We start from the raw sequence: 42,990 nt of genomic DNA, 5'->3' as shown, positions 1-42,990 counted from the left end.
TCTTGCTGCTCCACAGCATTGTCATAGAGCCTTTGCATTTGAGCATTGGGATCTTCAACATCAAGAAGAGTGCGATTGCCTGTCAGTTCAAAGATTTGCTCACCCACCAGACGATATTCAAAATAAGCATCACTCTGCAAGCTCTGCTCCTGTTAGCATAAAGGTTTTTCGACAAGCCCTTTGCTTTTCCGCATATGATATCCTTAACAGCCTGTTTAAGGGTATGTTCTAAAGCGTCTGCTAGCGCTATGCTATAGTTCAAAGCGATAACATTCAGGTCTATATTTGCCGGTATTTTTAGACCAGAAAGCAAATAAGCAGCCGCCTCGATATGTTCAACCGTAACTTTCCGTGAAAGCAGTGCTTGTAAGCGATTACAGTCTTGCAAAACTTGCGCTTTCTCCTCCAGCGTCAACGGCTTTCCATGCATAGAGGTTGGAGGATACACACTCCGGTCCACTCTCTTGGCAAGTGCTTGCAAATGAACTGATAGCCTCTGTATCTCTGCTGCATTCTGATCCATAAGAATCGCTAGTGGTGATTGCTGATTTGAGTGTACTGAAGCTTTGTGAAAGGCTGTTTATGAAATTGTTTGTTGAGAGCTTATAGCGTTCGTTTGCATATCGTTTCTCCTGTTCTAATTTCTTGGCTAGCGTTCCATTTTGGTTAATAATCCAACCACACCAAGCACTTTGCCAATCGCGATTGTTTGCATTTCGACATGGGTTGGCTTTCCAATGAAGTTTAAATCTTTCGAATTCTAATAACGCCTCATCCTGCGTTAAGCCTTTATCGATTGCGTATTGCAAATCAGGTTCAAAATCTTCTGGTACGCTTCCAAGTTCTTTTTTCCCCTTACTTCGCTTGGCTTTCTTAGGAACGCTTTCTTGCTCGTGAATGATTGATTGGTTGGTTTGCTCTGATTGGCTTTCAACATCACACTCGATTGGCTCGTCAACCAAATCGATTGTTTCTAAATCTTCAAAATCAATTTCTTTTTTTAATAAAACGTTAGTTTTATTTTTTTTATATATGTTAATGTTATTGTTAATGGCATTGCGTTCGCATTGCGCAACACTATGCGCATCGTATGCGCTCTGCATGCAATCCGCATATGCGTTTTCTTTTATATGATTATTGTCATTTTTACCTTTTGTTTTATGCCATCTAGAATGAGCTGCTTTTGTTGCTGCTTCTGATTTCTCTTTGCTATCATTTAATTCTAATTCAACATCTGGGTTCCACAACCGACCATCTTCTAAACAAATGATATGTCCAGTTTCTAATAAAAGATCTAATGCCTTCTGAATTTTTTTACTGAGCAGCCAGCCAATAAAGATAACACTTTAAAATTATTCGTAAGCGGCTCTCCTGTGCGAAGCATTTGAAAGCTCAACTTAACATAAGCCTTAACTTTAGCAAAGATATAACCAAAGTCTTCTAAAGCTTTAATGCGATAAAGAGTGTGATTATAAAATACATGTGTTTCATTTATTAAAGCAAATTCTTTTCTTTAAAAAGGTTATAGCCTTCTATCTAACAGCGTTTTTGCTGTAAAATTCAAATTATCTATCTGCTCAACTAAAGAACTTTTATTGTTTAGCTTTTGTGCTTTTTTCAAAGAGATGTGGGCTTTCAAGAATAAGCTTCTCTCGTGCTTTTTGTAACTGTTTAATGACTTCATCAATCTTTGACGGAGAACAAAAAGATTCTTGGCTATTCAACAAATGCAGCCTCTCCTTTCCCTCATATAAACATTGCATCTGAGATTGAAGAATTCTAACTTCTTGAAAAAAAAGACGTCCTGTTTCCTTAAAACCATTATTAAGTGCAAAAAGTTGATCAGAAATGGATAGCAGAATTTGTTTTAAAAAACGCTCATTTTCTTGGCGTTTACGATATTCTAAAATAAGAGCATGGCTTATCTCATCTAACTGTTTTTTTGTAGAATCAATTTGACGCAATAAATTTGGTTTTTCCCCCATATCACCTTTTCTCACCTTCACAAGCATAGCATGAATGTCTAATAACTTAATTGCGGAATGAGATAAATAATCAACAACTGTAGGCGTATTAACATAGCGTTTCCGTGCAATCATCACAAACTCACCTAATGACTGTTTTTTACATTCATCCCGCTATTTATTTTTCATTTTACAAGACCATTCTAAAGAAAGTGCTAAAAAATATTACCTCCAATACATTATTCGATGGAGCCCCTTCTCTCTTTTCACGATCAACGTGGAATCCGTGGAGAGAGAAAACGTACAGGTGTATAAAGGATAAGATGTGTTGTTTTTTCCAACACACTACTACCATCAGCAAGAAGGGCTTGACTAGGTGACAATTCTGTACCTTGCATAATTGTGGAAGCCAAAGAACCTTCTCGAGAAAGAGCCATCAACGTTGGCGAAGATGCAAAGACATTGTGTGCTCCCCCATCCACATGAGAAAAATCAAGAACAGCTATTCCATTTTTACGCAACATTTCAATATCTGAGCCATCGCCCACACGATGATGTCCACCCGTAAGACGTCCTGAAACCGCAAGAGCTTTATCCGCTCTGGATACTAAAATAGCGGTTGGCTGCGGAAGTTTTTTTATATCATTAAGTTGGCGCTCAAATACATCAACATCAATATCTGGTGCAGCCATTAATAAACTTGTAATACGACGAATAGGCTTATATTTTCCCTGTAACGCTAACGTTCTAAATGCTTCCATTATAACAAAATTGCCCATAGAATGTGCAATAACCGAAATTTGATCAGCATTGGTTTCACTAATAAGTGTTAAAAGCTCTATCAATCCGTCACGGGCAAAATTAGCACTGTCACGATCATAAATATAAAGAGGAACTGATCCGGCCGAAGGCCAAGAATAATGCACAGCGACAACATTTAAAGAATAATCGTGTGTAAATTGTGCTGTACGAAATGTACCATCTGCAAAATTATTATTATACCCATGGATAAAAAGAAAAATTTCTCTTTTTCCTTTTGGCTTTTTTGCTAAAGCAGCATTTAATTGCTGTTTAAACTGTTCTTTATTATCGTATTTTTGCAATGCTACTGCTGCAAAATACTTATCATGCGTAGGTTTATAGGCATTTATTTCAACAACTCCCTTTACATGTTGCTGAGGAATTCCTACGTCAACGCGATTATAATGAACTTTATTTGATCGCTCTGCACCATAAGGTTGAGCGTAATTATTTTGCATCATACGACTTGTTGCAACATACACTGGAACGACGGCTTTTGGAGAAACTGGTTTCCCTTCAACTTCCCTTTCTACGGCAGTCATAGAAGGTGTTGCATGCACCCCATGCCAAAGTACAGCACGTGAATCACTACACGCTGATAATAAAGAAATACAAATAAGAAGTGTTAAATATCTCAGAATCATTATACTTCTCACTGCAACTTCACCCCACCTTATAAAAATATAACATTTCAAATGCATAGATAAAGTAATAAAAAACGAAACATTATTGGCAACACACCAACAAATAACATACAAAAAAGATTTTTCTATAATGCCTATAAATCCCCTCTCTCTAACATAACTTCATCTCATTATGGAGAGACTCACTGCTAACTGGTGCGGTCGAGAAGACTCGAACTTCCACGGGTTGCCCCACAGCGACCTCAACGCTGCGCGTCTACCAATTCCGCCACGACCGCACGTGGAAAGAAAAAATCTTGGTTTTTAGCCTTTAACAAATCATAAAGAAAGGTACAAGCCAATTTTCTTTTTCTCATAATTTATTTTATCCGGATGCTTTATAACTTAATAAAGATTAAGAGAAATATGGGCTTTACTATGACCTTTGAACCATCATCATAAAATGTGCTTGTGCCGCTTGATCTTTTTCATAATAACCATGAAAGTTTTTTGTAATTGTTGTAGAGCCCTGTTTTTGGATTCCTCTCATAGCCATACACATGTGCTCAGCCTCAATCAATACTGCTACACCATGAGGCTTCAGATACGTTTTTAACGCGTGAGCCACTTGCGCTGTCATAGCTTCTTGAGTTTGTAAACGACGAGAAAAAATATCTACAACACGTACAATTTTTGAAAGACCAACAATTTTTGCATTAGGAAGATATGCTATATGTGCTTTCCCAATAATTGGGATCATGTGATGCTCACAGTGTGAATAAAAAGGTATATTCTTTACGATTACGGCTTCATTGTATCCTGAAACCTCTTCAAAAACTGTACCTAAGGTTTCTTTAACCGATTGACTATAACCATTAAAAAGCTCGCGATATGCCTTGGCTATACGTTTTGGAGTATCTAAAAGCCCTTCTCTATTTGGATTTTCCCCTATCCATAAGAGTAATGTACGAATCGCTTCTTCCACCTTTTCAATACTCGGACGCTTTTCTTCAGATAAATTTGCGTCTTCTTTAACAACATTACGCATTCAAAAACTCCAAGCTTACTCTATACAAAGCATTTGCTCCATACCTATCTCATTTTGTATAATCTCTATATAAGCGAATTAAAAGTTTAAACAATCACGACTTTCAAAATTTCAGGCAATAGCGCATGATTGATACTATCTATAATGATAAAATACTTAAATATGCTGCACATATAGGCAAAATTGGGCGTCTTAATAATCCTGATGCAACATCAAGAAAACATGCACACCTTTGTGGTTCGACAATCACTGTAGATTTAAAAGTGGAAAATAGTATTATTACCGATTTTGCTCACGAAATACATGCATGTGTGCTAGGGCAAGCTTCAGCTTCACTTTTAGCATCTCATATCATCGGACAAACAACTCAAGATCTTAAAATATTGCGTGAAGTTATCTACCAAATGCTAACGCAAAATGGTCCTTCTCCTCAAGCTCCATTTGAGGATTTTTCTTGCTTACAGCCCATTAAAGACTATAAAGTGCGCCATGCAGCAACACTACTACCCTTTGATGCAACGATAGACTGCATTCAAAAAATTGAAGAAAAATAAATGTTCAAATCACAATCTAGACAAAAAAAGTTGACTCGGAATTACACAGGCACTTGGCAAAAAACACCCGGACGATTATTGGGTATTTTCTTAATACGGTTCTATCAAATAACACTTTCGAGCCTTATAGGCAATCAATGTCGCCATGCCCCGACTTGTTCAGAATATACATATGAAGCGATTGCACGCCATGGGCTTTGGGCTGGTGCATGGATGGGACTCTTTCGTATCATGCGTTGTGGGCCCTTTGGAACAGATGGCTTTGATCCAGTCCCTCCATCGCTTGGAAATTCTTGCTGTTTTTATAAACCTTGGCGTTACTGGAAAATTTCTGACAAACACAACAAATAATCCTTTTCTTTTTTCACATGTATTGATAAAAAATTAGTCTATAAGCTTTTTACTCAATTTTCACGAAACCATCCGCAATCGTTAGCGGAATTGGATTAAAAGGGTGTTTTTATGTCTTGCTCTATTTCTCTTTTTTTTCCCGATGGTTCAAAACGTAATTACCCCGCTGAAATGACAGGCTTGGAATTAGCAGAATCTATTTCTAAATCACTTGCAAAAAAAGCAGTCGCCTATAGTCTTGATGGTATCACGCGAGACTTATCGGATCCATTGGGACAATCTGGTCAAGTAGAGATTATTACCCGAGAAGATTCACGCGCTCTTGAGCTCATAAGGCATGATTGCGCCCATGTCCTTGCTGAAGCAGTGCAAGAGCTCTTTCCTGAAACGCAAGTAACAATAGGTCCTGTCATTGAGAACGGATTCTATTATGATTTTGCACGCCAACAACCTTTCACATTAGATGATCTCACCGTCATTGAAAAGAAAATGCGTGAAATTATCCAACGCAATAAACCTTTTAGAAAAGAAATTTGGTCTCGTGAAAAAGCAAGAAAAGTTTTTTCTGAGAAAAAGGAATTTTATAAAGTTGAACTTATTGATAGCATTCCTGAAAATCAAGATTTAAAAATCTATTATCAAGGGGAGTGGTTTGATCTTTGTCGCGGACCGCACATGCAATCTACAGGGCAAATTGGGAATGCTTTCAAATTAATGAAAGTTGCAGGAGCTTATTGGCGTGGCGATGCCAATAATCCAATGCTCACGAGAATTTATGGAACAGCATTTGCAAATGAAAATGACTTAAAAGCCTACCTCCATATGCTAGAAGAAGCTGAAAAACGTGATCATCGCCGCTTGGGACGTGAAATGGACTTATTTCACTTTCAAGAAGAAGGGCCAGGAATGATTTTTTGGCACAAAAAAGGTTGGAAAATGTTCCAAAATTTGATCAGCTATATGCGTAGACGCCTTGATGATCATCAATATGCTGAAGTTAATGCACCACAAGTTCTCGATAGGTCACTCTGGGAAATATCTGGCCATTGGGGTTGGTATAAGGAGAATATGTTCAAAGTAATTTCAGCAGAAGAAGATTCAGATCATGGGAATGTTTATGCCCTTAAACCAATGAACTGCCCTGGTCATGTGCAAATTTTTAAACATGGTTTAAAATCTTATCGTGATTTGCCTATTAGACTTGCTGAATTTGGACTTGTTCATCGTTATGAGCCTTCAGGCTCTTTACATGGTCTTATGCGTGTGCGTGGTTTTACACAAGATGATGCGCATATTTTTTGTACTGATGAACAATTAGCCGATGAATGTCTCAGTATTAATGATCTTATTTTATCAACTTATGCCGATTTTGGTTTTAAAGAAATTAGTCTTAAGCTTTCAACCCGTCCAGAAAAACGAGTTGGATCTGATGCATTATGGGATCATGCAGAAAGTATCATGGAATCTGTCCTTAAAACGATTGAAACAAAATTTGCAGGACAAATCAAAACAAGCATCCTTCCAGGTGAAGGAGCATTTTATGGTCCAAAATTTGAATATACATTAAAGGATGCTATCGGTCGTGAATGGCAATGTGGAACAACACAAATAGACTTTAATCTCCCTGAACGTTTTGGTGCATTCTATATTGATAAAGATTCAGAAAAACGTCAACCTGTTATGATCCACCGTGCTATTTTTGGATCAATGGAGCGTTTTCTTGGTATATTAATTGAAAATTTTGCTGGACATATGCCACTTTGGCTTGCTCCTGAACAAATTGTTGTTGCAACAATTACATCCGAAGCAAATGAATATGCCCAAAAAATAACAGCAAAACTTAAAGCTGTTGGGCTTTCCGCAACAATAGATCTCCGCAATGAAAAAATTAACTATAAAATACGAGAACATTCTTTACAAAAAGTCCCCGTAATTTTGGTATGTGGCAAACGTGAAGCTGAAACAAACAGCGTAAATATGCGCCGCTTAGGAAGTACAAATCAAACCCTTTTATCTGTAGAAGATGTGATTAAACAACTCTCAAATGAAGCAACACCTCCAGATTTGCAACGTGTAATAAATGCATAATATCACGGAAGATGGTAATACGTTAATTTTTTACTATAAATTTTCAGTTTTTGTACAAAATGAAATAATTTGATATTGTAGTGTGTTTTTGTTTCATGCACAATGACCTGTCACCAGAAAGAATAACGTGCTCTTTCTCTACAAGGTGGATTGGTGAAAAAGTTGAATATAAGCTATGAGCTGTTTAAATGCAAAAATCATAGACAATTGAATATTAATAATAACATTAATCTTTTACCTTTATAATGAAAAAATTCTGCTATTATCATGGATAGATCATTACAATAATTATAGAAACATCAAGCAAGAAAACTGAAAACAAGATTATATTTATTAATAAAAAATATGTAAAATTAGCTGAACAATGATATTTCTTATTCGTAAGATAAGCCCTTATAAAAAGGACAAGATATTGATTTATAATGATAATATATCGTTGTTCATATTAAATAAGGTTTCGAATATCATAGGCTTCTCTTATTTTTAATATGTTTATGTTGAATCTATCAAAATCATTTGCTTGCACGAAACAAGCGGAATGAGTGTGTGGATAAAAATTATTGAGAAAGGACTTTTAAAATGCCTACAATGAACCGCCTAAAGTGCTAAGAATTGTTGCAGTTATTGAGAACAGGCTATAATTATAATGATGATGCCGACTTGAACCTTCATAAGTATAAAAATAGCGGTACTCAACGAGTTTACCATTAATCATTCACGAGGCATTATGGTAAAATAAGATTAAGAAGCCTTAAGAAACATCTCTTTAAAACAAGCACATGAATTGGTAAGCTAATGGCATTCTACATCCCGCAATCTACACTGATGAGATATTGCCTTAATTTTTATAAAGCCAAATCAAAAAAAATGGCAAAACTCAGCGTTTATTCTTTCTCTTCTTCATGTTTTACCAAATGAAAAACTCTTATAAAAAACTCGTTAAATATACACATACGATATATGACTACTCGTTGAACGTATAAAATTCTGTGCACATCCATAAAACATCTAAATATCTACGAAACACATATAAAATAAAAAAATATTATTATCGTGCTCTATCAAGAACACGCTTACATTCAATGAGTTCAAACAGAATTTCTTGTAACAATGCTTTATCAGTTTTATCTTTGTAAAGATTCACAGAACCGACAGATGTTTCTCCCTCATTCCTCATGAAACTCAAAAGCCCAAAAGAAGATTTCTTAGGCTTATTGCTAGCATTTTCAGAAGTTTGTCCTGCATGTTTCTTCTCTATGACCACATTCATAGCATCAAGATCACCATTACCCAATGCAGTCACAAAAGCAACACCATTTTCTTTCAAAAGGCGTTGCACACCTTTTATTGTATAACCCTGATCATATAGTAACTGCTTGATACCATTGAGCAAATCAACATCGACCGGACGATAATAGCGCCTTCCTCCCCCACGTTTCATTGGTTTAATCTGCCTAAAACGTGTTTCCCAAAATCTTAAGACATGCTGCGGAAGCTCCAATAACTCCGCTACTTCGCTAATTGTGCGAAAAGCATCAGAGCTTTTATCCATTTTGTAACACCTTATTTAAAACAAAATAAATTACTTCACAATGACTCATTCTGTCTCAATTTCTCAACAAGATTAGTCAAAAATAAGACCATCATTGATACCTTACTCACCAGTCTTTTTCTAAAAAATAAAGACCCTTATTTTATACATTTCTTTAACAAATACCAAACATACCATGGCATTTATTTATGAGATATCATTTTTTCTGTTTTGCACGATGCGAATCTAAAATTCTCTGTTTAAGGACATTGGCAGCCTTAAACGTCACAACACGTCGCGGCGGAATCGGTGCTTCAACACCTGTTTTTGGATTGCGTCCAACACGTTCATTTTTACTGCGAACCTGAAAAGTTGCAAAAGAAGATAATTTAACCGCTTCACCTCTTACAAGTGAGTTGCAAATCTCATCCAAAACCAATTCGACTAAAGCTGCTGATTCAGTATGTGACAAGCCCACTCTTTTACAAACTACGCTCGCTAAATCTGCACGCGTTACTGTCTTACTTGTCATTATAACCACCTATTAAAATATTAAAAATTACAAAATGACTTATACGTTTTCTTGAAATATGGTCAAGTAGCCATAATTTACCAACGAATAAGAATTGCTCCCCATGTAAATCCACCTCCCATGGCTTCTAACATGATAAGATCTCCTTCTTTTATTTTTCCATCGCAAACAGCTGTTGTTAAAGCCAACGGAACTGATGCAGCAGACGTATTACCATGTTGATCAACGGTAATCACAACTTTATCTAGTGAAATTCCCAGCTTTTTAGCAGATGCTTCAATAATGCGCTTATTAGCCTGATGAGGTACAAACCAATCTAGTTGTGAAGAATCCATACCTGCAGCTGCAAAACAATCATCAACCACATCCGTTATCATACCAACAGCATATTTAAAAACTTCTCGTCCTTCCATACGCAAATAGCCTGTCGTTTGTGTTGTTGAAGGTCCACCATCAACATATAGCTTATCTATATAAGCACCATTAGAGCGCAATTTCGCAGACAATATACCACGCTCAAAAGCAATATCACCCTCAGTTTCTAGTGCTTCCAAAATAACAGCACCAGCACCATCACCAAACAAAACACATGTCGTACGATCTTCCCAATCTAAAATTCGAGAAAATGTATCGGATCCAATAACTAAAATTCTTTTAGCCCCTCCACACCGTAAATAAGAATCTCCTGTTGTTAAAGCAAAAATAAAACCAGAGCAAACAGCTTGAATATCAAAAGCAAATCCATGGCTCATTCCCAAAGCATGCTGAATTTCAACAGCAGAAGCAGGAAAAGTACGATTCGGGGTGGACGTTGCTAAAATAATACAATCGATGTCTTTTATTGTTAAACCAGCATTTGTAAGTGCTGCTTGCGCAGCCTCAACTCCTAAAGAAACAGTTGTTTCATTTTCACTGGCAATATAACGTTGGCGTATTCCTGTACGCTGAACAATCCATGAATCTGACGTTTCAACAAACTTTGCAATCTCATCATTTGATAAACTTCTTTTCGGCAAAGCACTTCCTACACCACGTATAATTGACCGAATCATTCAGCTCTTACCTTTTCTTCAAATTTTTTATTTCTATTATAAGAGCTTATCATAAGGACTCTCCATTCATCACCGCTTCATCTTCTTGGTCAAAAAGTGTTGCTTTATTTTCATGAAATCGCCGTAAATCAGCCGTTATTTTTTGTAAAAGTCCATTATTAACCATTTTATAACCAACGCGGATAGCAGAAGCAAAGCCATTAGCATTAGCACTGCCATGACTTTTTATAACAACACCATTCAAACCTAAAAGAACTCCTCCATTCACCCTATCAGGATCCATTTTATGTTTCAGTATACGAAAAGCACCCCGTGATAAAAAATAACCAAGAGATGTTAAAAAAGAACTGCGCATTGCAGAGTTTAAAATCTCTCCTATCTGTCGCGCGGTTCCTTCTGCGGTTTTTAAAGCAATATTACCAGAAAACCCCTCTGTCACAACAACATCGACTGTTCCTTTTCCAATGTCATTGCCCTCAACAAATCCTTTATATTCCAATCCTTCTAATTGCACTTCACGCAATATCATTCCTGCTTTTTTTATTTCATAAAGTCCTTTAACCTCTTCCACCCCCACATTTAAAAGCCCAACACTTGGTCTTTCAGTGTGATATAAAGCGCGAAACATACCTGCTCCCATAACCGCCAAATCAACCAACTGACTAGCAGAGGCACCAATTGTTGCTCCAATATCTAAAACAATACTCTCACTGCGCAGTGTTGGCCAGATACCCGCAATACCAGGACGTTCAGCCTCTGCAAGCATTTTCAAACAAAAATAAGACATGGCCATGAGTGCACCCGTATTACCAGCAGAAATGCAAGCATCAGCTTCACCATTTTTTACCGCTTCAATGGCGTACCACATTGATGATTTACCACGTCCATTACGAAGTGCTTGGCTTGGCTTTTCATCCATGCGTGTATAACTTTCTGTAGGGCAAAAGCGCGATACAGAATCCAAACAGGGATATTTTTTTAAAACCGGACGAACAGCCTCCTCTACTCCATAAAATAGAAAATAAATATTTGATAAATATTTTTGTACAATTGCTGCTCCTGCAATAGCTGCTTCTGGACCGTAATCACCGCCCATGACATCCACAGAAATTCTAATCACGCTTGCATATCCCACATCTTTTCATTTACATCTTTAAATACATATTATGATTTTTGGCTCCTGAATACTCACACAGCACATCTTGCGAAAATCGCTCCGCAGAAAATACCGTTTAGCATACAATAGATATTTTTTGTATGTTTCTACAATCACTTCCAATTTTTCAAAACAGAAAATGGAGAGAATTTTCGCTCTGCTTCTTCTAAATTTTCACCCATATTCATCTTTATCCCTTCTTTACGTGGATAATGATTAATAGACAACTCAAAAAACTCTTCCATGATTGCGCCAATATCAATTTTATCATCATAAAACACTTCAGGAGTATCAAGCCCCCCCACATCTAAAAACAATTCCCCTGTATCCTCTGATATTTGGGGCTTCATCAAATTTGAATCTTCAGGAACAAAAACAACCTCAATATTTTCACAAAGGATATTTTCTAATGGTTCCAATGTAACAACACATAACTGTAGTATACGCGCTTGCAACAGACCTTTTATACGCACTCCGCGTTTTTTCCACGGGAAAATATGGAATTTTCCCTCACAAGATTTTACTTCAATTAAATCATGGTTCTGGGCTAAATGTGTACATTCTTTTTTGTTTGCACAAAAATGAACCCTTATACCTTTAGCAGGTAGAGAACGTACAGATATTGGATAAGCCAAAGCAAATGTCATTTGAGGAACATTTTGAACATTCATTGACAACTCCCAAACATAAAAACGCGTAAAGCACTATGTTTTTATTTATCTCAAGTATTTATGCATTTTTTTCTTTTCTAAAGAAATTCTATATGGCATAATTTGCTTTATAACAGGGAAACTCAGTGTAAGCTACGGTAGATTAAGTTAAAATTAGAAAAAACTTGAGGTTGCCTTCTTGTCCTACATCTCAGTATAAAAAGGAGATACCATTGTTTCAAATGCCTCACATAATAGCCTTAATCAAACGTAAATTATTGATTGGTCTATCAATAGCAAGCATAGGAATGCTTGCTGGGTGTAGCCTTCTTGATTCTTCAGGTTCGAGCCAAATTTATAGAGAGGGCTATGTTCTTGATAAAAATGCTCTAAGTTCTATCTCTATTGGCTCAAGTCAAGAGCAAGTTCTTTTAACTTTAGGGACCCCTTCATTAAAAACAAAATATGATAATGAAGTTTTTTATTACATCTCACAGACACGTTATCGTGGGATGCAGTTTATGAAAACAAAGATTATTGATCGCAAAGTTTTAGCCATTTACTTCAATAAAAATAATCAGGTTGCAAAAGTTGCAAATTACGGATTACAAGACGGTCAAGTATTTGATTTTATTACACAAACAACGCCAACTGTAACGAAAGAACATCCTTTCTTAATTCAAATTATAAAAGGCCCTGCGAATTTGCCACCCCATAACTAAATTATATAGTCTGCATACCGTTTCAATATTATAGGTCTGATAATATCAGATCTATAATAGGGATTTGTAGCTCTTAGAGGCGGACTTTTTTTGCCATACTGTCGAGAACTGCATTAACAAGTTTTGGCTCATCACCTTCAAAAAACGCCTTTGCTATGTCAACATATTCATTCATGACAACTGCAACGGGAACATCTTTACGGTTGATCAACTCCCATAAACCTGCTCGTAAAATTGCTCGCAATATAGAATCAAGACGTGAAAGAGACCACTCTGCAGAAAGCTGTTGATGAAGCAGCGGATCAAGCTGCTTTTGATCTTTTACAACACCCGTTATAATAGCCAAAAACCACTGAAAATCAGCTTCAAGATATTGATCTCCATCAATATCTTTTCCCAAACGATAAGCCTCATACTCAGCTGCCGTTTCCATCACCCCCGAACCCACGATATCCATTTGATAGAGTGCTTGAACTGCAGCGAGTCTTGCTGCTCCACGTTTATTGGCTGAACGCGGAAAATGTCTGCTTTTTATATCAGCCATATTTAACGATTATCTCCAAATCTCTTTTTTAGAGCGATCATACATAAAGCAGCTTCAGCCGCAAAACCACCTTTATTTTTATCATCTAGTTTTGCACGCACCCATGCTTGTTCTTCATTTTCAACAGTCAAAATACCATTTCCAATAGCCAAGTGCTGATGAACAGTTAAATCCATCAATGCACGACAAGAATCATTAGCAACAATTTCAAAGTGATATGTTTCACCCCGAATAACACAACCAAGAGCAACATAACCATCATACGATATCTTGTTTTGTTCAGCAAAAGCTATTGCACTTGGTATTTCTAATGCTCCAGGAACCGTTACAACATCATAACTTGCTTCAGCTTTTTGCAAAGTATTCACTGCACCTCTCAAAAGTGCATCAGAAATCCCCTCATAAAAACGTGCCTCAACAATCAATACGTGAGGCTTTTTACCTATCTCTTTCATCATAATGGAATTCCACAAAAAACGAATCAAAAAAATCAAAGTTATAAAGCATAAAATTCTGAAAACGATCAATAGAGTGTTGGCTTATTCATCTTCTCTTTTTAAAGTAAAAAGTTTTGCAGCATAACGAGCAAGTTGATCAATTTCCAAATTGACCCGATCTCCAATTTTAGCTTGTCCCCACGTTGTCATTTCAAGTGTATGGCGAATAATAAGAACATCAAAAACACAATCCTCAACACCATTAACAGTCAAAGATGTCCCATTAAGTGCAATAGATCCCTTATTAACAATGAAAGGCATAAATTGTCTTGAAACTTTTAAATAAAAGCGAATTGCATCCCCTTCATTTTTTTGATCAATGATTTCAGCCAAACCATCAATATGACCAGAAACTAAATGTCCTCCCATTTCATCACCCAATCGAAGCGAACGTTCCAAATTAACAAAAGTTCCTTTTATCCATTGTGCAAGATTCGTTAAACGTAATGTTTCTTCCCACGCCTCGACAACAAACCAATTGGAATCTTCTTGCTTTAATCCTCGCTCTACAATTGTCAGACAAATTCCTGAACAAGCAATTGACGCCCCAATTGCTAAGCTTTCTATAGCATAGCGGGTAGAAATCTTTAAACGCATCCCCTGCTTTAAAGGTTGAACATCTTCAACACAACCAATATCCGTTATAATTCCTGTGAACATAATGTCTTACGTCTCCACTTATAAAAACGGTCATTTCCAAACATTCTTGTCTCAATCTCATGAAACTGCGAGAGATAATTTCCAAAATGAGGGGCTTCAATACGATTTTTGCCTAAAACAATGGGGGTATGAAAACATATCAAATGATCAACACAACCAGCATTCAAAAATTTTTCCCCTGTCTTGACACCCCCTTCCAATAAAACACTATTAATCCCATGTTTATAAAGCATCTGTAAAAGAGCAAAGGGTTCTACACAACCATTGTTCATCTCGACCGAATAAACAGACACACCATATTGCTCCAATGCATTTTTTTTGCTTTTCTTTGAAATATCCACATCACAAATAACCCATGTAGGAATTTTTATGGCTGTTTGGACAACTTTTGCATCAAGGGGGATAGATAAATCTGCATCCAAAATAATACGAATTGGTGAGCGCATCTCCATCCCTGGCAAGCGGCAATTGAGTTGTGGATCATCTGCTAATATAGTACCAATACCAACGAGGATAGCATTATTTTGAGCACGTAGAATATGCGTATGGGCATGAGAAAGTGTTCCACTAATTTTTACGCTGCCCTTCTCTCTTTTTCCAACACCATTATCGGCAGAAATTGCCATTTTAAAAGTGACCGCACAGCGTTGTATCTTCCTTATGCACCAATGCGTCCATAAGGATTCAAAAGCCTCTTCAGCTAAAATGCCCTCAACCACTTCAATACCCGCCGCTCGCAAAAGAGCAATACCATGACCATCAACACGCTTGTCACAATCAGTCAGCGCAATAACAACTCGAGAAACACCTGAATCAATAAGCGCATTCACACACGGCGAAGTTTTTCCATAATGCGCACAAGGTTCTAAAGTAACATAAGCAGTCGCTCCTTGAGCCAAAGAACCTGCCATGTGTAAAGCTTGCACTTCCGCATGAGGACTCCCATGAATAGCTGTTACGCCATAGCCAACAATAAAAGCCCCCACAGCACCATTATCGTTTCGCACAATTAACGTACCAACGGAAGGATTCTCACCTGTAAGACCGACATGACGTTCTGCTAAACGAATAGCTGCAGCCATAAACCGTTCATCTTGCACTTTTTTATTCATCAAAACGAGATTCTGTATCCGCGATACCCTTTGACAATTCATCTATAACATCGTGAAAATCGCTTGCATTACGAAAATCTCGATACACAGAAGCAAAACGAATATAAGCAATATCATCAATTCTTTTCAATGCTTCCATCACAAGATGCCCAATTTTTTCTGAAGAAATCTCTGGTTCTCCCAAACTTTCAAGCTGGCGTACAATGCCAGAAATTGCTCGTTCAATATGATCAGGATCAATATTGCGCTTACGTACAGCCACATCAACTGATCGCATTAACTTATCACGATCGAAGGGTTCACATCGTCCACTTTTTTTAGCAACCAAGAGCTCACGCAACTGAACACGTTCAAAAGTTGTAAAACGACCACCACAAACGGAACACACACGGCGGCGGCGAATCACTGCCCCCTCTTCTGCTGGACGAGAGTCTTTGACCTGTGTATCCTCATATTGGCAGTAAGGACAGCGCATCCTTTGTATCCTTAACGAGTGCTAAGATAAGAGTAAAGAGGAAATTGATTCGTTATATCTTTTACCTTTTTCTCAACAGCCATTTCAACGGCATGATTATCTTCATCACTTTTTGCACTCCGAAGACCATCAAGAACTTCTGAAATCAGATGACCAACTTGAATAAACTCTTTTTCTAAAAAACCACGCGTCGTGGCAGCAGGTGATCCCAAACGAATTCCCGATGTTATAGATGGCGTTTCAGAATCAAAAGGAATGCCATTTTTATTGCAGGTAATATGAGCGCGTCCCAAAGCCAATTCAGCACGTTTACCTGTTAGATTTTTAGAACGTAAATCAACCAACAACAAATGATTATCTGTACCACCAGAAACAATATTAAAACCATTACCCTGTAATGTTTTTGCTAAAGTTTTCGCATTAGCGACAACATTGGCACTGTAACTCTTGAAAGAGGGACGCAAAGCCTCCTCAAACGCAACAGCCTTTGCGGCAATCACATGCATTAAAGGACCACCTTGAAGACCAGGAAAAATTGCAGAATTAATTTTTCTGGATAAAGCCTCATCATTTGTCAATATTAAACCACCCCGAGGACCTCGAAGCGATTTATGTGTTGTTGTTGTTACAATATGCGCATGTGGAACAGGTGAAGGATGCACGCCACCAGCAACAAGACCAGCAATATGAGACATATCAACGAGTAAATGAGCACCGATTTCATCTGCAATTTCACGGAATCTTTCCCAATCCCATAGCCGTGGATAAGATGAGCCCCCTGCTATAATAAGTTTTGGCTTACGTTCTTTTGCAAGCTGCTCAACCTCATCCATATCAATAATCTGATCTTCTTGACGCACACCATAGGAAACAACATCAAACCATTTTCCTGACATATTAACAGGTGAACCATGCGTAAGGTGACCTCCAGCATTTAAATCCAACCCCATAAATGTGTCACCAGGCTGAAGTAAAGCTAAAAAGACAGCTTGATTCATTTGGCTACCAGAATTAGGCTGTACATTCGCAAACGCAGCACCGAAAAGCAGTTTTGCCCTTTCAATAGCTAAATCTTCAACGACATCAACAAATTGACACCCACCATAGTAGCGCTTTCTTGGATAACCTTCTGCATACTTATTGGTTAAAACAGACCCCTGCGCTTCAAGGACCGCTCTTGAAACAATATTCTCTGAAGCAATAAGCTCAATTTCATGTTGTTGACGCTCAAACTCCCCTCTAATTGCGTCAAAAATTGCACCATCAACAGTTTGTAAATTATCATTAAAAAAGCGCTTTTGTGCGTCATTTTCTTGCTGAGTCATAAAACACATTCCTAACATAAAAAAATAAAGTCAAGGAACGATAACACAGCAAACCATGCAAACCAAACATTTTAAACTACTTACACTCAAAAATAATGAGGCAAATATTTATCTTATTCTTTGTTATAAAAACAGCGAAAAACTTTCCTCTCGAGAATAGTAAAAAATGAGATTACATTTCTTTTTTTACACTCTTATTTGTTTACACCTTTTACAAAAAATATCTATAATCTAAAGAAATTCAATAATTTAATGATTAAAAATAATTTATAATGTGAAAAGCTGAATATAATAGGCAAAGTTAATACGAAGGCAAATAAAAATGCTAACCAAAGTTTTTATTGATGGTGAACATGGCACAACCGGACTACAAATACAAAAACGCTTAGAAAGGCGTACAGATTTAAAACTACTCTCTCTTGCTCATAAAGATCGCCATAATGTTCATCTGCGACAAGACTATCTTAATCAAGCCGATATTGCTATTTTGTGTCTTCCAGATGATGCTGCACGCGAAACGGTTCATTGGCTTCAAAAAAATAAAAACATTAGGATTATTGATAGCTCGACAGCCCACCGTGTTGCACCAGACTGGGTTTACGGTTTTCCTGAAATGACAGCAGGACAAAGAAAGCGCATCCAAGCAGCACATTATATAACCAATCCCGGATGCTATCCTACCGGTGCCATTAGTTTGATTCGCCCACTCCGTGAAGCAGGACTGCTAGACGCCGATTATCCCATCTCGATTAATGCAATCTCCGGCTATACCGGTGGTGGAAAACAGTTGATTTTACAAATGGAAAATCAATCTCAACAAAATATTCAGGACAATTATTTTATCTATGGTCTTAATCTTGAACACAAACATGTGCCAGAAATTAAAATCTATGGACAAATCAATCAACCCCCAGTTTTTATACCAAGTGTGGGTCGTTTTCCCCAAGGAATGATTGTGAATCTTCCTCTGCATCGCCATTTATTCACAAAATCAGCAAACTGTTCTGATTTGCGCGAAATTCTCGCAAACCATTACGATGGACAAAATACCATTTTAGTTGCATCACAAGAAGAAACTGCTTCACTTCAAAGACTTAATCCAGAGTGTTTAGCCAATAAAGATGGTATGAAACTGTTCGTATTTGGAAATGATCGTGAAGGTATTTTTAATCTCAGCGCCATATTCGATAATTTAGGAAAAGGCGCATCAGCTGCAGCTATCCAAAACCTCGATTTAATGCTTTCAAGCGACTAAACCTCCCTACCCACAAACTTTTATTCAACAACGCGATAAGCCCCTTTTGTTGCTCGCCAATGTGCAACAACAAAACACAACACGACTAATGCCATACTTTGATGAATGAGCCCCAAACTTATCGGAACCTCATGTAACAGTGTTAAGATACCCAAGACTGCTTGGATAATAATCATAACACAGATAAGAAATGCACGACGAGAATGAGTTGAATGTGGAGCATTTTTTTGTACATAGAAAGCATGAATAACCGAGGCAATCAATAAAAAATAAGCAAAAAACCGATGAATAAATTGAACCATTAAGGAATTTTCGAATAAATTGAGCCAAACAGGACGATGCTGCAACAATCCATCAGGAATAATCTGCCCATCCATAAGGGGCCATGTATTATAGACTTTTCCAGCATGAAGCCCTGCAACCAAAGCTCCGAAATAAATCTCTATCAAGACGAGAATAACAAGCCATGCCGCAAAATATTGCACCTTTTTATTTGCTGGTTTTTCTGAATATTCTGCAAGCCCTCGAGATAAATAAGTAACAAAAACAATAACAAAACATGCTGTTATAAGATGAAATGCCAAACGATATTGGCTCACACTTGTTAAATTACTTTGCCCAATCCCTGAAGCAACCATCCACCAACCAATAAAGCCTTGAAAGGCGATAAGAATAGGTACAACAATAAGCGGGAGTAAGATATTTTTTTCAAAACGCTTAGTCGCCCAAAACCAAATGAGCCCCAATAAAGCGACAAGACCAACAAGACGCCCAAGAACACGATGCGCCCATTCCCACCAAAAAATGACCTTAAAAGCACTTAAGGTCATATCAGGATTAAGCAGCTTATATTGTGCTATTTGTTGATATTTTAAAAATTCCTCTTGCCATTGATCCTCACCAATCGGTGGAATAACGCCGTGTATTGGCTTCCATTCCGTTATAGATAATCCTGATCCCGTCAAACGAGTAGCGCCACCTACTAAGACAATTGCCAAACAAAGCAATAAAATAGAGTAAAGCCACACCTGTATATGTTTTCTATTTTCCTTTTGCACAGGCGTTAAAATGCTATTGTTTAATCTCTTTACTGCCATCTCTGATTGCCCCACGCTTCTCTCCAACTAAAATGCATTTTAAAATTTAAACATTAACTCTTTGTCTATTTTAGTATGTACTACAACTTTAGCAAAAAACAAGCGTACCACTATAACATGCGATACATATTTCTTTTTTACGAAGCTTATGATGCTACAACGCGATAAACAGTCTTTGGAAAGCTGTCTACCATACGCATCATCCATTCTTGTTTATTAAGAACAGTATTACAAATATAATAGTCTGTTAGCTCTGCAAATTGCTCAAACCCATATTTGGGTTCGCTTGCCATCTCTAGGATGATAAAATCATATTCTTTTTTAAATTCTTGTAATATATGAAAAATATCATTTGAAAAATCTTGTGCTGAAATAGCACTTGTTAACCCCTGAGGAAGAATATCAACCCCCGTATCATAATCACGGTAAATAACATCATGCAACTTGGCATTGCCCGTTAAAATATCACTCAGTCCGCGATGTGGGCCTATGACTTTCTCTATTTGTTGACCAGAAATATCGACCAACAAAATTGTTTTGTTCTCTTTTGTGAGATGAAGTGAAAGCTTTGCCGCTGTCCGTGCAGCTTCTGGTCCAATGATTGAAATAATGGTTGAAGCACGCCATTTCAAAACATCAGATAATCCCTCTATCGTAATAAAAGCTTCAAAATTTTTCATTTCTTGAGAGACTAAAATACTCTCATTCTTCTTAAGATCATTTTCTTTTGATCTCAAATCCTCTTCTGAGATTTGGTCTTTTTTCCTTTTAAAGCACGGATAGAATAACAATATTCCTAGCAAAAGAGTAAGGAAACTGGCCAATGCACTCACAAGAATATTTTTTCCATAAAGAGCCATAAAAGAAATTGGTGCTAACGTTGTTGGCGTGACCACGTAGATATTTGTATTTTGTAAGAGAAGAGGATCATCACTCAATCTCCGATATGAATCAATAATTTTTTCTCTTCGTTGAGCAGACTTGCTCATCGCTTCATTTTGGGCATCGACTGCTACTTTTATTTTATTTTCAAACTCGTTAAATATTTCATTCAAAGATTGGGATTGATCTTTTACAAAAAAGTTCATTCTTTTTTTGAGCTGTTTTTCTAATTCCGTTGCAATAACCTCATCTGAATGAACTTGATAAACGATTTGTAAAATTTTATTTTTTAATTGATGAGAAACTGTCTCTAATTCTGCAGTCATCGCTTTAATTTGAGGATGTGTCCACCCTAATTGCACAGCCATATGTGCTCTTTGTGTTTCCAAGAGATCACGTTTAGATTCCAGAGCAGCAATTGCTGAATTGCCTGCAATAAACGATAAAGACAGTAAAGACTGCCCATTTTCACGCATCATGTTAATCGTTGAATTCAAACTTGTTAAATGAATACGCTTTAAAGTTGCTTGCGTTAATTGCATCGAAAGATCATGAAGCTCTGTTTGTTTTACACCACGCTGAATAAAAGAATCAATAGATTTACGAAATTCCTGCACGATATTAAGGATTGCAATATTATCATATTGTTTGTCTTCTAATTTATCATTTAACAAGAATTGTTTCTGTTTTATGATTGCTTGTGAAAATGCGGAAAACCAAGTTTCCAACCCACGTTGAGCTGCTTCAAGTGTCTCGGCTTCAAAAGTAAGATCGATAAAATCACCATGACGCGATAAACGGATATTTTCATGATTTTTTTTCTTATAAGAAGCACTTAAAGAAAAATTCGAATCATTGAAGAACATAGGCTGTGAAAACAAAAAAGTGATAACATCGTCTTGCTTTTTAATTGGTAATGGTCTTCCTACAGAATCAGATAATGAAAATACTAAAGTTGCTTGGTAACCACGAGGCTGGACAAAATAATACAACCAAATCAAAGATACACATAGCATTTGTAATAGCAAAACAATCAAAATGCTTCGCCATACGGTACGTACGAATAGTCTTTTATTACATGTAAGACTCATCTTTATTTTAACCAGCAAAATACTTCTTCATATTGTTTTATTAAGAGAAAGTAGTAACTATCCTCTTAACTTGCTGTCATATTATTTTGAGCTAATAAAAATATAAAATTTAAGAACAAATGTTCAAAAATAGCTTTAAAGAACTTAATTCATATTTTTTTTGAGGCTCTCTAGTTGTTTTTTTGCTTCAGAAGTAATAACGGCTCTAATGGTAATAGACCCATCATCATGTCCTTCTTGCACTATTTCCGCAGAGTTTTCATAAAACCAATCGATAAGCGACATTTCATGAGGCTGTAAAAGATATTCAATGCTTTGCACCTCTCCAAAAATTCGCTTTTCAATGGCTCTTAATAATTGATCAAGTCCATCCCCCTTAAGTGCTGATACCATGAGAGCAGGATTTAATCGCGTCTTTGCGCTTGTTTGTAAAACATTCAATGCTTGCTCATCTAACATATCAATCTTATTCCAAACTTCTATGATATGCTCCATATCATCAATATCGATATCAAGACTTGAAAGCACTTCTAAAACATCTTGGGCATGTGCTCGATGATCAAGATCTGACATATCTCTTATATGAAGAATGAGATCCGCTTCAACCACTTCTTCAAGGGTTGCTCTAAAAGCTGCAATCAAATTCGTTGGCAAGTTAGAAATAAACCCTACAGTATCAGACAAAAGAACAGTTTTTCCATGGGGAAGCACAACTTTGCGCAAAGTCGGGTCAAGCGTTGCAAATAACATATTCTTTGCTAAAACATCTGCACCGCTTAAACGGTTAAAGAGAGTTGACTTTCCTGTATTCGTATATCCTACCAGTGCCACAACAGGATAAGATGTTTTTTTCCTTTTTGCTCTATGAAGTGCACGTGTTTTAATAACCGTTTGCAATTCGCGGCGAATACGAATAATTTTCTCTTGTAAAAGACGCCTATCTGCTTCAATTTGCGTCTCACCAGGTCCACCTAGGAAGCCACGCCCCCCCCGTTGCCTTTCCAAGTGCGTCCAACTCCGCACAAGCCTCCCTTTTTGATAGGACAAACGCGCTAACTCTACTTGCAAAACTCCTTCTTTTGTTCGTGCACGATCCCCAAAAATTTCAAGAATCAAAGCCGTTCTATCGATAACTTTGCAATTCCATAATTTTTCTAAATTACGCTGCTGTACTGGCGTTAAAAAGTGATCTACAATCGCAAGCTCAATAGAATATTCATCTATATAACAGGTTAACGCATCTACTTTACCTTTTCCAAAGAGAGTCGCAGAGCGAGGCGTTGCAATATTAATCGTTTCATAATTAACAACTTCTAACCTTATAGCACGCGCTAACCCCAATGATTCTTTAACACGAGAAGATATAGAACACTCTCTCAAAGAGCTTTCACTTCTATTTTCTTGAAAAATCGGTATCAGAACAAGTGCGCGCACCTGTTCTGTATTCTGCGAAAATACCCCTCCTAATCTCTCATTTTCATTTATCATAGCAATCTAAGTACTTTTAAATGGGATAAGAGGTCTATCTTAAAATGATATGTTTACTCAGGACTTTCACCCTCAAACATCTGTACAGGCTGTCCAGGCATAATCGTAGAAATAGCATGCTTATAAACCAATTGCGCGTGTCCATCTCGGCGCAAAAGAACACAAAAATTATCAAATGAAGTTACAATACCCGTGAGTTTAACGCCATTGACAAGAAAAATTGTAAGGGAAATTTTTTGCTTACGCACCGTATTTAAAAACACATCTTGCAGGTGTTGTGATCGCTCTGCCATTATTCTTACACCTTTATCTAGATTGCATAAAATATTCGTGCATGCATATCGACTGAAAAATATCCAATTGTCAACGTAGAAGCTTAAAAATTCAGCAACAAACAACTGAAATTAGAGAAAAAACAGCTCTTTAAGACAATAATAAAGTACAACTTACGAAAAGCTATATTAAATTAAAAATTTTTCCACGTTTACTTTTTTATGAGCTTACAATTCAAAGGCATACTTTTATACATCCTAAGCTATTACAGACTATATGTGATGATAAATCTGCTTCGTTTAGAATCAATAAAAGTAAGCGGACAACAACATTTATTAACGATTGTCGATATTAAAGAGAGACATTCGCACCTTACTGTATATATAACCGCTATTAAATTGTCCTTATTTCAAAGACTGCCGGCTTATAAAGCTTTCCTATAAACACAAGTTGTAAACAGTATTTTTGTTTTAGTTAGATTTAAATAATAAATTGTTTTTACTATATTTTATAACATTTTTAAACAGGGTACAAGAAACCGCGTTAACTTTATCTTGATAAGTTTTTAAAATTTTTCCCTAAGCATATTCCTTTCTAAATAATTAACAGCTAGTATGTAGAAATTATGTGGAAGAGAATGTATCCCTTTTCCGGCTGTAAGAGTACGAGGCGAGTATGGCACGCAGAACAAAATTGCAAACATTTGAAGTTGAAGTTGAAGAAGCCCTCACAAAAGCTATGAACTTTGATTTCGATGACACAGGATTTGAAACGATATCATCCAATAATTCTGAAAATGTTGTTAATGTCGATGATCTGATTCAAAAAATTGCAATGGCAGAAGAAGAATTTTTTGCTGAAAACGGTACGTCAACTTTTGTTTCTAATATTCATGATGAAGCTGTTGTTGATAAATCCGTTGTTGAACAGCTTTTTGCTCCAAAACCTTCACCTGATATTTCAGGTGGAACTGTTCATAATACATTATTGCCTACAAAACTTCTTCCTGCAAATGATGATATAACAACCCCTGTAAATTTTGGACCATTCAAGCAGCGTTCTTCCTCTCGAGTCTACTGGTATACAACAGCGCTTAGTGCTTTATGGGCAACGGGAGGAGCTTTTATTGCGCATAAACTCGCACCTACCGGACTCAGCTCCTTATCCAATATCAGCACTTTTGTTACATCCCCAACAGGACTTGCTGTAGCAGCCGGAACAGCAATTCCTATCCTTATATCTTGGGGCGTTGCTCAATTAACAAAACGTTCAAACGACTTGCATAATATTGCGCTTCTTATGACCAATGCTGCACAGCGCCTTAGTGAACCACAACATCTATCTGAAAAACAAGCTATTGCTATAGGGCAAACCATTCGTGAAGAAGTAGCGGCAATGAACGAAGGTATTGAACGTACCCTCGGACGTGCTGTTGAACTTGAAGCAATCATACAAGGTGAAGTTCACAATCTAGAACAAGCCTATGCTGAGAATGAATCACGCATTCACACATTAATCAAAGAATTGAGTAATGAACGCATAGCCATTTTGAATCACGCAGATCGCGTACAATCAACAATTAAAGGAACCCAAGAACAACTGAGTGATGAATTTGGTTTGGTTACCTCTAACATTGTGACCAATGTTGAAAAGCTTGCACAAACCCTTTCTCAAACTTTACAAAAACAAGGTGAAGACCTTGTTGAAAAACTTTCCTATGCCGGTGATGGCGTAACAAATCAACTTGTTGAAAAATTTAACAAAACAACAACACAAATTCAGCAGAAAAACACGGAATTTTTTCATGAATTAGGAAAAAACTTTGATGGTTTTGCAAAACGATTTGATTATAATGAAAAACAAATAGAAAAAACTTTTAATGAAACAGCTGAAAAAGCAGAAGTACATGTTGCTAAAATTGCAACACATATACAAGCAGTAACAGATCAAACTTTGCACGCTGTTGATGAAAAGTTTAAAGCCTTGGATAAAGCTCTTATTGATCGTAATAATCAATCTCTACAGAATTTTGATGAGAAGATCTTAAAGCTCGACGACCAAGCACATAAACTCTCTTCTAAATTTGATAACGTAACCTCGCAAGCAATTGGAGCCTTTGAACAACGTTTAGCAACTGTTGATCTTTCTCTTAAAGAACATAGTGATTCCATCATTGATTCCTTTATAGAACGCAGTCAGGCTTTAGAGGATAATGCTGAAAAACTTGGTAACTTCTTGGAAGCTCATGTCTTGAAAATAAATGAGAACCTCCAAGAAAAAACAGCAGACATTACCCATGCATTTACAAATGGACGTGAAGCTATTCTTTCTGCAATTGATAAAAGTAAGGAAAGTCTGAGAGAAGAAATTCAATATGTCGACAATGCCATTGTTGATATCATACAAGAACGTTCACAAGATTTTAAAGTACAACTTTCTGATCAACGAGCTCTTATGGCAGACATGCTCGATAACGAGAAAAATAAAATTGCGGATACATTAAGAAATCAAATTGATGTTTTGTCCCAAAATACTTCTCATATTGAAAAAGTTTTGGCTGATAATGTTCAAGTCGTTGATAAACAAGCTGAAAATCATATTACAAACATCATTCAATGCACTGAAAAGTTACAAGATGTCATTGTACAAAGTTGTAATACAACCCAAGATGCTTTAGAAGCACAAGCGAGAAATATTGATATCCGTGCCGATGCTCTGCGCGATTCTTTAGCGATTAATAGTTTTTCTCTCAATGAAGTTCTTGCCGATCAAGCACGCACACTTGAACAACGCATGGAAACAATCCATAATCTCATTGCAAAAAGTGATATACGTGTCGATGTTGCATTGAAACAACAAATAGATTTAGTTGAGAGTGCAATTGTCGCCAATAATAAAAACATTACTGAAACGGTTCAAGATCATATCAAAAACCTTGAAAGCCATGCCGAAATTTTAAAGAATACTCTCTCTCAATCGAGTGGTGTTTTCTTTGAAACCCTTGAAACACGTATGGAATCATTCGATACAGATCTAGAAGATCGTGCACACAAAATTTTTGAACGGACAACAACGCTAGAGGAAACATTATCTGAAAAATTTAGCCAAATCTGTGAAGCCATTGATATGCAAACATCTGTTATTGAGGAACGTTCTGACACATTAAAAACGTCTCTCATGATTAGTAATGAGCAAAGTCAGATAATTCAACAAGCGCTGGAAAGCAGTGTTGACAATATGCGTGTAACCTTAGAAGACTCTGTTAATACAGTGACAGATAACCTGCATAATAAGATTATAAAAGCTTCTGATATTCTTTCTTCTACGAGTGAACAAATTCTTTCATCTGTTACAAATGTTACTGCACAAGCAGAAAATATTCTCTCAGAATCAGGCAATCGCATTGTATCAAATGTCAAAAAAACTGTTTATGATACCAGTGAAAAAGTTCTGTCAGTTCTGTCTGAACAAACAGCGCATACTGTCGAAGCTTTCGCAACAGCCAGCCATAATGCACAAGCATTATTGAATGAAACTATTCACACATCAACAACAGCAATAGAACAAGTTCTTAATGAACGCTGTGATGTTCTTCATCACTCTATGCAAAATCTTAAAAATAATTTAGGATATCAGCTCTCTGATGTAACGAGCCGTCTGGAAGATGCTGGAAATCAAACAACAACACAAATTTCACAACATGTTGGAAAAATAACAGAGCTTACAAATCACTTAAATCAAGCAGCGCAAAATACGACAGAATCAATTGATTCTTTAACACAGCATATCGGTGAACAACTCTCTCTTTCCACACAAGATGCTGAACAAAGAATTTATGCACATAACGAATCTTTAGTGAATAGCTTAACCAAAGCTAACTCTGAAACACTTCAAACAATAACGATTATGAAGGAAGAGCTTGTTAATAATGTCTCATCCATCTTAACACAGTTGAATCAATCAATTTACAATTTTCAGGAAAATAGTAATGTTTTATTATCGGCTGTTCAAAATATTGATGGGCAGTTTAATGAGAGTACGAATAATTTTTTCCGCAACACGGACCAAGTAGCAGAGCGTTTGTCAGCTTCAAATCAAGCGCTCAATACTAATGTTGAAATTCTGCAAGGACTTTCAAAGAGTACCTTTGAACAAATTAATCATATAACGAGCAGTTTTGGTGAACATGCAAAGACACTTTCCCAAACTATTCATGTTCTTGAACAGTCTGAAAATTCACTTAGTGCAACACTTGAAGAAAAACATAATACGCTTTCTGTATTAAGCGATGCTCTTGTTTCAAAGTCTCATGAAATTAATCAAATGATTGGGCATTATGAAAAAATCTTCAACTTAGCACTTGAACGCTCTGATAAGAATGCGCGTAACTCCACAAATTCATTCCAACAATCACTTAATAAGCTTGTTAGTGAAGCATCAACGCGTTTTTCAGAAGCAGCAGAAGATATACGTCGCTCCGCTGATGAAGTTCGTTTAGAGCTTTCAAAGATTAATAATGATATCAATGAAAATGTAAAAAAACTTCCAGAAAAAACAAAAGAAACAACGCAAACAATTCGCACAGCTTTGAATGAACAGATTACAGCGTTACAAGATTTAGTCAGTGTTATACAAAATGATCAAAAGAGCGCACAAAAACAGCTAATATCAGCATTTCCTACATCATCAATGTTTAATCAAAAAAGTGACAGTTCCACTGAGTCTGTTAAAAAGATTGTGCCACCTAAGCCTATTTTGCAACAAGATCAAAGCAAAAAAAGACCAAATAAATGGGTATCAAATCTCTTAGAAAGAGCTTCACGTGAAGAAACATTTTATGATTCTCCCCCTAGTGATGATGTTTTAACATCAGTGCAAACAAAACCATCTCCTGCAAACTGCTCTCTTAATTCATTAGCTTCTGGTATAGTGCAAGCTATTAATCACAATGCCATTGTTGAGCTATGGGATCATTATCAACGTGGACAAAAAAACATCGTAACAGAACGCCTTTATACCTTAAATGGACAAAAAATATTTGAAATGATTAAGAAAAAATATATGAGCGATTTTGGGTTTAAACGTTCAGTGAATCAATATGTTACAGATTTCGAAAAGCTCTTACGTGATATATCGCGCAGTTCTGGCTCTTCCAACTCAGTTCGCAAGTACTTGATATCAGATACCGGAAAAGTTTATACTATGCTTGCTCATGCAAGTGGTCGAATCCAATAACAAATAAGAAAGTGGAAAAAGATATTTTTTCCACTTTCTCTCTCCAGTTGTTTTAATGGCTCATCATAGAATGCTTTTTTTTCAACTGTAGCTTTGTACTTCAAAGGTTGGGATAATTGGCATGCGAGTTTTCTTTGATATCCTAAGCAATAACCCTAAAGAAGCGTAATGGCTTATCAAACAACGTATCATTCTAAGAATGATAAAGCATGTTTTCTATTTCCTTATCTTTTTCTTAACTCCTTTATTTTTCATAGTTTCATAAAGGTACAAAATCGGTAATAATTATTTTTATTAATTGTGAAAAAAATTCATGCTTTTGTATTAAAATAGCTCATAGAAACACTTCTATTTATTTTTTTTAATGTTTTTTATCCACATATTACTCTCGTTTGAATTATGTAAGTAAATATTTTTTATTATATTAGATGAGTTTGAGCTAAAAGAATCTTATTGTATTCAAATTTCTCATTCAACATACGAGATGATTCATTATAAATTATAAAGTTTGCATTATTAAGAGTTCAATTGAATAATAAACAAAACAACTCCCATTTTTAAAGTTCCAATTTCCTTTTAAATAGCTGCAAAAATAATTTATAAATTGCAAATTGTTATTTAAAATTTCTTCTACCTCCCTATAGAAATTTAAATAAAGAAGATGAAGTTAATAGAAAACACTCTTCTTTTCTTTCCTTAAGTTGTAAGCATTGCAAAAAAAATAATGGCTTGGTAATGTAATTATTAGTAATATTTTATTCGTTTGTAGACTAATCAATTTTTACGCGTTTTATTAAGGAAAGAAAAAACTAATCGTGCTTCTATCAATGAAATTATTCATGCACACAAACAAAAAGAATCATCAAACTGGTTTTACGATCCAGAAGAGTTTTCTCATACTCATGCATTTTGATATTCAGAGAAATGAGGATCTATTAGTGGACAAAACCTTATCGTAGATGGAACATCTCATATACACATACGCTAACTTGGATATCATAAAAATGTCTAGAGAACGAAATAGTGATTTCAGTTCACCAAAAGCTGAACTTGACAGTGCCGCACTTTTTTATCACCAGTACCCTAAACCTGGAAAATTGGAAATACAAGCAACAAAACCTCTTGATAACCAACGTGATTTAGCTCTTGCTTATTCTCCAGGTGTTGCTGCACCATGTCTTGCAATTCATGAAGATCCTAATCTTGCTGCTCAATATACCTCCCGTTCTAATTTAGTCGCTGTTATATCCAATGGAACTGCTGTTCTTGGTTTAGGAAATATTGGCCCTCTTGCTTCAAAGCCAGTTATGGAAGGTAAAGCCGTTTTATTCAAAAAATTTGCGAATATTGATGTCTTTGATATTGAAATTGATGCATCCGATATAGAACAAATGGTACAAACGGTATCGACTTTAGAACCTACATTTGGTGGTATTAATCTTGAAGACATTAAGGCTCCTGAATGTTTTGACATCGAAGAAAAGCTTCGTGCTAAAATGAAAATTCCAGTTTTTCATGATGACCAACATGGAACTGCCATTATTGTTTCTGCGGCTGTATTAAATGCCTTAAATCTTTCAGGAAAAAAAATTGAAAATGCAAAAATAGTTACCTCAGGTGCAGGTGCTGCTGCCCTCGCTTGCCTTAATCTTTTGGTTCGTCTTGGGGCAAAAGTTGAAAATATTTGGCTTAGTGACTTAGAGGGAGTTGTTTATGAAGGTCGCAAGACCCTTATGGATCGTTGGAAAATCAATTACGCACAAAAAACGGACGCACGAACTTTATCTGATATTATTGATGATGCGGATATTTTTCTAGGCCTATCTGCAGGTGGTGTTTTAAAGCCTGAATATCTTAAAAGAATGGCTCAAAATCCACTCATTTTAGCACTGGCTAATCCAGTACCAGAAATTATGCCTGAAGAAGCACGCTCTATACGACCAGATGCAATGATCTGCACAGGACGCTCTGATTATCCCAATCAAGTTAATAATGTCCTTTGTTTTCCCTATATCTTCCGTGGTGCATTAGACGTAGGTGCTAGTGCAATTAATGAAGAAATGAAAATGGCCGCTGTTCATGCGATTGCTGCCCTTGCACGTGAAGAAACTTCAGATGTTGTAGCACGTGCATACTCAAAAGAACCACCCAATTTTGGACCAGACTATCTAATCCCCTCTCCTTTTGATCCGCGTTTAATACTGCGTATTGCCCCCGCTGTTGCTAAAGCAGCAATGACAACTGGTGTCGCCATTCGTCCCATTGAAGATATGGAGGCCTACTATGATATCCTCAATCGATTTGTCTTTCTTTCTGGTTTAACAATGAAACCTGTTTTTGCTGCAGCAAAAACAGCAAAACGTAAACGCGTCATCTATGCCAATGGTGAAGATGAACGCGTCCTTCGTGCGGCACAAGTTGTCATTGAAGAACAAACAGCAACGCCCCTCCTTATCGGCCGTCCACATGTCGTAGAAGCAAGATTAAAACGCTTTGGTTTAAGAATTCGTCCCGGTATAGATTTTGAATTAACAAACCCTGAAGATGATCCACGTTTTCGTGATTATGTTAATTTATTTTTTCATTATACAGGAAGGCGTGGTGTTACGCCTGAAATGGCAAAAACAGTAGTGAGAACATCAACAACGGCTATTGCTGCCCTTGCCGTTATGCGTGAAGAAGCAGATGCAATGATTTGCGGCTTAGAAGGACGCTTTGAACGTCAACTTGAATTGATTGAACAAATTATCGGTCTTGATCCTCATGTTCACCGTTTTTCTGCTATGAGTTTGCTTATCTCTCAACAACGTACTCTTTTCCTTACAGATACTTACGTCAATGAAAATCCTTCTGCAGAAGAAATCGCTGAAATGACTGTGTTGGCAGCTCAAGAAGTTGAAGCATTTGGAATAACACCAAAAGCAGCCTTATTATCACACTCAAACTTTGGTTCTAAAAACACAGAAAGTGCGCGTAAAATGCGACGTGCAACAGAAATTCTTGCCAAATTACACCCTGATTTAGAAGCAGATGGTGAAATGCATGCTGATGCTGCCCTTTCCAAAGTTTTTCGTGATCGTGTTTTTCCTAATTCTCGTCTTAAAAGTGAAGCTAATTTGCTTGTCTTTCCAACACTTGATTCAGCCAATATCACGCTCAACACTGTTAAAAGCCTCACAAATGCACTCCATGTTGGTCCTATTCTAATCGGGGCAGCACGTCCCGCCCATATCTTAACACCTTCAGTAACTTCCCGGGGAGTTGTTAATATAACAGCCCTTGCTGTCCTTGCTGCCAATAGAAAAAATAGTCTCGTAAAATAAATGCGTAATAAAATTTCAAAGTTTTTTAAATATTGAGATATAGTATTTCATGTACTGTAAACCTCTTTTCTCTATAGATAAAGACAGCTATATTCTGGATTAAGTCTTTTTTTTAAAGAGAAAAAAGGCTAGAAGAACAATATTAAATGTATTTTGAATTTACTAACTCTATAATAAGGAATCCGTACATTGCCTTCCACGTTTGATAAAGTTGCTGATATCATTGCAGAAATCAGTGAAATTGATCGCAATACAATTACACCTGAGAGTCATACAATTGACGATTTAGGAATCGACAGTCTTGATTTTCTTGATATTGTTTTCGCTATTGATAAAGCTTTTGGAATAAAAGTCCCTCTAGAACAATGGACACAAGAAGTCAACGAAGGTACCGTTGCAACAGAAGAATACTTTGTTCTTAAAAACCTTTGTGCAAAAATTGATGATCTCGTTGCCTTAAAACAGGCCGAGTAGTTTTTTCGCCATGCATGATCAATCTGTATTCATCACTGGTATAGGTCTCATAAGCTCTCTGGGGGAAGGAACTGATCAACATTGGAATCTCTTAAATGATCCAATCCGTACACCAAACCTAGATTATACAACTTTTTCACCTTACACGGTTCATAAATTGCCCGAAATTGATTGGAGTTTACAAATTCCTAAAAAAAGTGATCAACGGCAAATGGGAACATGGCAGCGTCTTGGTACCTATGCGGCTGGTCTTGCTCTTGATGATGCCGGCATGAAAAATAATGAACAACTCACTTCAACAATGGATATGATCGTAGCGGCAAGTGGGGGAGAACGTGATATTACTGTTGATACACAGATTCTTTCTAAAGCGCGCGCAGTTGCCGATCATGCTTCTATGTTAAATGTTGCTCTTTCAACTGAACTTCGTCCAACATTATTTTTGGCACAACTTTCAAACCTTTTGGCAGGAAACATTTCAATTGTTCATAAAGTCACTGGATCATCTCGTACATTTATGGGAGAAGAAGGCAGTGGTCTTTCTGCACTTCAAATTGCTGTAGCTCGTATTAAATCAGGTCAAAGTACCCATGCTCTTGTAGGAAGTTCCTATAATGCACAAAGTTATGATATGTTGTTGGCGCATGAGCTTGGTGGTCTTTTAACCCATAATGGATGGAGCCCAGTGTGGGATCGTGGAATCTATCCAGGCGGCGGTGTCATAGCAGGTTCTGCTGGGATCTTCCTAGTTATTGAAAGTGGAGAACATGCCAAAAAACGCAACGCACGTGCTTATGCTGAAATTAGCCAAATTATTACAGACCAAACAGATAGAACCAAAATTCCACTTAGAGATTCAATTGCAACAATGTTAAAAACTGCGGGCGCTAAATCTGCCTTAGCCATTTCAGCAGCCTCAGGAGCTCACGAAGCAACAAAAGCAGAACAAAATGCTCTTGATAATGCTGATCTATCTTACCGTGGCATTACAACATTATTTGGTTATATGCGGGAAGCACAATTTCCTCTAGCTCTAGCTCTTGCAGCACTTTCAATTGAAAAAAAACGCGGTTTTCCAGTGTTAAGTCCTCATGAAAAACCTTTTTCTAAAGAAGTACGTGAAATATTTGTTACAACGATTGGTATAAAAAGAGCTGAAGGTATTGTGCGTCTTACTGCTGTTTGAAGGGGAATTTCTATAGTGAAATATCATGATCATTTTGGGCGTCCACTTGTAGCAATAACTGGTGCAGGCATTGTCACATCACTGGGACAAGGGAAACATGAAAATTGGCAAAAATTAACAAGTGGTGTAAGTGGTATCCACAAAATAACACGTTTTCCCGTTGAGGGATTAAATACATATATTGCTGGAACAATTGATTTTCTTAAAGAAAGTACACTTGGTGCTTCAGCTCTCTCTGAGAAGCTTGCACATCTTTCTGCTGAAGAAGCTTTAGAACAAGCTGCTATTGATAAAAAAAACTTTAATGGACCACTCTTTCTAGCTGCTCCTCCTGTTGAACTTGAATGGAAAGCACGTTTTAGTCTTGATCAAGAGGAAGAATTCAATAATGAGCCTTCTTATGCACATCTTCTTAAAGTCTGTAAGGATAAACTCCATGAGACGCTTTTTGAATCCACACAATTTGGTGCAATTGCAGAAAAACTTCAAAAAACATTTGGCACAAAAGGACTTCCTGTTACACTTTCCACTGCCTGTGCATCTGGTGCAACAGCAATTCAATTAGGTGTTGAGTCTATTAGACGGAGAGAGACAAATAGAGCTCTCATAATTGCGACAGATGGATCAGTTTCAGCAGAATCTCTTATTCGTTTTTCGCTACTATCTGCTCTTTCAACTCAGAATGAGCCTCCAGAAAAAGCAGCAAAACCCTTTAGCCGTGATCGAGATGGTTTTGTTATGGCAGAAGGCTCAGGCGCTCTTGTTCTTGAATCTCTTCAAAGCGCATTAAACCGTAATGCTACAGTTTTAGGAATTTTAGCTGGCTGTGGAGAAACCGCCGATGACTTTCACCGTACACGTTCAAAACCCGATGCATCACCAGCAATTGAATCCGTTCGCAAAGCTTTAGACGATGCAAAAATAACCATCAATGAAATTGACTATATTAATGCCCACGGAACTTCAACACCTGAAAATGAAAAAATGGAATATCTTGCATTATCAACAGTATTCGGTGATCTTTTAGAGCATATTCCTGTCTCTTCTAATAAATCAATGATTGGGCATACATTAACTGCTGCTGGTGCAATAGAAGCGGTTTTTTCGCTTTTAACCATTCAATCGGGAATACTTCCACCAACAATAAATTATGATAACCCTGACCCTACTATCCCCTTAGATGTTGTTCCTCATCATAGCCGTAAGTCCTGTGTCAATGCGGTTTTGTCAAACTCATTTGGATTTGGTGGTCAAAATATGAGTCTTGTTATCACTGCATATAAAGGATAATCCTGTAATAATAAAATTTTATAACGCTAACCAATAATATATTTAAGGGGGATGATAATGCGTGCACTGCAACTCTTCGATGATCGTCGGCTTGAAATCACCAATATTTCCCCGCCATCTTCACCTAGTATAGGTGAAGTAACTGTGCGGATAAAAGCCGTTGCTCTTAATCATATTGATGTATGGGGATGGCGTGGCATGGCTTTTGCGAAAAGAAAAATGCCACTCATCATTGGTGCAGAAGCCTCTGGTGAGGTTATACAAATAGGAGATGGCGTTGAACATCTCCAACTTGGACAGATTGTCTCAATTTATGGTGCACAAACCTGCGGAGTATGCCAAGCTTGTCATGAAGGACGGGATAATCTTTGCAGTAATGTAAAGGGAGTCTATGGTTTTCACCTTGATGGATTTGCGTGTGAGCTTGTCAATTTGCCAGCACGTTTATTAGTTCCATCACCTCCCCAATGTGATGAATTGCAAGCAGCAGTTGCTCCAATTACTTTTGGTACCGTAGAACATATGCTTTTCGATAATGCAAAACTACAAGCAGGAGAAACAATCTTGGTACAGGCTGGTGGCTCAGGTATTGGTTCTGCAGCCATTCAACTTGCAAAACACATGGGCTGTACAGTTATCACAACTGTAGGTTCAGATGAAAAAATTGCAAAAGCGCACTCTCTTGGGGCAGATCATGTGATTAATTATCGTAAAGATCGTTTTGAAGGTGTAGTGCGTAAATTAACCCAAAAAAAAGGTGTTGACGTTGTTTTTGAGCATGTTGGTGTCGATACATGGAACGGTTCTCTGTTATGTATGAAAAAAGGAGCACGCTTAGTGACTTGCGGTTCTACCTCTGGTGTTTCAGCACCAATAAATCTCATGCAATTATTCCAGCAACAGCTTAAGATATTCGGTTCATTTGGCTGCCGTATGGAAAATATGAAAAATGCCATGCAAAAAATGGCACAAAAAGCCGTACACCCTGTCATTGATACAATTGTTGGGCTGGATGAAATTGATACAGCTCTAAAACGAATGGAGAGCCGAGATGTTTTTGGTAAAATTATCCTTAAAATCGATTAAATCATGATGAAGCTTTCTCTTAAAAATCTCATATATCGTATTAAAATTATAGCTAAAAAAATATCCTACTTGTTATGGGCATATCTACTCTTTGGTTCTTTATTTATTCTAAAATGTTTTCCAGCCAAAATGGGAATTTCTTTTTTTGCTTGGTTAGCAAAAAAAATTGGTCCCCTTGTACATCGTCATCAAATCACACTTGCAAACCTTAGGAGTGCATATCCAGAAAAAACAGAGCAAGAACTCCGTGCGATTGCAATAGAAATGTGGGAAAATATAGGACGTTTCCTAGCTGAATATATTTTTCTTGATAAAATTTTTGATTTTGATCCTCATGCAGACGAGCCAGGTTTCATTGAGGTTAAAGGCATTGAAATATTTGAGCGATTAAAAAATGAAAAAAAACCACATATTTTTTTCACCGCACATACTGGCAATTTTGAACTTCTGCCTATTTGTGCACAAAGTTTTGATCTTAATGTTACGGTATTATTTAGACCACCCAATAATCCCTATGTTGCCAAACGAATCCTTAAAGCACGACAAACTTCTATGGGACATCTTGTTCCCTCCAAAGCCGGTGCAGCATGGGCATTAGCAGCCAAATTAGAAGAAGGTGAAAATGTTGGTATGCTCGTTGATCAAAAATTTCGCCGCGGTATCATGGGAACATTTTTTAACAGACCTCTTAAAACAAACCCCTTAATTATAAAACTTGCTCGACAATATGACTGTGATATTTATCCAGCACGTTGTATTCGTTTGCCTAGTGGACGTCATCGTTTAGAGTTATATGAACATGTAGAACTTCCACGTGATGAAAAAAATGATATCGATATAGCTGCTTCTACACAAAAATTAAATGATATTGTTGAATCTTGGGTCCGTGAATATCCTGGACAATGGATGTGGTTACATAGACGTTGGGACATCTAACATAAGCTCTATTGCTTACAAAGGAAGTGCAAAATGTTAGCCTCAAAAGATATCAAAGATCTCACTGCAATTATCACTGCATTACGAAACTCTGATAATGGTTGTATCTGGCATAAAAAACAAACTTTTGAATCCCTCATACCCTATATGCTCGAAGAAGTTTACGAAGTCATCGATGCCATTGAACGAAAGAATCGAAAGGATCTCTGTGAAGAACTTGGGGATCTTCTTTTACAAGTTGTCTATCATGCTACCATAGCACAAGAAGAAGGCAGCTTTACTTTTGAAGATGTTGTTTATGCAATCACAGAAAAAATGATTCGACGCCATCCTCATGTTTTTGGAAATACCGAGCAAAAAAAACGAGGATTTATAAAAGAGGAGTGGGAATATATAAAAAAAAGAGAACAGGTTGAACAAAAAAGAATGTGCGAAGAAAAAAACAACAATTCCTCCACAAGCATACTCGCAAAAGTAAAACAAATCCAGCCAGCAAACCAAGAGGCACTTGCTTTACAAGAAGCAGCAGCTAAAGTAGGTTTTGATTGGCAAAAAAGTGATAAAGTTTTTGAAAAAATAGAAGAAGAACTCGAAGAGCTCAAAGAAGCCATCAAAAATAAACAAAACTCAGAGATAGAAGCAGAGTTTGGAGATCTCTACTTTATACTCCTTAACCTCGCGCGCCACTTAGCGATTGATTCACAAAAAGCATTAAAAAAAACGAATATAAAATTTCGAAATCGTTTCGCCTATATTGAAGAAAAGCTATCCACTCAATCTAAAACACTCACTGACGCATCCTTGAATGAAATGGAAGCACTTTGGAAGCAAGCTAAAAATGAACAATAAAAAATAGTAGATTTCTTCTACCTAAAAGAATAAGCCCCTCTAAAATTACTAAATTATAATTTAGCTCAGCTCAATTTGTTTTATATTGATCCTGCGTAGCAGGACGAAGTTCCACCGATTCTCCACACCCGCATGCTGAAACTTGATTAGGATTTTTAAAGATAAAACCAGACCGCAGCGTTGTCACTTCATAATCCATCTGCGTCCCTAATAAAAATAATACCGCATCATGTGCTACAAAAACACGGGCACCATTCACTTCAACAACATCCGCATCTATCCCCTTTTCTTTGACAAGAGTAATTGTATACTCCATCCCTGCACAACCACCTTTTTTGATACCAACAAGAATACCCTGTGCATCTTTTGCATCCATAATCGCTTTAACACGATCCACTGCTGCTTGCGTCAAATTTATTACCGAAAAACGGCTCATAGTTTACTCTTTTCTTAGTTCAATAGACACTTTGAAAGTTTTTCCTCTATAATATTTTATCTGATATTTTAGAAAAAAAACAACAAAACATAAATTAAAGCATTCTGATCTTGTTTATTTGGATAAAAATACATACCCGTAAAATGAGATTTGTGATTATACAATCCAGAACTTACAATTTTTTATCCATATAAAATGAAAATACCTCGTCTATAAAACTCTAAAAAACGAAAACTTTTCAAAACCATATATTCACTCCTCTTCTTTTGAAAATCTTTATCTTTTTAGAAAAGTAACGATTAGGTAAGAAAAAAATATACCTTCAGCACTCATTTGCTCCAATTCATACCTTCTACACCAATCTTACCCCCCTCCTCACAATCTCAAAAGTAATTAAATGCATACATCTATTAACTATAGAGCTAAAAATTTAATGATCACAAAGAATTTTACAAATTCGTTATTTATCTTGAATTAACAACAAAATATTGATGTCCAAAATTTTTACTTTCAAAAGCTCTAAGTGCAAGAGCATTTTAGATTTTATTCTGTTTATTTTTTCTCTTGCCTTTAAAGAAACAGTCATTTAATCGTTTTACACGAACTCGGAGCGTAGCGCAGCTTGGTAGCGCACTTGACTGGGGGTCAAGGGGTCGTGGGTTCAAATCCCGCCGCTCCGACCATTTTTAAAATGCTATAAATAAGCTTACTTAAAAAGTGAATCATTATGCATTTCAATTGCACACACATGAACTTTTTCTTCAACGTAGAATAATGTGCAATGATATTTTATCATAAATTCGAGATAAGCTTTTTTATTAAAATGCGCTTCGTTCTTAGGAAAACACATACGAAACGCGAGACCTTTTGCCTCGCGTTTTTTATTTTTCAGAAAAATTTATAATTATCCGATCTCATATTTTCTAAATTTTCTTTACACGATAACGTCGCTGTTATCATTTTTTGTAATGGATGGTGACATCTGTACGGTTATCTTTTTGGGTTTTAATTCAGCTGGCATTTCCCTTTTAAGCTGAATATGAAGAAGCCCATCTCCAAGTTCTGCCCCAATAACCTTAACATGATCAGCCAAATGAAACCGCCGTTCAAAAGCACGCGAAGCAATACCTCGATAAAGGAATTCTCGCTCTTCATCATCATTTTTAGACTTTCTGTCTCCCTTAACGATCAGCTGGTTACAATGCGTTTCAATATCAATTTCATCTTGAGAAAAACCAGCAACAGCCATAGAAATTCTATAAGAATCTTCAGTTAAACGCTCGATATTATAAGGGGGATAAGAAGAAACTTCCTCTGGTTGTGTTCTAGAATCAAACCAGTTAAAAAGATGATCAAAACCTACTGTGGAACGATAAAATGGTGAAAAATCTACTTGACGCATAATATTGCCCTCCTCTAGAGCGACTATAATTTATAACTAATTCACAAAGTTCCCATATGGCAAACTTACTTGTGAACCTGCGGCCCCATTATGGCAACCGCACTATATTATCTAGTAATCGTTTTTCTTTATTTCAACTCTTTGGGACCTAAATTGATAAAAACTATCTAAAAAGCAATATACCCCTTTTTTAATCCTCTTTCTTCATTACATAAATGTCAAAGTACTAAGTGGCAAATACACTGTAAAGGATTTCAATTGAAAACACCTCTTTATCCCATAGATTGGGGTTCCACTTCTCTTAATATCCATCATGATACTCTTAAAATAGCAATAGATCACGAAATTCGTTTTGCTATAACATATCCTGAGGTGGAAAAATCTAAGGGAACAATTGTTATTCTCAAAAGCTACGCAAATACTTTAGAAAAATATTTTTTATTAATAAATGAAATTTCTAAACGCGGTTTTCATACAGCAATATTTGACTGCTTTGATCAAGAAAAAACATCCTTCAAGATAAGAAAACAAAGCCGACATCATTGTTTTGATATAAATAATGATATTAATGACTTATATAAATTTCTTAAAAATATTGTTTATCCTAATTGTCCGCCACCTTACTCTATGCTCGCCTATGGCATAGGTGGATTGATAGCACTTAGCGGATTAGATCTCATTAATCATCAGTTTAATAGATTGCTCTGTGTTTCTCCCCTTTTTGCTCCATTCGGCAATAAAACAAATGGTTTTCAACATAAATTAACACAATTTCTTTCTGATATAGGTCTTGGCTTTATACCAGTGAAAGATGGTAAAAAATTAAACAAAACAAAACAAAAAAATATACAATTGGGACACATACATAAAGTGCCGCTCTCTTCCATTAAGCCCCCAACATCCCAATGGATAGCATCAGTATTTAATGCGATTGATTCTGTGAAGAGAAATGTACTTCATGGAGATTTACGAATCCCAACACTCTTTATTCTTGCCAATCAAAATAATATTGCAAACAACATTGAAGTGCAGCAATTATGCCAACACACACGTCTGACAGAAAGTATTACTATTACAGGCGCTGAACTGGATACAATTATGGTTAACGAAGATTATAAAAAGCAATTTTGGGCTGCATTTGATGCATTTATTCCCGATAATGTATCTGTAAAATAACACTAAACCTTAATTTCCGCTCCGCCCTATCAAAAAAGAAATTTTCTACGAGCATTGGATCTACAAACACTTTTTAATATAATGGATTTTACTTTCCAACCACTCATATGATTCGTTTTCTAGCCTCTACAGGCAAGCCATGACCTAAATATTCACCACGCATTCTAATAAAAAAACTAATATACAAAGTATATCATTACATTAAACAATATTATTTTATATCATAAAAAATAACTTAATAAAAAACTATTTATATAAATAAAAATAATAAATCTATCTTAATATAACATGATACATATTTATAAATAAAGCATCAAAATACTATTTTTGATCTGTTATTAAGTGATAATTTAATATTATATCTAGGAAAACAATATTTTTCATCTATTTAAGGAAAAAAACTGGAAATAAAGCGCATTTATAATATTTATTACAAATCTCTATAAAAACAAATAACTATAAAATTTCTATTTCTTAGGAGAACTTTTTAAAAACAATAAATTAACATAATATTCTTTTAATTTCTCGATATAGGAAGTCCCTACAATAACGGTTTTCATAAGTTTTTTAATGGAATTCTGATAATAATCAGTAACTTTAAAAGAAAAGATAGTAATGAATCATCTTAGTAGTTTTAGAGAACCCCTTCTTTTTTCAAAATCACATATATTTCGAATTTAACCAACTCACAACGAATATGCTGTATTTTGAATCAGAATGTAAGAATTAACCATTTTGCCATTCATTTCAATTATGAGCATTTTACCATCTTTTTTATAAATACTCTATATTGTATAATTGATGCGGCAAAACTCTGACAAATGGAGCCATTGGAATATAATCATGAAACGAATCCTGCTCGCAGAAGATGATAACGATATGCGTCGCTTTCTCGTAAAAGCCCTAGAACGTGCAGGCTACGAAGTCGCCGATTTCGATAATGGTATTAGCGCATATGAACGTTTACAAGAAGAGCCATTTTCCCTTCTCCTGACTGATATTGTGATGCCAGAGATGGATGGAATCGAACTCGCACGACGTGCTACTGAGATTGACCCTGATTTACGAGTAATGTTCATTACGGGTTTTGCAGCGGTAGCACTCAATTCAAATAGTGATGCCCCTCCTGATGCAAAGGTTCTCTCTAAGCCATTTCACTTACGTGAACTCGTCAATGAGGTTGAAAAGATCCTTATCGCTGCTTAAAAAGTATTTTTTAAAGTTATTTGCATCTGTTGAAAGAGAAAATAAAATTAGGCATTGACGTTTGGCATTCTATATGGTGTATGCAACATCAATGAATGGGCGTGTAGCTCAGCGGGAGAGCACTACGTTGACATCGTAGGGGTCACAGGTTCAATCCCTGTCACGCCCACCATTCAACTTTATAGTATAAATAAATTATTGAATTATCGTATTCTTCCAAGGTACGGGATGCGTAAATAAAGATTCGGAAATAAGATTGTGCAACATGCCTCTACAAAGGGCATACTTTACGGAGTGTTTCTAATATTTTTTACGTTCTAATAGCGCCTCTTAGGGGAAGCCATCTAAAAGTATCACAAACGTAATAACAGCCTCATTTTGCAACAGATTAGAAGTTTGATTTTAAAATTCTTTCCACAAGCATAGGCTTCCGTTCTAAAAAATATTGTTTGTTTCCTGATCTATCCCCTGTTTTTCTTAATTCTTTCATGTCTATTGGTATACAACTTGTTGTCCAAACAGTTAGATATAACCACAGTCACTTCGATAGATATAAAACACTTAACCTTAGAGCTGTATTTTGAGTTTACCAATTACAGATTATAATAAAATATTAAAAA

37 protein-coding genes and 3 tRNA genes are annotated in these 42,990 nt (G+C 36.4%); 17 read left to right on the top strand and 23 right to left on the bottom strand.

Annotated elements, in window-relative coordinates:
• Positions 1-82 precede the first annotated feature (82 nt).
• The 6 genes from ACFINX_RS04650 to folE form a co-directional block, all read right to left on the bottom strand.
• On the bottom strand, positions 83-388 hold the full coding sequence (locus ACFINX_RS04650; RefSeq protein ID WP_375668389.1) for a hypothetical protein: 306 nt from the start codon (positions 386-388) through the stop codon (positions 83-85).
• Positions 375-1,247 carry a hypothetical protein gene (locus ACFINX_RS04645; protein WP_375668387.1) on the bottom strand — a complete coding sequence of 291 codons (873 nt, stop codon included), beginning with the start codon at positions 1,245-1,247 and terminating at the stop codon, positions 375-377. The genes ACFINX_RS04650 and ACFINX_RS04645 overlap by 14 nt, the downstream gene beginning before the upstream one ends.
• Before the next feature lie 345 nt (positions 1,248-1,592).
• On the bottom strand, positions 1,593-2,099 hold the full coding sequence (locus ACFINX_RS04640) for a hypothetical protein (protein ID WP_015856440.1): 507 nt from the start codon (positions 2,097-2,099) through the stop codon (positions 1,593-1,595).
• Positions 2,100-2,236: 137 nt separating this feature from the next.
• Entirely contained in the window at positions 2,237-3,409 is a 1,173-nt protein-coding gene (locus ACFINX_RS04635) for an alpha/beta hydrolase (RefSeq protein ID WP_375611580.1), read from the bottom strand.
• A 193-nt stretch (positions 3,410-3,602) separates the two neighbouring features.
• Positions 3,603-3,687 (bottom strand) — tRNA-Leu (locus ACFINX_RS04630).
• 137 nt (positions 3,688-3,824) lie between these two features.
• A complete protein-coding gene (gene folE, locus ACFINX_RS04625; protein ID WP_375611579.1) occupies positions 3,825-4,436 on the bottom strand; it encodes a GTP cyclohydrolase I FolE in 612 nt (203 codons plus the stop codon).
• Positions 4,437-4,561: 125 nt separating this feature from the next.
• On the opposite strand from folE, the gene ACFINX_RS04620 reads away from it, so the two are divergent.
• From ACFINX_RS04620 to thrS, 3 genes are all read left to right on the top strand, one after another.
• On the top strand, positions 4,562-4,990 hold the full coding sequence (locus ACFINX_RS04620; RefSeq protein ID WP_375611578.1) for an iron-sulfur cluster assembly scaffold protein: 429 nt from the start codon (positions 4,562-4,564) through the stop codon (positions 4,988-4,990).
• The gene (yidD, locus tag ACFINX_RS04615; RefSeq protein WP_375607118.1) at positions 4,991-5,341 is read left to right on the top strand and encodes a membrane protein insertion efficiency factor YidD; all 351 of its coding nucleotides are present in this window, start codon (positions 4,991-4,993) and stop codon (positions 5,339-5,341) included.
• 111 nt (positions 5,342-5,452) lie between these two features.
• On the top strand, positions 5,453-7,429 hold the full coding sequence (thrS, locus tag ACFINX_RS04610; RefSeq protein ID WP_375611577.1) for a threonine--tRNA ligase: 1,977 nt from the start codon (positions 5,453-5,455) through the stop codon (positions 7,427-7,429).
• Positions 7,430-8,477: 1,048 nt separating this feature from the next.
• Here thrS and ACFINX_RS04605 read toward each other — a convergent pair.
• The 5 genes from ACFINX_RS04605 to ACFINX_RS04585 all read right to left on the bottom strand — a co-directional run bounded on the left by ACFINX_RS04605 (position 8,478) and on the right by ACFINX_RS04585 (position 12,371).
• Positions 8,478-8,981, bottom strand: a complete 504-nt coding sequence (locus ACFINX_RS04605) for a MerR family transcriptional regulator (RefSeq protein ID WP_375607116.1) — start codon at positions 8,979-8,981, stop codon at positions 8,478-8,480.
• 196 nt (positions 8,982-9,177) lie between these two features.
• The gene (locus tag ACFINX_RS04600; protein WP_273791377.1) at positions 9,178-9,492 is read right to left on the bottom strand and encodes an integration host factor subunit alpha; all 315 of its coding nucleotides are present in this window, start codon (positions 9,490-9,492) and stop codon (positions 9,178-9,180) included.
• A 77-nt stretch (positions 9,493-9,569) separates the two neighbouring features.
• Complete coding sequence (locus ACFINX_RS04595) at positions 9,570-10,544, bottom strand: beta-ketoacyl-ACP synthase III (RefSeq protein ID WP_375629381.1); 975 nt, start codon at positions 10,542-10,544, stop codon at positions 9,570-9,572.
• Between the two features lie 49 nt (positions 10,545-10,593).
• A complete protein-coding gene (gene plsX, locus ACFINX_RS04590; RefSeq protein ID WP_375613059.1) occupies positions 10,594-11,664 on the bottom strand; it encodes a phosphate acyltransferase PlsX in 1,071 nt (356 codons plus the stop codon).
• A 149-nt stretch (positions 11,665-11,813) separates the two neighbouring features.
• Entirely contained in the window at positions 11,814-12,371 is a 558-nt protein-coding gene (locus tag ACFINX_RS04585; RefSeq protein ID WP_375613060.1) for a DUF177 domain-containing protein, read from the bottom strand.
• 221 nt (positions 12,372-12,592) lie between these two features.
• Here ACFINX_RS04585 and ACFINX_RS04580 point away from each other — a divergent pair, with 221 nt between their 5' ends.
• On the top strand, positions 12,593-13,072 hold the full coding sequence (locus tag ACFINX_RS04580) for an outer membrane protein assembly factor BamE (RefSeq protein WP_375607172.1): 480 nt from the start codon (positions 12,593-12,595) through the stop codon (positions 13,070-13,072).
• Between the two features lie 73 nt (positions 13,073-13,145).
• Here ACFINX_RS04580 and nusB read toward each other — a convergent pair whose 3' ends face one another.
• The 6 genes from nusB to glyA form a co-directional block, all read right to left on the bottom strand.
• Complete coding sequence (gene nusB / locus ACFINX_RS04575; RefSeq protein WP_015856452.1) at positions 13,146-13,616, bottom strand: transcription antitermination factor NusB; 471 nt, start codon at positions 13,614-13,616, stop codon at positions 13,146-13,148.
• 2 nt (positions 13,617-13,618) lie between these two features.
• Positions 13,619-14,074: a 6,7-dimethyl-8-ribityllumazine synthase gene (locus tag ACFINX_RS04570; RefSeq protein WP_375611572.1), complete on the bottom strand. Its 456-nt coding sequence runs from the start codon at positions 14,072-14,074 to the stop codon at positions 13,619-13,621.
• 81 nt (positions 14,075-14,155) lie between these two features.
• A complete protein-coding gene (locus tag ACFINX_RS04565; RefSeq protein ID WP_375611571.1) occupies positions 14,156-14,773 on the bottom strand; it encodes a riboflavin synthase in 618 nt (205 codons plus the stop codon).
• Positions 14,755-15,885: a bifunctional diaminohydroxyphosphoribosylaminopyrimidine deaminase/5-amino-6-(5-phosphoribosylamino)uracil reductase RibD gene (ribD, locus tag ACFINX_RS04560; protein WP_375611590.1), complete on the bottom strand. Its 1,131-nt coding sequence runs from the start codon at positions 15,883-15,885 to the stop codon at positions 14,755-14,757. The genes ACFINX_RS04565 and ribD overlap by 19 nt, the downstream gene beginning before the upstream one ends.
• Positions 15,878-16,360, bottom strand: a complete 483-nt coding sequence (nrdR, locus tag ACFINX_RS04555) for a transcriptional regulator NrdR (protein WP_375611570.1) — start codon at positions 16,358-16,360, stop codon at positions 15,878-15,880. The genes ribD and nrdR overlap by 8 nt, the downstream gene beginning before the upstream one ends.
• Before the next feature lie 11 nt (positions 16,361-16,371).
• A complete protein-coding gene (glyA, locus tag ACFINX_RS04550) occupies positions 16,372-17,685 on the bottom strand; it encodes a serine hydroxymethyltransferase (RefSeq protein ID WP_375629389.1) in 1,314 nt (437 codons plus the stop codon).
• A gap of 322 nt (positions 17,686-18,007) precedes the next feature.
• Between glyA and argC the strand changes: the two genes are divergently transcribed.
• On the top strand, positions 18,008-18,940 hold the full coding sequence (argC, locus tag ACFINX_RS04545) for an N-acetyl-gamma-glutamyl-phosphate reductase (protein ID WP_375613064.1): 933 nt from the start codon (positions 18,008-18,010) through the stop codon (positions 18,938-18,940).
• Positions 18,941-18,960: 20 nt separating this feature from the next.
• On the opposite strand, the gene ACFINX_RS04540 is transcribed toward argC, so the two are convergent.
• The 4 genes from ACFINX_RS04540 to hfq form a co-directional block, all read right to left on the bottom strand.
• Positions 18,961-20,037 carry a COX15/CtaA family protein gene (locus tag ACFINX_RS04540; RefSeq protein ID WP_375668386.1) on the bottom strand — a complete coding sequence of 359 codons (1,077 nt, stop codon included), beginning with the start codon at positions 20,035-20,037 and terminating at the stop codon, positions 18,961-18,963.
• A gap of 146 nt (positions 20,038-20,183) precedes the next feature.
• Complete coding sequence (locus ACFINX_RS04535) at positions 20,184-22,010, bottom strand: hypothetical protein (protein ID WP_375668385.1); 1,827 nt, start codon at positions 22,008-22,010, stop codon at positions 20,184-20,186.
• 144 nt (positions 22,011-22,154) lie between these two features.
• Positions 22,155-23,498: a GTPase HflX gene (gene hflX / locus ACFINX_RS04530; protein ID WP_375668384.1), complete on the bottom strand. Its 1,344-nt coding sequence runs from the start codon at positions 23,496-23,498 to the stop codon at positions 22,155-22,157.
• A 53-nt stretch (positions 23,499-23,551) separates the two neighbouring features.
• A complete protein-coding gene (gene hfq / locus ACFINX_RS04525) occupies positions 23,552-23,791 on the bottom strand; it encodes an RNA chaperone Hfq (RefSeq protein ID WP_005773461.1) in 240 nt (79 codons plus the stop codon).
• A gap of 655 nt (positions 23,792-24,446) precedes the next feature.
• Here hfq and ACFINX_RS04520 point away from each other — a divergent pair.
• The 8 genes from ACFINX_RS04520 (at position 24,447) to mazG (ending at position 38,150) form a co-directional block, all read left to right on the top strand.
• Entirely contained in the window at positions 24,447-29,006 is a 4,560-nt protein-coding gene (locus tag ACFINX_RS04520; RefSeq protein WP_375668383.1) for a hypothetical protein, read from the top strand.
• Positions 29,007-30,010: 1,004 nt separating this feature from the next.
• Positions 30,011-32,329 carry an NADP-dependent malic enzyme gene (locus tag ACFINX_RS04515; protein WP_375611563.1) on the top strand — a complete coding sequence of 773 codons (2,319 nt, stop codon included), beginning with the start codon at positions 30,011-30,013 and terminating at the stop codon, positions 32,327-32,329.
• 189 nt (positions 32,330-32,518) lie between these two features.
• Positions 32,519-32,803 (top strand): acyl carrier protein, encoded by a 285-nt coding sequence (locus tag ACFINX_RS04510; RefSeq protein WP_005773457.1) that lies wholly within the window; start codon positions 32,519-32,521, stop codon positions 32,801-32,803.
• Positions 32,804-32,813: 10 nt separating this feature from the next.
• On the top strand, positions 32,814-33,989 hold the full coding sequence (locus ACFINX_RS04505; protein ID WP_375629402.1) for a beta-ketoacyl-ACP synthase: 1,176 nt from the start codon (positions 32,814-32,816) through the stop codon (positions 33,987-33,989).
• Positions 33,990-34,004: 15 nt separating this feature from the next.
• Positions 34,005-35,279 (top strand): beta-ketoacyl-ACP synthase, encoded by a 1,275-nt coding sequence (locus ACFINX_RS04500; protein ID WP_375613071.1) that lies wholly within the window; start codon positions 34,005-34,007, stop codon positions 35,277-35,279.
• Between the two features lie 57 nt (positions 35,280-35,336).
• Positions 35,337-36,365 carry a zinc-binding dehydrogenase gene (locus ACFINX_RS04495; RefSeq protein ID WP_375613072.1) on the top strand — a complete coding sequence of 343 codons (1,029 nt, stop codon included), beginning with the start codon at positions 35,337-35,339 and terminating at the stop codon, positions 36,363-36,365.
• Between the two features lie 6 nt (positions 36,366-36,371).
• Entirely contained in the window at positions 36,372-37,301 is a 930-nt protein-coding gene (locus ACFINX_RS04490) for a lipid A biosynthesis lauroyl acyltransferase (RefSeq protein ID WP_273791402.1), read from the top strand.
• 33 nt (positions 37,302-37,334) lie between these two features.
• On the top strand, positions 37,335-38,150 hold the full coding sequence (gene mazG, locus ACFINX_RS04485) for a nucleoside triphosphate pyrophosphohydrolase (RefSeq protein WP_375611559.1): 816 nt from the start codon (positions 37,335-37,337) through the stop codon (positions 38,148-38,150).
• A 70-nt stretch (positions 38,151-38,220) separates the two neighbouring features.
• Here mazG and ACFINX_RS04480 read toward each other — a convergent pair whose 3' ends face one another.
• Entirely contained in the window at positions 38,221-38,586 is a 366-nt protein-coding gene (locus ACFINX_RS04480; protein WP_273791397.1) for an iron-sulfur cluster assembly accessory protein, read from the bottom strand.
• Positions 38,587-39,192: 606 nt separating this feature from the next.
• On the opposite strand from ACFINX_RS04480, the gene ACFINX_RS04475 reads away from it, so the two are divergent.
• Positions 39,193-39,269 (top strand) — tRNA-Pro (locus tag ACFINX_RS04475).
• Between the two features lie 251 nt (positions 39,270-39,520).
• Here ACFINX_RS04475 and ACFINX_RS04470 read toward each other — a convergent pair.
• A complete protein-coding gene (locus tag ACFINX_RS04470) occupies positions 39,521-39,988 on the bottom strand; it encodes an Hsp20 family protein (RefSeq protein ID WP_375611558.1) in 468 nt (155 codons plus the stop codon).
• 258 nt (positions 39,989-40,246) lie between these two features.
• On the opposite strand from ACFINX_RS04470, the gene ACFINX_RS04465 reads away from it, so the two are divergent.
• The 3 genes from ACFINX_RS04465 to ACFINX_RS04455 all read left to right on the top strand — a co-directional run bounded on the left by ACFINX_RS04465 (position 40,247) and on the right by ACFINX_RS04455 (position 42,542).
• On the top strand, positions 40,247-41,164 hold the full coding sequence (locus tag ACFINX_RS04465; RefSeq protein WP_375668382.1) for a serine aminopeptidase domain-containing protein: 918 nt from the start codon (positions 40,247-40,249) through the stop codon (positions 41,162-41,164).
• 843 nt (positions 41,165-42,007) lie between these two features.
• Positions 42,008-42,370: a cell cycle two-component system response regulator CpdR gene (gene cpdR / locus ACFINX_RS04460; protein ID WP_005773448.1), complete on the top strand. Its 363-nt coding sequence runs from the start codon at positions 42,008-42,010 to the stop codon at positions 42,368-42,370.
• Between the two features lie 97 nt (positions 42,371-42,467).
• Positions 42,468-42,542 (top strand) — tRNA-Val (locus ACFINX_RS04455).
• The last annotated feature ends 448 nt before the right edge of the window (positions 42,543-42,990 follow it).

It is taken from the genome of Bartonella sp. AP36NXGY, from assembly GCF_042195865.1.
Lineage (GTDB): Bacteria > Pseudomonadota > Alphaproteobacteria > Rhizobiales > Rhizobiaceae > Bartonella.
Note: the sequence above shows the minus strand (reverse complement) of the source record. Positions and strands in the feature narration are given on the sequence as shown.

Excerpts from the sequence above, each read along its gene's own strand:
- yidD (WP_375607118.1), top strand. The coding sequence starts at position 4,991 with ATGTTCAAATCACAATCTAGACAAAAAAAGTTGACTCGGAATTACACA.
- ACFINX_RS04595 (WP_375629381.1), bottom strand. The coding sequence starts at position 10,544 with ATGATTCGGTCAATTATACGTGGTGTAGGAAGTGCTTTGCCGAAAAGA.
- ACFINX_RS04600 (WP_273791377.1), bottom strand. The coding sequence starts at position 9,492 with ATGACAAGTAAGACAGTAACGCGTGCAGATTTAGCGAGCGTAGTTTGT.
- ACFINX_RS04470 (WP_375611558.1), bottom strand. The coding sequence starts at position 39,988 with ATGCGTCAAGTAGATTTTTCACCATTTTATCGTTCCACAGTAGGTTTT.
- folE (WP_375611579.1), bottom strand. The coding sequence starts at position 4,436 with ATGCGTAATGTTGTTAAAGAAGACGCAAATTTATCTGAAGAAAAGCGT.
- ACFINX_RS04580 (WP_375607172.1), top strand. The coding sequence starts at position 12,593 with ATGCCTCACATAATAGCCTTAATCAAACGTAAATTATTGATTGGTCTA.
- ACFINX_RS04570 (WP_375611572.1), bottom strand. The coding sequence starts at position 14,074 with ATGATGAAAGAGATAGGTAAAAAGCCTCACGTATTGATTGTTGAGGCA.
- ACFINX_RS04565 (WP_375611571.1), bottom strand. The coding sequence starts at position 14,773 with ATGTTCACAGGAATTATAACGGATATTGGTTGTGTTGAAGATGTTCAA.
- hfq (WP_005773461.1), bottom strand. The coding sequence starts at position 23,791 with ATGGCAGAGCGATCACAACACCTGCAAGATGTGTTTTTAAATACGGTG.
- ACFINX_RS04540 (WP_375668386.1), bottom strand. The coding sequence starts at position 20,037 with ATGGCAGTAAAGAGATTAAACAATAGCATTTTAACGCCTGTGCAAAAG.
- ACFINX_RS04480 (WP_273791397.1), bottom strand. The coding sequence starts at position 38,586 with ATGAGCCGTTTTTCGGTAATAAATTTGACGCAAGCAGCAGTGGATCGT.
- ACFINX_RS04640 (WP_015856440.1), bottom strand. The coding sequence starts at position 2,099 with ATGATTGCACGGAAACGCTATGTTAATACGCCTACAGTTGTTGATTAT.
- ribD (WP_375611590.1), bottom strand. The coding sequence starts at position 15,885 with ATGAATAAAAAAGTGCAAGATGAACGGTTTATGGCTGCAGCTATTCGT.
- ACFINX_RS04495 (WP_375613072.1), top strand. The coding sequence starts at position 35,337 with ATGCGTGCACTGCAACTCTTCGATGATCGTCGGCTTGAAATCACCAAT.
- ACFINX_RS04635 (WP_375611580.1), bottom strand. The coding sequence starts at position 3,409 with ATGATTCTGAGATATTTAACACTTCTTATTTGTATTTCTTTATTATCA.
- thrS (WP_375611577.1), top strand. The coding sequence starts at position 5,453 with ATGTCTTGCTCTATTTCTCTTTTTTTTCCCGATGGTTCAAAACGTAAT.
- ACFINX_RS04605 (WP_375607116.1), bottom strand. The coding sequence starts at position 8,981 with ATGGATAAAAGCTCTGATGCTTTTCGCACAATTAGCGAAGTAGCGGAG.
- ACFINX_RS04585 (WP_375613060.1), bottom strand. The coding sequence starts at position 12,371 with ATGAATGTTCAAAATGTTCCTCAAATGACATTTGCTTTGGCTTATCCA.
- glyA (WP_375629389.1), bottom strand. The coding sequence starts at position 17,685 with ATGACTCAGCAAGAAAATGACGCACAAAAGCGCTTTTTTAATGATAAT.
- cpdR (WP_005773448.1), top strand. The coding sequence starts at position 42,008 with ATGAAACGAATCCTGCTCGCAGAAGATGATAACGATATGCGTCGCTTT.
- argC (WP_375613064.1), top strand. The coding sequence starts at position 18,008 with ATGCTAACCAAAGTTTTTATTGATGGTGAACATGGCACAACCGGACTA.
- ACFINX_RS04520 (WP_375668383.1), top strand. The coding sequence starts at position 24,447 with ATGGCACGCAGAACAAAATTGCAAACATTTGAAGTTGAAGTTGAAGAA.
- ACFINX_RS04515 (WP_375611563.1), top strand. The coding sequence starts at position 30,011 with ATGTCTAGAGAACGAAATAGTGATTTCAGTTCACCAAAAGCTGAACTT.
- ACFINX_RS04490 (WP_273791402.1), top strand. The coding sequence starts at position 36,372 with ATGAAGCTTTCTCTTAAAAATCTCATATATCGTATTAAAATTATAGCT.
- ACFINX_RS04620 (WP_375611578.1), top strand. The coding sequence starts at position 4,562 with ATGATTGATACTATCTATAATGATAAAATACTTAAATATGCTGCACAT.
- nrdR (WP_375611570.1), bottom strand. The coding sequence starts at position 16,360 with ATGCGCTGTCCTTACTGCCAATATGAGGATACACAGGTCAAAGACTCT.
- hflX (WP_375668384.1), bottom strand. The coding sequence starts at position 23,498 with ATGATAAATGAAAATGAGAGATTAGGAGGGGTATTTTCGCAGAATACA.
- mazG (WP_375611559.1), top strand. The coding sequence starts at position 37,335 with ATGTTAGCCTCAAAAGATATCAAAGATCTCACTGCAATTATCACTGCA.
- nusB (WP_015856452.1), bottom strand. The coding sequence starts at position 13,616 with ATGGCTGATATAAAAAGCAGACATTTTCCGCGTTCAGCCAATAAACGT.
- ACFINX_RS04505 (WP_375629402.1), top strand. The coding sequence starts at position 32,814 with ATGCATGATCAATCTGTATTCATCACTGGTATAGGTCTCATAAGCTCT.
- ACFINX_RS04535 (WP_375668385.1), bottom strand. The coding sequence starts at position 22,010 with ATGAGTCTTACATGTAATAAAAGACTATTCGTACGTACCGTATGGCGA.